The sequence below is a fragment of the Mesobacillus maritimus genome (genome assembly GCF_044803185.1).
In the GTDB taxonomy this organism is placed as follows: Bacteria; Bacillota; Bacilli; order Bacillales; family Cytobacillaceae; genus Mesobacillus_B; species Mesobacillus_B maritimus_B.
In genome coordinates, this window is the sequence record NZ_CP085225.1 from 2998121 (window position 1) to 3055791 (window position 57671).

Sequence of the window (57671 nt, forward strand, 5' to 3'; positions counted from 1 at the left end):
CTGTTCTGCGTTTTCAATCGGAACATATTGATAATAAAGTAAAACACGATATAAAGGATTTTCCATTTTTTTAAACCACCTAATCTATATATAAATATAAAAAGGACCGAAACTGGTCCTGTGATAATTATCACTATTATCGTATTATAAACCTATTTTTAAACGAGGGTAAAGAAATTTGTTTCCAATTCAATTCTCCAAATCTTTTCTCTAAAACTTTCTCCCCCAAAAAGAAAAAGCTATCTAATGAAGATAGCTTTCTTGTCTTAAGCGAAAATCAGAACTGCTGCTCCTACGATAAAACAATAGATACTAAAGTAGATTAGGTTTCCTCTTGCCATGATGCCCATAAACCATTTTAGTGAGAAATAGGAGGCAATAAAGGATACAATAAATGCACCTAGATACGGAATGAATAGCTGACTAAGATTAGGATCATTTGCAATGTCGGTAATGCTTAGAAGCGTACCGCCAAAGCTTACTGGGATATATAATAGAAAGGAGAAACGTAATGCTGTTTCTGGTTTCATCCCTAAGCCCATTGATGCGACAATGGTTGCACCCGAACGACTGATTCCAGGAATTAACGCTACTGCTTGTGCGAAACCAACGATAATCGAGTCTTTCAGCGTAATATCGCCATCCTGCTTTCTTCCTCTAAGATTACGGATAAGAAACAACGCCACTCCGGTTACAATTAATGTGATCCCTACAATATGGACTCCTTTGAGTACCTCAGAAATCACATCATTAAATAAGACTCCAATTACACCCGCTGGAATAGTCGCCACCACTAGATAAACGATAAACATAAAGTCCGCTTTAGACTCAGGGTTTCTGGTAGCAATAAATGAAACTCCATTTTTAGCAAGACGAATAATGTCATCTCTGTATATAATCAGTACAGCCAATAGTGAGGCTGCATTTACTAATAGTTCAAACGATAAACTTCTCGTTTCAATTCCCATAAAATACTGTGCAAGTACGAGATGTCCACTCGAAGATATCGGGATTGGCTCGGTAAAACCTTGTAATAGCCCTAGAAATAAATACTTTAGTAGAGTTAATAATTCAAATTCCATCAGTTATCTCCTTATACGTCAATAATCAAAAAACACCTTTTTCATTTTAGCATACGGAAGGGTCGTTCGTATAAAGGTTTTTTTTGACCTACTCATTAAAACCAATAAGTAATCGTATCAAGGATACCGAGGAAAATAAAAACAATAGCGGCACACGTTTGAATAACTCTCCCTATTTTCCTACTTTTCTTCAATAATGCTCCATCTAAGCCGATATACGTAATAATCGCTGCAAAAATTAGCACTGGAACAGATGTACCAATCGCAAATACTGAGGGTAAGACAACACCATAGGATGTACTTAAAACGAGAGGCATTAAGGAAAAGAAAAACAGAGAAAACATCGTTGGGCAAAAGGCAATTGAAAAGCTAACTCCCATTAGAAAAGAGCCGAGCTTCCCTTCTCCCTCAAATTTTGGAAGATGTGATGAGATAGAATCCAACCATCGCATTTTGAGAATCCCTGCTAGAACAAGACCAATTATTATGAAAACCGGACCAATGAACTTTCTAAATATAGAAAAAAATTCCGGCAAAAGGTCCTGAAATCCCCGACCTAGACCCCAAACGGCTAATCCCAATAATGTAAAGACGACTATTTTTCCGAGTACAAAGAATCCAATCTCAACCCATTGATGCTTTGATTGAATACTCCTATTCCCATAAAAGGTAATCGCACCGATATTTCCTGTCAATTGACAGGGTGCTAATGCCCCGATTAAACCTAACACCAGTGCTGCCAACAAAGGAAATTGTTTTGTCCCGTTTACGATGTTAAAGAAGGGGCTGCTTAAGAATTGACTGATCTCGGAGAGAACTTGATACATATGAATACCCCCACAAGGTTAATAAGCTATATTATACTTTAAAACTATCAAAAAAATATGCATAGCAGCAGTTGCTCACATAAATGACAAAAACGATCTCGTTTTGAACCCGTATCTTAATTTCTTCATATTTTCTTGATACTCATTGCCTAATCTAAAAGAAAGAAAGGAGATGAAACTATTGAAAAAACTAATGATTGGCATCATGAGTATTGCTTTCGTTTTAGGTGCTGGGACGTTTGCCCTTGCACAAACAGATCAGTCTGGCGAAGGCACAGTAAATTTCATGGAAATGCTTCCATTTATGAAGGAAATGCATCCGAACTTTTCAGATGATGAACTACAACAAATGTATAATGCCTGCCATGGTACAGAAGGAGCAGAAACACCAGAAGTCCAGGCAACAAAGAACATGAATAAATTTTAATAGAAGTTAATCGGATTGGTCCTCGTACCAATCCTTTTTTTATATAAGCCTATAACTATGAAAAAAACACTCCCAAAATTGTGTGGGAGTGCTCTCCTTCTAATATAACCTATTCAACAATGGCATGAGTACTATGCTTCGATTCTGCAGGGTTATACCTATCGACTAAATCACGCCGGATATAGGTAATAACGTCACTAATTTCTTGCTCTTCTAGTTGACGTACTCCTTCTAGCCCTTTTAACGATGGTCCCATTCTCGTTTCTTCCCGACCATATGCTGCGGTTATCCACATTTGCTCTGCTGTCATATTTTCAAGGGTGGTGGGGTTAGCGATCGCCGCGGCCTTTGTTAAAGTGCCACTACCCGTTTCGCCATGGCAGGTGATGCAGTATAAATTGTATAGCTTCTTACCGTTAGTAACATTTCCTTCGATAACCGATGGAGCCTCAAGGTCCAATCGATCCTTTTGCCAGTTACGGATGAACGAGACAACTGCATCAATTTCTTCTGCTTCAAGAACATCAAACCCTGGCATCAACGTTTGTTTTTTGCCGTCTTCTATTATTTTATAGATATCTTGATTAGAAAAGGTACTTAAAAAATGTTGATTGTTTAAAGCTGTCCCGATTTGAGCACCTTCTCCTTTTCCGTTTTCCCCATGACAATCAACGCAGAATTCAGTGTAAACCTTTTCTCCTAGTACTATAGAATTTTCTTCTGCCTGTGATTCACGATCAGGAGAAGGGTCTAACAAGACAATGACGACAATCGAGCTAAATACAGCTAAACTAATCAACCATTTTTTCATGTTCATCCCCTATTCTGGTATTGGAGTAGGAGTTGGAATTCCATAACTTTCGTATTTCTTCGTAATTAATCGATTCACTTCTTTTAAATCCTTACCATCATTCTTTATTTCAATCGCCTCACGGGCGATTTCTACACAAATGTCTCAGGCTATCCCATGGGGATCCCATTCTGTAACGGCATTGTCAGCACCAACCTCTTTAATAAAACAATTCAAGTTGCTAGTATGACCTGCTGATTCATAGCAATTACAGTAACAAGGAACAGCAGCTAAGACATCTTGATGATTTGATGCCATAACATATGTTTCTTGTACAATCGGCGAAGAATTAAGTACATATTCTGGCATTTCACTATGTTTGGTATCAAGGGTCTCGGCTTCTGCTTCATGATCTGAGCTACAGCCGGTTGCAATCCCCATTGAAAGCATTCCCAATACTAGTAAAAGAATTAAACGCTTCAATTGGCTCACTCCTTCCTCTTTTCTTTATCTAGCGAGATTCTATTAACCACATTTAAACTTTAAAAGAAATATATGCAGAAATTAAGCAGAATTTTTGAATAAGCTGTAACGAAATGGCTTTAGGGACTTTTGTCACTATTTTTACATAATTACTATTTTATATCTAGTTTCAATTAGAAGTTTCCTAAACTGTAAATATGAAAATTCTTAACGGAGATAGAGACTTCTAATTTCTTCTAAATCTACTGTATTTAGGTCATCGACAACTTCAATGATTCCTAGTAGTCTTTCATCCAAATAAATTCCATATGAATCAGCTTGTTCGATGGTAAATTCCAATTCCACCTTTCCTTCTATTGCGCTAAATTCATGGATGATTTCCAAAGTATTTACATTCGTAATCGTAAACTTCTCGTCTGGTTCATTGAAAGAAGTTAAATCCATTGTAAACCTGGTCGGAATCTGTTTATTCGCCACGATAATAAGGGGTTCTAATTCATAGCCAATCCCTTTGATATCAATCGTTTGCTCTCCATTCTCTAGCAAGGCTTTTTTAACCAGGCGCTCGGTAGCTACTTGGTTAATATCTTCGCCATAGATACTTTCGTAAACTTCAGTTTCAGTAGCTTCGCTTGATGTCGCTACACTTGATGGATCAGTAGAAGAAGCCTCACTACTAGTCGTTGCGACTGTTTCCAAATCATCAACAACCTTGATGGTTCCACGAATCATTCCCATCCAACAGCTAAAATTCAGATCCTCATCACCAGGGGTAAACTCTACCATGTTGGCCCCACTTTGTAGTTTCTGCTGAATCCTTAAAGCAGGAATAACGATGGTATTATTACAACCGGTCAGTTCCTTTCCATCAACGACCCATTTGACAGGTATGTCTTTTTGTACATATAACTGATTGGGGGTATATCCTTGGTAGCTTGCTGTCATATCGATATATTGTACTCCGTCCTCAATTGTTGCTTTTTTAGCATTAGCCGAAGCGAGATCCGTACCAAATGCCCCTATATTAGTCAAGATTGCCATTGGGCTTACATTCATTCCTGCAAGAGCCAAACCTCTGTTTCCCATCGTGATTCCTAGGACAATAATAAATATTCCGCTATATTTCAGTAACTTTTTTGTATATCCCTTGCTTAATAGACCAGAAATTGCCCCAAACGTCAGCATTAGTGGTACCGTACCTAGAGAGAACATAAACATGGATAAGGCCCCAACTACGGCACTTCCGGTCCCTAGTGCAAATATTTGCATGGTTTGCAGGGGTCCACAAGGCATTAACCCATTTAAAAATCCAACGAGAAACGGTGTTCTTGGTTTGCTTTGAATCTTACACGCGGAAGCAGGTAATTTAATTTGAAGCCTCCTAAAAGCGCTAAACCCTGCCATGTTTAAGCCCATCATAATCATGAAGACGCCCGCAAAGATTTGTAAACCAGCTTGTGCCGACAGTGATAAAGCAAAAACAGAGCCAATTGCTCCTACTACTCCCCCAAGTAGAGTGTAGGAAGCAACTCTTCCTGCATTGTACAAAATAGCAGGCTTCAGCGCCTCGAATTTACTCTTGTTTTCCTTATTAATGCTTTGAGAAAGCATGATTCCACCGCACATGCCGACACAATGAATTGAAGTGAGAACACCAACGATAAATAATACCGCATACGAAGCATTCGCAAGTTTTGCATCCATATCAAAACCACTCGTATTCATCCCTAACAACACGACTGCTGCGACTATCATTAGGATTCCAATATATTTATGGTCTTTTTCCGTTTCAGTTGAATAGCCTACTTTTTGAATCTCAGTTTTTATTTCTTCCATACTTATAATTTTGTCATCATACTCAATCTCAGCAAATTGTCCGCTATAACTTGCTTTTACCTTTTTTACACCGTTTTGTTTAGAGACTACCCTTTCTACCCGCTTTTCACAAGACGTACAGGTCATATCGTACACCTTAATTCTTTCCTTTTTAAAAGTCATTTTCCTCACTACCTTTACCATTGATGGAAGTAATACATGAATAGGTAAAGTATAGATAATAAATATCGAGTTAATATGAAGAAAGGAAAGCAAATGTGAACAACTCACGAACAAAAAAAGCCACCTCACATGCTGTACCCAGCGAATGAAATAGCTTTTTAACTCTCTGTATAAATAGATTTTGACTGCATGGTAATACAGCATCAAGATTCGATTGTAATTGGCGTATCTACCTGCTGGACTTCTTCAGAATTTTTCACTTTAAGCGTCAATGCAAAGCCAACGCCTAAACAAATTGCACAGAATAAAAAGGCTGTTTTGAATCCTCCGAAGCCATCAATCAACCATCCAGCAATCGTTGGTCCTATCAATTGTCCGGCCGCAAAGTAAAACGTCACATACCCAAACGCTACAGGCATATCCTTTGCTTCTACATGGTCCATGCTTGAAGCTTGTATTAAAGTAAATAGTCCAGTAATCGTACAGCTAATCACAATGATATGAATGGTAAAGCCAAATAAGGTCGGAAAAAACACGGGAACCAACATAGATAACAACACAAGTCCCATCGTGCTGATTAATGAAAATCTTCTGCCTAGCTTATCAGAGATCGCTCCCCATATAAACCCACTAAATATTGATAAAATTCCGTTAACCGCCATTAATTGTCCAGCAATTTTGTTGCTAACCCCAGATTCAATCATAAAGCTCATTACAAAGATAACCTGTACAATATATGCGATTCCGATAATGCCGTAAATGAATCCAACAACCATCACATTGGGATTTGTATAAATTTCTTTTGGCGAAGTATTTTGTACTTTGTTTACACTTTCTGTCTCATTTGGAGTATGTTCAATAAAACGAAGCGTTAGGAGTACAACGACAAATCCCACAGCAGCGTAAATCCCCCATGTCAATCTCCAGCCCATATCGCCATAAATATTACCTAAATAAGGAACAACGATTCCGGCAAACAGCATTCCGATTCCAACCCCACTTGTTGCAAGGCCAATCATTAACCCTTTTTTTTGCGGGAACCGTGCGACAAGCAGCGAAATGAATGGAGTATAGGTAAAAGCCGTACCTACACCTAAAAATAGCATGAAAATATACATCATCCAGTAAAAGGGTGCTAACGCAAGTCCAATGAAGCCTCCGGTCACAAGCGAGATTCCCAAGATAACCGTTCGTTTTCCACCCCATTTTGTAGCAAGAATTCCGGCAAATACCACGGTGGACAAGTACCCTAATGACGTCGTTGTCCCAAGATACCCAGCTTGCTGATAAGATATGTCTAGACCATCTTTCATAAACGGGAGAACAACACCATAAGATAATCTAGCGAAAGCCAGGACTACAGTGGTTGTAAGCATGCCAATAACCGCGTATAATCCCAGGCTATTATTTTTTTTCATTCCATCCCACCTCATCATCAAACTTTCCTATGTATGTAATTAAGCGTTTTCATTTACATAAAATCATACCACTAATTTTCCTTATATTCAAACTATTCTTATTACAACGACTAGTATGAAAATAAAACATCCTAAAATCACCAAATAAAAAAAGAGCTGCTAAATCGATTTCGCCCGATTAACTGCTCTTTTTATGATAGGTTATCCTTGCTTTTTTTCTAATGTGTTTAGCTTTTGTTCAATCCGATCAAGTTGTGATCTTTTTCTTTTTGAATTACGCCAAAAAAAGATTAGGATCAGTGGTTTTATTTTATATTCACTTTCACTTGATGAGGATTCGCTACTCCGATTATACTTCGTTTCCCCGGGTTTCCATTTTCTAGTCCTGATTGATGACTAGCTTTTTTCTGTACTGACTTGTCCTCGCCATCTAAGCTGGTGGTACATTGAGGACACCTAAGGGCTCTTGATGGAATATTTACAAAACAATATGGGCATTCCTTCTTGTGAGGGATTCTGCCGGGGCTCTTCTTAGGCGATTGATTTGCACGATGGTAAAATAGGTTGCTAAAGCAATAAGGGCAAAATGGAGGATGGAATCAAGGAAAACTCCATAATTGATGGTTACCGCACCCGCTTCCTTCGCTTCATCCAGAGTGTGATAATGTCCCCCCGATAAATTGATGTGTAGATTAGAGAAATTCACTTTTCCAAGCATTAGCCCAATTGGTGGCATGATAAAATCTGATACGAGCGAGTCGACAATTTTACTAAATGCCGTTCCAACAACAACCCCTATGCCCATATCGACCACATTTCCCCTAACAGCAAATTCCCTGAAGTTTTTAAGAAAATTAATATCTATCACCTCAACATACAAGCTACAATAAAGTCTATTCCAAACTTTATGTAAAATATGATGAGGGATTTCTATTCTCAGCTATCACTACTGAACATGCCTAAGCAAATCGATAATAGATTAAAACAAATGTGGATAAAACAAACAAGAAGTTTAAGAACACAAAAATAAACTGGTCAACCTTTGTTTTATGCATTTTGATTGGTGGATTGTAAAAGGAAACACCTTCAATGATAAAAATAATTAACACAATGTGGACCATAAAATGGCCAATAACCTCTTTCATTCCAAACAACATCGTAGTCATCACAAAAATCACCGTAACGATTAGCCCCAGAACCCTGTTCAAAATCCCCACAACTAGTAAATACCCTACAACAAATTCGATATATGCTGCCATGACAATGAAAATACCTGGATCAAAGCCAAAGGTTGGCACCTGATGATTTACGACAATATCCAAGCTCATCGTCGGGTACACCCATTTCTCAACCGCAACCCAACAAAGCGACAAACCAGTCCCTAAATATAAAAATGGGAATCCAACATTTTCATATCTTGTTCTTCCAACTAATAGGACCCCGATAATGGCAACGTAAAATCCATAATCAAGCATGTGAAATATTCCAAAGTTCATTGTTACATAAACAAATAATCCAAGTAATAAGGCTGCCCCTAATTTTGTGGAAATAGGATGTGGGACGAGCAATAAAGCGATGCTTATCCATGCTAACACCGTTGTTAAGGTATTGGTAATCGGCAATTCGGGAGCAAATAACGTTCCATTCACCACTTGAATGATTAAAGCGATGGCGGTGCCGTATTTTAAAATGATTCTTGAATATTTCCTTAAACTCGAAAGCCGCACATCCCAATTTTGAATTTGTTTCCAATTGGTTGTTTTAGGAATAAGCAAAGTCAGTACTCCAAGGACCACCGCTGCAGTTAAGGCTAGTGACATAAATAATGGCGATAATATTTGTTCGATGGATTCCTTTTGAGGCTCAACCTCTGTGAACCATTTTACATGGGCATTTGTCAATAAAGGGGTTAGCATCAAGCCGATTATGATTCCAAAAGGTAGTAGCTTCTTCAAAACATTTTCCTCCTACTTAGCAACATTCTAATTGTGTTAGTATGCCCTGAATTGTTGATTAACTTTTATGTACCATTCTTCTTGATACTAGAAACACACAGACCCACTTGGTACCAGGCTTAGTTTCCTTGGTACCAAGTGGAAACAAGGGTGGACCTTATGGAGTGGATTTTGATTAGAGGTTCCTCATGCTATGTCTGTATCTTTTCTTTTCTTTAAGATATCTTGAATGATCTCAATATGTGCGGCTGCCCAAGCTCTTTCTCTAAAATGGAGTATGACACTTGATATCAAAATCGAAAAATAGAGCAAAGCAAAGATAATGAGCCAGATAAAGCGACCATCTTGGAATAGAAAGTCTTGTAACTTGTTTGAGAACATAAATAGAAACCAAGGAATAGATGAAACAAAAACTGGGACAATCCCTGAACCGTTTTTTTCTTTTATCATTCGATAAAAGATCAATTTTAAGGTACTGCTATCGATTGAATGATAAAACTGTTTGATTTCTTCAATTTCTACCAAACCTGCCATCTGTTTATAGGATTGCCCTTTATTTGAGGCATTTTTTAATTGTAGGTAAATTTTATGAGCATCCCCGCGAAATGAAATCATACTTTCATCCTTTCTACCGAAAACAGTTCTGTTGTTAGGATCATACTTTGGCCACTTTCTCTCCTTTTAATTGTCTCCCTGTCTAGTGGATACTTTTAGTACGTTAAATAATAACAATGGTAGCCAAAATTTGAACTCAAATTCATCTTAATATGTATAGTGAACAATTATAGGTTTCTTATGTAAGAAGAGAGCTAAATGTTTTATCTTCCGTTCAAATTAACAGAGGCACCACCCACTTTTGGATGATGCCTCATTTATAAAGGAAAGAAAAGCATTCCTTAATGTTTACAGCTTAACAAAAATTAGAGTGCTAAAATCTTTGAGGTTTAGCACTCTGTTTATCGTGAAATTTGTTGTTGTTTTGCACCGTTAAAGAGAACTCTGAATCCCCTTAATATATCCCCTCTTTATTGCTTTACTTGTGCTGCTTGAGCTGAAGCCTTTTCAGTAGTAAGCGGCATCGCGGCCACGACAATACCGCCAGTCATGACCTTAACCATTGTCACTTTGATTGTCGGATATCGCTCAGCGATAACCTTTCTTGTGGTCATGATGAGCGATTGTCGAGAACTTGTCCTTTCCCCAAATTCACTCCCAAACTCTGTTAATTGATCATCAAGGTAAAGGATAAATTCATATTCATCACTTTGAGGTCCCCGTTTTCGAATCGCATACTTTTGGTCATACCCCATGTTTGATGATTCCCCCTAGTGAATGAGATAATTTACTTCTATATAGTATTTTTCACTATTAATGGAGAGATTACACATGAGGATAAAAAATACATAAAAATACATTGCTGGGTTTCTAATTAATGAACCATCTGAAGATTGAGAAGGTAAACGTACAAGGAAAGAATATTGATTGAAAAATAAAGGGTCAAATCGCAGTGGATTTGACCTCTATTTCCCAATTCTTAATTCAGTAACCTTCTACGATTTTCTTCTTCATTTAAAAACATGATGAAATGATTCATCATCTTCCCAATCGATTGTTCTTTAACGAGGGCAATGTACTGATTTTTATGGGATTCAGTCGCTATTTCACTCTTTTTAATCCGTTCAATAATATACTTAGCACTTATTTTCTGAATTTCTTTACGTTGAATTCTCACTTCCTTGTACAAGGCCATTCCAATGGCTCCAGTAAAAGCAAAAAAGAGAATTATAGGCAAGTTGTCTCGATTCAATGCACCAAAATAGATAAGATTGAGCAAATTAAAGAAAGAGAACACAACCAAAGGAAGCGTCCACATCGAATATTTGGCCACTTTTTTCATGAATGGATTAAGAATCTCCTGAAGTTTTTCAATTTCTTTCTTAACATGGTTTGGCATATCTGGCATTTTCATATTTACCATATTTCCCCCTCCATACATATTTTAAACGAACAAAAGACCTTTACCAAGTGGTAAAAGTCTTTGTAAATGACGACAGACCTCTACCAATTGTAAAATTGATAAAGGTCTTGCTAACAACATAAGTTGCCAACAAAGCCGAGAGACCGTTAATCCCCGTAATGACGACTTTGCTGTAAAAGCTACTCCCCTTTAAAGAGTATAAAATTATATTAATATAGTTTATTGCATTTAACATAATACGTCAAAAGAACTGACTCACATGTTTCGTCCTTTATTCCTTATCATTTAGAACCCATTGTATTTGTATTCCATCAGAAAACCTTTTATGAATGGTTTTTTAACGTATTCAAACCATGCATTCTGCCAATACTAACAGAAACTTTGAAGGAAAAATTCTTAGTAAAGGAATTATGATAAATGAATAAAAAAATGACATCTGCGGAAATTGGAAAAATTTGGGCTGTTCATATGGGCAATACCCTTTCTCAATGTGTACTTAGTTATTTTCTTCAACATGTAGAAGACGAAGAAATACAAACAGTTGTAAACGATGCACTAAGTCTAACAAACGATTTACTAGAGAGAACAAATAAGCTCTTTATGGACGAAAATTACCCAACTCCAATAGGTCTAACGGAAAAGGACGTTGATTTAAATGCTCCTAGACTATTTTCCGACTTATTTTACCTTTATTATTTGAAATATGTGGCGAAGGCAGGATTGAGCATCTATTCAACGGCCATCCCCATTATGCTGAAACCTGATGTAAAAGAATTCATCCTTTACAGCAATTCAGCTACAATAAAGTTAATTACGAAGGTAAATGAAGCATTGGATAAAAAAGGACGTCTACAACAACCAGCATCGATTCCAATCCCTACAAATGTCACGTTCGTAACCAAACAAAGCTATTTAAATGGGGTTTTCGGTGAGGTTAGACCTCTTCACGCATTAGAAATTGCTCATCTATTCGATAACATTGAAAACAATGTAACGAGTAAAGCATTATTAATTGGGTTTAATCAAGTGGCTAAGAATGACGATGTTAGAAGTTTTCTTCATCGTGGTAAAAAAATGACGTCGCATCATGTAGAACAATTAACTGAAAAACTATATAAAGAGGATTTACCTGCTCCCCCATTGGTCGACGACCTTGTAGAGGCGACAACGATTCCGCCATTTTCTGATAAATTAATGATGTCTCATAAAATTGATATGTTTTCGATGAAGATTAGGACCTACGCCAATGCCATGTCTTTAAATGGTAGGCGGGATATTGGAACCATGTATGGAAAACTGATCTTTGACACCGGGAGATATGTAGAGGACGGTGCCAACATCATGATTGATCATGGCTGGATGGAACAACCACCACACGCCGTTGATCGTGATTATCTTGCTTCAAACTAAGAGACTGAATCTGCTAAAGACGGTTTCCCTGGTGAGCACAGTTTGTTATCATAGGATAAGAAAGCTTATACGGAGGAGCCAGAAGGATGGAAAATGAAAAAACGGAATATGATTTAGAAAAAATATACGATTACGAAGAATACCCAGATAAAGTAAGTGGTCGATGTGATAATTGCGGAAATGTTCTTTTTAAAAGCTCGGTTCACAATTATGCATTTGTTAGAGAGTGTCGGCAATGCGGCATGAAAAAACGTATTTAGCCCTTAGTAGAGGGCTTTTTTTGATGAAGGGAATTTCTTATGTCCGACTAGACATATGAAATTCAAAAGAGTTATTCTAAGAGCTTAATGAGCATTTTTATAGTAAACCCTGTGGTCAATCCACTCTCCTGCTTCAAAGAGAAACGCTTCGCGAATACATTCAAATTCCATGCCGATACTTTTGGCTAATTCAATCGACGCCATGTTATCCAAATTGATATGTGCTTCGATTCGATGGTAATGAAGCTCAGAAAAAGCTAGCTGTAAAGCTGCGAGAACCGCCTCTTTCCCATAGCCTTGGCGCCAAAACTGATTGTGAATGGTATATCCTATCCGCCCCCATTGAAAGTTTTCTCTTGCTAAGGTCGAAAAGTCTACCATGCCTAAGTGGGCGTCATCATCCTTGCGAAAAATTCCAAAAATATACGCTTGATCTGCCAACGCTAACTCTTGGTGATCTCTCACCAATTGAACAAACCACTGTTCGCTACAGTTACTCATGTTCATTCTCCCTTTATCGTGTTTGTGCTGGGAAGGAAGTCTGTTAGTAAACTCGTTTAGCCAGTTTGAATAATCCGTTTTCTTAAGTGGTCGAATAAGTAGTCTATCTGTTTCTGTACACATCGTAAACTCTCTTCTTTTTTGAAAGAGATGATACCTTCCCTTAGTTAAAATGTCTAGAAAACTATTACGTTCGTTTACTATTTGTTTTAATTTTTCGGACACAGGATATCACACCTTCCAGTTACGGTTGACAGGAATATTATACCATAATGAAAGGCTTTTACTGTTAAAATTATTCAGTTTTAAGACAAAAAAAAGCAACTTCTCCTATTGTCACTCAATCAACTCCGTACGGGGAATCCCTTTATTATTAATTTTTCGAATAAAAAAAGCCTTAATCTTTTCGAGGATAAAGGCCATTTATTTTTGTTTGTGCAATATTTTACACGGGCAAGTAACCAACAGGTAGTATCGATACTGTTATATTTGAAGCAAAGGGAAAGAAAATGCTATTTCGTTAATTCGTCCCGGTCAGCAGCTTGGGGAGGTCTTTCCATCCATTTATGTTTAATATTGATATTCGCCCCATCTTCGGCATAAAGTCCCACTTCGCCAATCAGTTCCCCATATAAGGTGGATAAATCTCTTCGCGGAGACAAGGACATCGAAACACCATAGTTCCCCATTCCTGCACTACTTAATAAGCCAACATGGTACATCATTAGTTTATCTGAGTACGGTGGTTCACTAGAAATGGTCACGGCTTGATCCCATGGCATTGGAACAGGCAGTGAGTCTGACTTGAGATGCTTGGAAAAGCTTTCAATATGCTTTTTTGAGATTTGTAATCCTCTTAGAATATAATCTTTCACATCTTTTCGTTTCGCTACTTGAGCAAATCCAAGGGTTAAGGCTTCCCCTAAATTATTCGTTTGGATATTCGCATATAAATGAGTGATTTCAATAGCCGAAAGTGGTCGTTTATCCCCAAACCATCCAGCTAAAAAACTCTGTTTCTCTACAAATTCTACATTTGTAGGGTAAGGGATATCTGGGGAACGAATTTCAAGCCCCTTTGACAAAAGCAAATTAGTCGTCTCATTGTATAGTTCCATTGTCGAAGATAAACAAGACATAAAAAATTCTCTAATATCATTACGGAATACATTTGGCAAAATAGCGCCATACGTGGCTAGTCCACCCTTTGTCATGTTTTTAACATAGTATAAATAAAATGGGTCTTCAAATAAACGGGCGGCCTTTTCATTCACATCCTCATCAGTAAATCCCTGGGGAACAGGTATTCCTTCTTCTAGAAAAATACCTTTTACCGTTTCAACATGCTGGACCGATAAATCTATAGCGTGCTCAAGGATCGTTTTAATTTCAGTATCATCGACATGGGCTAAAAAGTGCTTGAACACACAAATGGACATGCTATCACCAATATAATTCGACCATAGATTTGCGACCTCGGAAGAAGTCAATTTAATATTGTGTTTCTCCATAAAAAAACCTCCGTTAGCTAGTAAAGGTATTTTTTCCGTAAATTGAAAACTTTATCCGGAAGGAACCCTAGTCACTGGTTTCAGGATGTGTGCTTTCGTACATGACGGCTACTAACTTGGACACTAAGCTGTATCTTTTTTATTTCGAAAAATATAACCTAGTTATTCGCGCCCTCCATCCATCATCGTTTACAGAATGAAACATAGAAAAAATCATCGTAGGCAATACTATACAAATTGAACTCATCAACTAATTTTATTCGTACAGACAGCTTTGAGTTAGGAGGCAAAGAATTGGGACATACTTGGCTTTCTCTATTGCCGTTTCTAATTGTGATTTCAATGTCGATTTGGCTCAAAAACATTTTACCTGGCCTTGTGGTTGGCCTGCTAGTAGGTTCATTTATTGTGACCACAGACGTTGTAGACGGACCTTATCAATCTGTCACCTATATCGTCACCACCTTGTCGGACGAGACCAACATTAAGATCATTGCTTTTCTCTATTTATTTGGTGGCCTTGTTGGGATGATGACCATCTCTGGCGGAATTAAAGGGTTCTCTGAGTGGGTTGGCACGAAAATTAACTCGGAACGGGGGTTACTAGGAGTGATTTGGCTTACCCTTCCGTTTACGTTTATGATGCCAATGTTTCGTATTATGATGGTCGGTCCCATCATTAAATCTCTGGTAAAAAAAATGAACCTATCGAAGCAAAAGGTCGGGTTAATATTGGACATTTCAACGGAGTCGATTATTGTCCTCTTACCAGTGGCAACAGCATTTGTTGGGTTTATGGTCTCATTAGTAGAAGGCGGGATTCTAGAATTAAACCTAAATATGTCGCCTTATCATGTATTTTTACTGAGCATTCTCTTTAATTTCTTCGCGATTGCCATGTTGATTATTGGCATCATTCAAACACTATGGAATCCGAAAAAGAAGTCAGACCAACCAAAAGCAAACACCCCTATGGATGACCATGAGCATGAGTTTCATCGGGTTGGAATTAAAAGAGAATTGGATTTAGTAAAAGCACAGCCGTGGAATTTAATTATTCCTGTTTTTATTCTATTAGGATTGTCTTTATATCTTTTGTGGAAAGACGGTACAGCAAGAGGTGCTGAGTCAGTATTTGAGGCGTTTTCGGTTGCGGATGCCACTTTTGTGATGCTTTTAGCTGTTTTTATCACTCTGATATTGTCGTTTATTTTATATATTATCAGGAAACAACCATTGGACGAATTGTTGTACCATTTTTATGATGGGGGCAATCAGATGATGGAAGCCATTAGCCTGCTCGTCCTCATTTGGGCGCTCACGTTATCAGCGGATGACCTTGGATTTTCTGCTTTCATTAGTTCAACATTGGGATCCTTTCTGCCTGCTTTTTTAACACCTGCCATCATCTTTTTACTTGGTTCGACGGTAGGTTATTTTATTGGTTCTTCCTGGGGTACCTGGGGGTTGTTTATGCCTTTAGGGATGACATTAGCCGTCGCAACGGGAGCCTCAATTCCCTTAACCGTTGGCGCTGTGTTTGCTAGTGGGGCCTTTGGAGCATTAGCTTCCCCATTGGGAGATACAACGATTACAACAGCATCGATTCTTGATATGCATATCGTTGATTACGCTCGCTATAAATTGAAGATCTGCATCATTGGCGCATCAATTGCTACTATGTTGTATTTAGTCGTTGGTTTCATCTTGATTTGAATGTTTCGACATCGTTAAAAAACAGCTTCAATCCCTTATCTTTATTGGGCATTGAAGCTGTTTTTTTGAGGTTAACCATTTAGGCAATGTAGAAATGTGTCGATAATTTGAATTATTTAATAATTCATCATATCAAAATCACATGTTATACTTGACTATGGAAGCGTTTTCAATTAGCAAACAATCTAAAAATGGAGTGATTTTATGTTAGAGGAATTAATTCATCGTTTTCAGTTGGAAAAGAATCAGCCCCCACTACACGCGAATGAACTATTAGATTATGTTCAAAAAAGATATATTCATAGAGAAATATCCATTGTTGAATATAAGAACCTCTTCAATGAGCTAAATAAGCGCAATGCGGAAAAGCCTCACTCCTATGTGATGAAGATCAATCAAACCCACCTACAACATATTACGATACCTGGATGAGGGACAAGGGCAACCTGTCCCCCGATTTTTTTATTAAGGCTGTTTTCTTAAAGATTGTTGTTAAAATTGTAAAAATCTTAAAGCCGATTTTTACTACCTAAAGACGATTTTAACGCAAGATAAGCTATTTGGTACGTGATAAGAAGTTTGCGCGCTCTTTTCTCATTAATAAAAGGGTACTTTGAAGGGAAACAAAGCTTAATTCAACCGAATTTGTATCCAAGAGCAACAAAGTTTGTGAAAAGAGCCTTTATTAAAGACATGGTGAACCTGAGTTTATATGTACAACAATTTCCATTCGTATACATATTACCAAAATTTCCCTTTACTAGGGGATTTCAATTTAAAAAACTGTTCTTGAGATTCCCTCCCCTCTTTTGGGGATCTAATGGACTAGTGATGCTCTTAAATCAGTTACCCCATTTTCCAAATAGCTTTTTAAACAAGATAACATATACACCCAACCTTCTTTTTGTCCTAACATTTTACTTACAATTTCAGGGTCCTCGGCTCTTAAACCTGATTCAGTTATTTCAATTACTGTACGGTTATGATCTAACTCTTCAAGTTTAATGGAAACAATTGTAGCTTCGTCATGCTCCCCTCCCCAAGAAAACACAATTTTGTTATTTAAGTTTAGCTCTAATATGTTTATATCCCCTTCTGCTTCATATTCATTATACCTCAAGGTAACCGTTTTGCCTTGTTCCCATCTTTCTGAACTCGAGGAGAACCAGTATTTCCCTATTTTTACTGGATCTACGATTGCTTCAAACACATCATTGGCTGGCTTGTTTATTTTCATTTTTGCACTAATTTTTGTATCCAATATTCATTCACTCACTTTCTACTTATTTCCAATTTATATCACTGATCCTTACGTTTAACAAAAACTCTACCATACCCAATAGTTTGGAAAAAAATATTTCCCTTAAAAAATAACCTTCTTAAATAAGAAGGCTACTGTTTCATTGACTGCAAAAGCTTCTAAATAAACCACTCACTTAGGTAATATCAGGTAATTTATCATTTTTCTTCATTTGACTTGGAATTATCAGCTATCTTTGTGCCTTTGCTTTTGTAGGGTTTAGTCTTTGCTTTGTTTGCCTTTGCTTGCCAACGATTCCAACCCTTTTTGCCTGTTCCTCTACCAATACCACTTTTTGCCTTCGCTTTCGGCATTCTATCAACTCCATTTTCTCTATAGAGACGTTCCTTCTATTAATTAGTTTTATCCAGTTGAACTAGTAAAAATCAGGAAAAAGGATAAAATTTAAACGTATTAGATGGATTGCTCTCCGAAGTGAAAATTTTACCACAAACTAACTTTAAATCCTAGGAACTATATTTCTAACCAAAAGAAAGTCCCAAGCAGCTTGGAACTTCCATTTTAAGTAATTATGTTCGAATTCATTTAAAAACAAACCCTTATTTAAATCCAACTACCGGATGTGGGACATAAGGTTCTTCCAAGAATACGATTTCTTCTGGGGACAATTTGACCTCAAGAGAGGCCACCGCATCCTCTAAATGAGACATTTTCGTTGCGCCAATGATTGGTGCTGTTACCATGTCTTTTTGGAGCACCCAAGCAAGCGCAATTTGAGCTCTAGGAACACCGCGTATTTCAGCGATTTGTGCTACCCGTTCAACGACTAATCGGTCTGATTCTGCCGTTTTTTCATACAAATATTTTCCAAACTCATCGGTTTCCGATCGCGCAGTTGTTGCATCCCAATCCCGAGTTAGTCGACCTCTTGCCATGGGACTCCAAGGAATCACTCCGATTTTCTCCTCTTTACACAACGGCAGCATCTCACGTTCTTCCTCGCGATAAAGAAGGTTTAAGTAGTTCTGCATAGAGACAAACCGGGTCCAGCCATTTTTTTCAGCAATATGTAAGGCCTTTTGGAATTGCCAAGCATACATGGAAGAAGCGCCAATATATCTTGCCTTTCCGGCTTTCACAACATCATGCAAGGCCCCCATCGTTTCTTCAATCGGGGTATCATAATCCCAGCGATGAATCTGATAGAGATCAACATAATCGGTCCCGAGTCTTCTTAAGCTGTTATCGATTTCACTCATGATTGCCTTGCGCGAAAGTCCAGCCCCATTCGGACCCTGATGCATCCTCCCATGAACTTTGGTTGCAATGACCACCTCATCGCGCTTCGAATAATCCTTTAAAGCACGCCCTACAATTTCTTCACTCGTTCCATCTGAGTACACATTCGCTGTATCAAAAAAATTAATTCCTAATTCAAGTGCCTTTTTAATCATTGGGCGACTTTTTTCTTCATTTAAAACCCACTGGTGACTTCCACGCTCTGGGGCACCAAAACTCATGCAACCCAGACAGAGACGAGAAACATCCATCCCAGTATTACCTAGTTTCACATATTCCATTTGTTTGCACCTACTTTCCTTTTAGGACCTATTCTGTTTTTGCAATTCAGTATGACAAGGCGACGTTGACATTAATAGTTTTATTTCGTCAAGTCTCTATCTTTTCCTTCATCATTTATTAATTTCAGTAAATGATAATAAGCTAATCCCATGTTTTAGCCTTAGTATTTTTTCACCCAAGGATTTGAACCTCTGTTTCCAGGTCAACGTCAAATTTCTCTTTTACTTTTTTTGAATATGCCTAATTACTCGTAAATAATCAGTCGACGTTGCATGTCCAATATTAACAATAAAACCTGCGTGTTTCGATGATACCTCTGCCCCACCAATTTTAAAACCTTGCAGTCCGCAATCTTGAATTAACTTACCCGTATAGTGATTATGTGGTCGCTTAAAAACACTGCCACAGGAAGGATACTCTAATGGCTGTTTTGCCTCGCGCAACTGAGTAAAGCGTTCCATTCTTTCTTTAATAAGGATATATTTGAACCTATGTAACTGAAAAGTCGCTTCGAGTATGATGTAGTTTTCTTTCGAAAAAGTACTGCTTCGGTATCCAAATTGAAAATGCTTTTCATATAAAGTGAGAAGATCCCCCGTAGACATCATCACCTTAGCACACTTTAATACCGATGAAATTTCCCCGCCATATGCACCTGCGTTCATGACAACAGCACCCCCAATAGTTCCAGGAATTCCACAAGCGAATTCTAGGCCAGATAAGCGATGAGTTAGTGCGATTTTTGATACGTCTATAAGGGCCGCGCCACTTCCCACCTTTATTTCTTCTCCTTTAACTTTAATAGCATTCAACTTGACCATACTCATGACAATCCCTTTAATTCCTCTATCGCTAACTAACACATTAGACCCATTCCCAAGAACGGTCAGAGGGACTTTTTCTTTCCCTGCATATTGAACAATACGGATAACATCTTCTACCTTTCTCGGTTGAACAAAGATATCCGCAAGTCCACCCGTTCTCGTAAAAGTATGATTAGCGAGGGTTTCTGACTCAAAAATCTGATGTCGCTCCACACCCAGTTCTATTAGATGATTGATTATAGTTCTCAAAAAAATCCACCTCTTTTCCCTCATTCAGGTTTGTCTTTCATTCTATCCGAAGAAAATATTGTTTTCCTTGATTCTAATCAATTATTGAAATTTAGCTAGTAGATCCAGGATTTTAAAATATAAAATGGCGAACAGTAAGAGCACTGTTCGCCATTTTTAATTTTATATAGGCATTTGGACAATTATTTTACTACAAAAACAGGACAAGTCGCTTTTTGGACAACATAATGGCTGACGCTTCCTAAAAACACTTCTTTCAGTCCACTTAAGCCCCTGCTTCCCATTACGATTAAGTCTCCGTCATATTCCTTCACAAAATCCACGATAAGAGGCGCAGGAGCTCCTTCCAATACAAACGTTCTTGTTCGGTTTGGTAATACCGATAGCTCCGTTTCAATTGAACTCCGTATCTTTCCAAAAGCTTCCCGTTGAATTTCACGTTGGTTAGTTTGTTGGTAGGCGATTGTTACCTCTGGTTGGATGACCATCACAACTAACAACTCAATCTTTTTGTCTTGCCTTGCTAGAGCCATTGCAGTTTTCAAAGCCTTCTTGCTCAACTCAGAATGATCATAAGGAACGACGATCCTAGAATAAATCGTTAACATCCTTCTCATCTCCTTGCTTGGCTAAGTTTATCTTTCTTACCTAATTTTACCATAAAAGCAAAGGATATAAGGCTCAAAATAAAGACAATTTTGTTAACGTTTGTAACGTTGAGTTATATAGGAGATCCAAATAGTGAGATACTCCTAATGACAATATGGTATTTTATGTACTATTATAAGGGATATTATGACAATTAAGAGGAGTTCTAAAATGAGCTATATTCGTTTTTTTGTTTATCAGTTCCTATTACTAAGCACCGTTTTTGGTTTTAATATTTTCATTGATGGCTATATTAGTAAGCCGTTTACTCTGGTAGATTTTATTGCCATTTGCATCGGGCTGCCTCTCTTGATGATTGGTTTCAGCTTAATCTGGAAGATATTTAGACGCTTCAGTTCCACACGTTTTGGGACAAGGCTTTTACTTCTCGTACCTACTATCATTCTATCCTTCTTGTTTATTGGAGTGGTGGAGCAATTCTTCTTTTAATATTTTTTGCTAAAGGCTTGTTTGCGTAATCGATTGCAGCCAAACCAACGCTCTCCCTCTTTATACTGTATAATGAAACCATTAAAATGAGCATAAGTAATAAAGAACCTAGTGAAATGAATTAACAGATGAGCCTAACTGTTCAAAGACGTGATTCAACAATTAACAGCTTCGGAAGATAAGCTTGAAAATACCGTCGATACTTTAAAATACGGGTCCCCCGACATGGAGGTAACCGGAGTCACTGTTTCGTTTATGCCGACCTATGGTGCTATTAAGAAAACCGTTGAGTTGGGGGCGAATCTTCTGATTACCCATGAAGGGTTATTTTACAGCCATTGGGACCAAAACGATCTTGAAGAAAATCGAGTACTGGAGGAGAAACATCAATTTATCAAAGACTCAGGAATCTCCATATACCGTATACACGATTACATACATCGCTATAAGCCTGACGGAATTACGATGGGCTTAGTTCGAGCATTAAATTGGGACCAATATGTGGAGGAGTATCAGCCAGCAGCAAGTATTCTGAACATCCCAAGTGTGACGACTGAGGAAGTTGTAAATCATGTAAAAGACAAACTCCAGATTGATTACTTACGTTATGTAGGCAACTTGACCAAGCGTTGTACGCGTGTTGGAATATTGGCTGAGTTTCGAGGTGGTGGCCCAAATGTGATTCCCCTTTTTGAAAGACATCAACTTGCTCTCGTCCTATACGGCGAAGGACCGGAATGGGAAACTCCCGAATATGTACGCGATTCGATTGCTCAGGGTAAAGATAAATCCTTAATCATACTAGTCATGCCGAAAGTGAAGAACCTGGGATGAAAGACATTGCCACAAGAATGGCTGAAATGTTCCCAAATACACCGATTCATTTTATAGCTAATGAAGCTTTGTTCAAAGTGATTTAGAAACGTAAAGCACTCCCCTCCTAATTAAGTTCAATAGTGAAGGGGATGCTTTACCTCTGTCAAAACCTTTTATTTTATCTAAAAATCACATCAATCGCTTCTATCTCATCAGCAGTTAATTGAACATCTAATGTTTTTAAATTATGCAACACTTGAGTTGCATTTTTAGCACCTGGAATAATAACATCGACGGCTTCTCTTGTTAGGTACCAAGCAAGCACAAGATGAGCAATTTCTATGCCCTTTGATGCGGCAATGTTTCTTAGGTGTTCTACCTTTTCAAGCGTTTGTTCATACAGTGGTTTTTCAAAAAACTTGCCACGTCTTCCAGTCAAATCTGAATCTAATTGATATTTACCGGTTAATATTCCTTTTGCAAGCGGGAAATAAGGAATAAATGAGATATGCTGGTTGAGCGCATAGGGAAAGAACTCCTTCTCCGCATCGCGACTAATTAAATTATACTCACCCTGAACAACATCAACATAACCATCTTTGTTCGCTTCTTTTAACTGATCCAAAGTAAAGTTTGATACCCCGATGGAACGAATCTTCCCCTTGTCTTTTAACTGTTTTAATGCTCCTACAGCTTCATCTTTAGGTGTATTGGCATCTGGAAAATGAATGTAAAATAAATCTATGTAATCTGTTTGTAAACGCTTTAAGCTTTCATCAACTGCTTGCGTTAAAAAGGCTGGTGAATTATCAAGTACAATCTCTTCCCCAACATATTTATGGGCAGCTTTTGTGGCAATCACAACTTCTGAACGATTTCCTCTTTCCTTTAACACTTCCCCAATGATTTCTTCAGAGCGTTTTGGTCCATAGATAAACGCTGTATCTAGAAAATTAATGCCATTCTCCAGTCCGGTCAAAACTAATTCCCTTCCCGCCGCTTCATCTAAGCTTGGAAATAAATTATGTCCGCCAACTGCATTCGTTCCTAAACCTATCGGATTTACATATAAATCCGTATTCCCAATTCGTGTTTTCTTTTCCACTTTCAAGATCATCTCCTTTTATACTATTCTATTTAATTCAATATTTAATGATTAAAACCTGCATTAACATTACTAGTTACATGAGTTCTAATTAGAACATAAAAAAAACCAAGGATTTCCTTGGTTTTGTAATGTTCAGCCCACAACCAACGAACGATGTTGAGCTTGATGCAACTTCCAATAAAAACTCTTCCGCCCAATAAGTTCATCATGTGCCCCTTCCTCAAGGATGCGCCCTTTATTGATCACAAGAATACGGCTAGCATTTTGAATCGTCGATAGGCGATGAGCGATAATAAAGGAGGTCCTTCCCTTTAATAACGTTTCAAGTCCTTTTTGCAAAGCCAACTCTGTTTCCGTATCAATTGAGGAGGTTGCCTCATCGAGAATCAAAATTTTCGGGTCCGCTAAGAGCGTTCTCGCAAATGAGATTAATTGTCGCTGACCACTCGAAAGCCTTGAACCTCTCTCATTCACCTCAGTGAGATAACCATCCTTCATACTCGCAATAAACGGGTGAGCCTGCACCGCTTTTGCAGCGGCAATCACTTCTTCATCTGTCGCATCAAGCCGGCCATACCGAATATTATCCATGATGGTTCCAGAGAAGATAAAGGGATCTTGGAGCATAACCCCCATTTGCTTGCGTAGCGAAGCTAGTGTAACAGTCTGAATATCATGACCATCAATTTTAACACTGCCACCCTTCACATCATAAAACCGGCTAAGCAAACTAACAATTGTCGTTTTCCCTGAGCCTGTCGCCCCGACTAACGCAATCGTTTCGCCAGGTTCTACGTGAATATTGATTTTGTCGAGGATTTTTTCATCATCATATCCAAAAACAACATCCTTAAAATCAACCTTTCCTTTGATCGCTGGTAGCTCTTTCGCATTAGGAGCATCAAGGACGGTTGGCTTTTCATCCATCATTTCAAAAATACGTTCCAAATACGCCATGGCATTAATGATCGCATTATAGAAGTTTCCGAGATTCGCAAGCGGCGTCCAGAACATCCATAGATAACCAACAAAGGCAACCAGTGCCCCAACCGAAACACCATTCCCAATCATCGCAATTCCACCGATGTACACTAAAGAGACCGTTAACACCGAGATATTCTCAATCGATGGCCAGACGAGAAATTGAATTTTAATCGCCCGCAACCATGAAGTACGATAGCTATTAGAAACATCATGAAAAATCTTTTTGTTTTCTTCTTCCCTTGTAAACGCTTGGGTTACTTTTATCCCATTAATGCTTTCATGAATATACGCATTCATATTGGATTGCTTATTGCTTAACGTTTGCCAAGATTTTCGCTGGGCATTTTTAATGATAAAAATAACAGCGGCAAAGACGGGAAAACCAGCCATTGCTATCAGTGTCAGCTTCACATCAATCGAGAGCATAAAACCGAGAATGACCATAAGACTGAACAAGTCGGTAATCAAATTGATTAACCCATTTGAAAGCAAGTCACTTAATGAATTCACATAGTTCACGACACGCACAAGGATTTTGCCATGTGGTCTGCTGTCGTAGAACGAAAAAGAGAGTTTTTGCAAATGTGTAAACAAATCTTTTCGGATTGCCTCAATGATGCTGTGACCGACCTGAGACATCAAGCGGATTCGATATTTCATACAGATAGCTGTGGTCAGAATCGCTACGATAAAAATACCTGCAAGCTGAAACAAACCAGCAATATCACCATTCGGGATTTTCTCGTCAATGGCCTGCTTTATGAGATACGGTCCAATTAGCCCTGCACCACTTGCTAGCAACATAATTAATACTGTAAAGATAATCTGTTTTCGATGTGGCTTTATGTAGACCATTAACCGCTTTAAATGTGTCAGGTCAAAGGGAGTCTCTAAATCCTCATCGACATCAAACTTATTCCTTGCCATCTAGATAATCACTTCCTTGCCCTGGTGCTGTTCATCAAAATTCCCGTATTGATTTTGGAGCACATTGTAGTAATAGCCTTTTTTGTTTATGAGCTCATCATGCTTGCCGTGTTCGATAATCATCCCATCTTGCATCACCAGAATGAGATCCGCTTCTTTTACAGAAGAGATCCGATGAGCAATAATAAAACAAGTTTTATCTTTAAAATTTGCCTTAAGTGTGTTTTGTATTTTGAGTTCTGTTTCCATATCGACACTTGAAGTCGTATCGTCAAGAATAATGATGGAAGAATCCTTTAAAAACGCACGAGCCAGGGCAATTCGTTGCCTCTGTCCTCCTGAAAGACCGACGCCACGTTCGCCGATAATGGTATCATAGCCTTCAGGCAGTTTCGAAATAAATTCGTGTGCCTCGGCCCTTTTGGCCGCTTCTTGAACCGCTTCTAGAGTCGCATGTGGGTTACCATAAGCAATATTTCCCTCAATCGTATCGGAAAAAAGGAAGATATCTTGCATCACGGTAGCCATATTTTCGCGCAATTTGTAGAGATTCCAATCCTTCACATTGGTTTTATCTACACGAACTTCCCCACTGTCACTATCATAAAAGCGGCTAAGCAGATTGATTAACGTTGACTTTCCTGAGCCGGTCGGTCCGATTATTCCCACCGTTTGACCTGGAAGCACGTTAAACGAAATATCCTTCAACACAAGCTCATCACCATAACGAAATGAGACATCGTTAAAGTCCACAAACCCTTTCAGCTCCTTCACCTTCACTACTTCTGGCGGATTGACGATTTCCGGTTCAGTGTTTAATAATTCCTCAACCTGTTCAGCCGAAGCAATAAAACGCTGAACGTCATTGATCAACCAACCAGCCATCCGCATCGGGTTCGTCAATGCCCAAATCAGGGAGTTAAACGTAACCAATTGCCCAACCGTCAGTGAGCCATTAATGACCATGATACCGCCAACTAAAATCATGATGATCGTTAACACGCCAGCAAGGGAATCTAGCACAGGTAAATATCTTTCCCATATTCTGGCGGAGTTTAAGTTCTTCTCTTTAAACGCAGCATTCTCGACAGAAAACTTTTCGATTTCATAGTCTTCTTTGGCAAAAGCTTTCACGACACGATTACCACTAATATTTTCCTGCACAACCGAGTTCAATCGCGCAAACTGACCGCGAATGGCTGAAAAAGTCGGCCGAACAGAATAAGTTAAGCGAAAAGCCAAAAAGCCTATGATCGGGGTAACCGCCAGCATGGCTAAAGCTAATGGTGGATGAATATAAAACATAAGTCCTAAAGCAAAAAGCAGAATGGTCGCGTTTTCAAAAATCATGTAAATAACCCAAGCAGTAAAATGTCGAACCGCTTCCATATCCCCGGTCATACGCGCCATAATATCCCCTGTTTTTGTTCGGTCATAAAAATGAAAATCTAATTGGTGAAGCCGATCATACAATTTTCCGCGAATCTTGAAAATAGTACTCTGAGAGATACGTTCGAATATAAGCTGATAACTATAGCGAATCACCGTCTTGGAAAAAGTGACCCCAACCATAATTCCAAGTAATGGCCATAATAACTCTGTTTGATTGTCATAGATGACCTTATCAATGATCATCCCAGAGATATAAGGGTTCACCATATTTAATACCGAAACAAATAAGGCCATGGCAAGACCAAAGAATAAGCCTACTCGATATTTGCGAATATACCCCCAAACCCAACGTATGCTGTGCAAAGATCATTTCCTCCCTTCTGTCTTGTAACCTACGAATATCTAATCATCTTATCGTGCACTCTTGCTTTGTATGACCAAAAATTCATCTCCCATTGGGAAATGAGAATATGTACTCAAATGTTCGTTTAACCCTTTCTTTTTGTATTCAGGAGTGCTAACATAGTACATTCGGTATACTAAGTTAAAATACCTGCTAAAAAACAGGAGAAAATATGGTAAATAATGTTTAATAGAAATATTACACTAAAGCAAAGCTTACTACTTATACTGCATCGAAATGTTCCTACAATGAAACAGCAGAGCTACCAAAATAATGGTAGCTCTGCTCTTGGAATATGATCTTTTTTATCATCTATTATATCTATCATGAATTAAACTAATTTCTTTTCAGATCTTAAAATTGTCTTCAGTACCTTTCCGGTTGCATTTCTTGGAAGTTCCTCGAGGATCTCATAAAATTTAGGATGTTTAAATCGGGCCAATTTCTCTTCGCAGAATTGTCGTATATCCTCGATTGAGATGGATTTTGTTTTATCCTTAAGGACGATGTACGCCTTAACTGATTCCCCCCATTTTTCATCTGGTACGCCAACAACGGCTACTTCCTTAATATTAGGATGTTTAAATAAGACTTGCTCCACTTCAACAGGATAAACATTCTCTCCCCCTGTAATGAGCATATCTTTCTTCCGGTCGACAATATATAGAAATCCTTCATCATCAAAGCGTGCTAAATCTCCCGAGTAGAACCAACCATCTTTAATTGATTTTTTCGTCGCTTCTGGATTATTCCAATACCCTTTTAAAATATTTGGGCCTTTAATTATGAGTTCTCCTGTTTCGCCAACAGGAACGTCGCGGTCACTAGGGTCAACTACCCTGACTTCTGTATGCATAGGTGGCTTGCCAACAGAACCATTTTTTCGGCGACTATTTTTGGAATCGAGTACAGCAACCACTGGTGCGGTTTCTGTCATTCCAAATCCCTCGAAGAAAGGAATATTCCGTTCCTGGAAAAATTCAATTACAGTTATTGGACAGGAAGCCCCACCACAACAATTCAATCGTAGGGAGCTTAAGTCATAATCATTAAAATTAGGAACTTGAGTTAAAGCTAACCACATGGCGGGAACCAAAAAGAGTGTGGTGATTTTCTCCTGTTCAATCAGTTCCAATGTCCGCTGCGGATCAAACTTTTCATCTAAAATAATGGTTCCTCCCTTATAGATTAGCGGAGTTGTAAAGGTGCTCATCCCGCCAATATGGAAAAGAGGGGCAACGGTAAGGGTTGAATCATCTTCAACGAACGGTAAAATATGGGACGCATTGATCGCATTCCACAATGTATTCCCATGGGTCAGCATGGCTCCTTTTGGTCGTCCGGTTGTTCCTGACGTATACATCATCATGTGAACATCATCTAAGTCAATTGAAAAATCTGGTTCACCATCGCTAGCTTCATAGATATAATCCTCATAATTCACATCACCCGAAGATTCTTTTCCTACGAAAATATATTCTCTTAAATTCAATTTATTTGTTCTTACTTGACTTACTAGACTGGCTAATTTTTCATCGTAAACTAAATGACTAGAAGAAGAATCTTGGATGATGTACACGACCTCTTTCGCACTTAATCGGTAATTGATTGGTACAAAGATCGCTCCAATTTTTGCACACGCAAACATGGTTTCAAGCTGTTCATTCGTATTAAATAGTAAGGTGTTAATCCGATCTCCATTTCTTACTCCATGATCCAACAAGGCATTTGCTAACCTATTTACTCGTGAGTTAAATTCCTGATAAGTAAACCGCTTTTCATTTGAAATGACCACAAGCTTATTAGGGTTCTTATCTTTGTGGTTTACTAACCATGAACCAATTCCTTTTATCATTTAGATTCAACTCCCTTTGAAATGGTTTGCTCTTGATAATAGTCATTGTATTGTTTACGGAGAATGTTTTTCTGAATTTTTCCAGTTGTCGTCATCGGGAAATCTTCGATGAAAATGACAGATTTCGGCACCTGGAAAGACCCTAAATGGTTTTTACAATAATGGATGATTTCTGTTTCGCTGAGTTCTACCCCCGCTTTCGGTTTAACGAATGCCGTAACTGCTTCTGTCCAATGGCTATGAGGCAAACCGACAACGCTTACATTTTCAACCTTTTCATGGGCGATAATCGTATGTTCCACTTGGATCGATGCAACATTTTCCCCGCCTGTTTTAATCATATCTTTCTTGCGCTCAACAAACACTAGCAAGCCGTCTTCATCGATATAGCCAAGATCCCCAGTATGATGCCAGCCATACTTGTGGCTCTCGCGTGTTGCTTCTTGATCTTTTAAGTAGCCACTCATTACGTTTGGACCACGATGGACAATTTCTCCTACCTCCCCTTGTGGAAGAAGGTTTCCTTGTTCATCCATGATTTCTAAATCTGTAATTAAGGACGGTTGACCCCAATAAGGACCTGACTTACTCATTTGGTACTCTGGTTTAAAGATGACGGTAGCTGGATACATTTCTGTTTGTCCACTCCCCAGAGAAAAACGGCAATTAAGTTCCTTGATACCCTTTTCTAACAGAGCTTTCGGCATAGGTGCCATCGCATACATACAATAGCGCAAAGAACCTAAATCAAATTGATTTCTGCCCGGGTGGTTAATCACTGCGGCAAACATCATTGGAAGAGCAAATACCCAAGAGATTCTATTTTTCTCTGTCGTTTCCATAAAACTTTCAGGTTCAAACTTTTTAATAATGACCACTCTTGCACCGATGTTTAACATAGCGGTCATTAATGTATGCTGTGCACAGTGAAACATTGGCATCATCACAGATCCAACATCGTTTTCTCTAATTTCTGCCTCGATAATATTATTTAGACTTGCAATGTACACTGCAAGATGGCTAATCATTACCCCTTTTGGATTGCCAGTTGTTCCGCTAGTGAACATGATTTGAGCAACGTCCCTTTCGTTAATGTCCACTTCAGGCTCCCTAGAGGACTGTCCCTTAAATGCAGCAGAGTAGGATTTTACGTTTACTAGATTCTCACCGCCAATCGCTAGAATGGAATCACAGACCCCTAGTAATTGGTCAACGATCCCTTCTAAAAACTCAGCATCACTCAAAATTAATTTTGCTTCGCATTTTTCTAATACATACAATTTTTCAGATAAAGAGATTGCTGGATTGATGGGAACCCAGACGAGTCCAGCTTTTACGATTCCATAGATGGCCACTGCAAAATCAATCGAGTTGGAACAAATGGTAACAACAGAATCTCCTTTGTTAAAACCAGTGTCCAAAAGATAATTCGCGAATTGATTACATTTTTCTTCAAACTGTTTAAAGGTTAATGTGTCGTTATTTTCATCTACCAAAGCGATTTTGTCAGGGAATCGGCGTGCACTACGTCTGATAATATCACCAATTGCTACACGGTTAATGATTGAAACTCCAGTCAAAAGAAAACCTCCTTATTAATAAAACATCACTCATAGAGTACTTTTAGTAATATTCACAAGGTCCAGAATATAAGGTACCCAAATGGGTAACGATTTTTCAAAATGAAACCAATTCTCGGGATGTCTCTACAAGACTAGATCCCCAAATAAGCTTTTTGAATAAAGTCATTATCAGTTAATTCGGTTGTATCATCCTCCAAGATAATATTGCCAGTTTCTAGTACATATCCATAGTTTGCTGTTTTAAGGGCGACATTTGCATTTTGTTCGATAAGGATGATGGCTAATCCGTTTTGATTTAGCTCGATCAAGATTTTTGCTAGATCCTGGATGATAATCGGGGCCAATCCAAGGGTTAATTCATCAATTAGTAATAACTTAGGGTCAGACATCAAGCTTCTCCCTACTGCAAGCATTTGTTGTTGCCCACCACTTAAGCTACCTCCTGGAAGATTTCTTTTCTCTTTTAAAATCGGAAAATAGTGGTAGACCTTGTCAAGGTCATCGTTAATTTTCTTTTTATCCTTCCGTAAATAAGCTCCGATTTTTAAATTTTCCTCAACCGTCATCGTAGCAAATATTCTTCTTCCTTCCGGACAGTAACTAATTCCTTGACGAATAATAACAGAAGAATCTCTGCCCTCTATGTTGGTATCGTTGAAAATAATTTCTCCTTGTTTCGGTTTAACTAGACCTGTAATCGCTTTTACAATGGAACTCTTTCCTGCCCCGTTTGCACCTATTAAGGTAATAAACTGTCCTTCGTCCATGCTGAATGTCACTCCATTAACTGCACGAATTCCAGAGTATTCTACATACAGATCTTTAACGGCTAGCAATGTCATGATTCCACCCCCAGGTAGGCACGAATAACTTCTTCATCTTGTCTCACTTCTTGCGGTGTTCCGTAGGCAATTTTCTTACCGAATTCTACTACGGTTATTTTTTCGCAAAGGTTCATGACCATTTTCATGTCATGTTCAATCAAGACAACGGTGACTCCAGTCTGATGAACCTTTTTTATAATATTAATCAGTTCCTTCGTCTCATCCTCAACCATCCCTGCTGCGGGTTCATCGAGTAGGAGAACCTTAGGTTTGCATGCTAGAGCAATCGCGATGCCAATTAGTCGTTTGTGACCATAGGGTAGATTATCAACCACCAAATCCTTATAAGCGGACATTCCAACAAATTCAATCACTTCTTCTGCATATTCTAAGGCAGATTGCTCTTGCGCTTTTGTACTGATAAAAATATTTTTCAATATACTTGGTTTATGTGTTAAATAACTCCCCATTACGACATTTTCAAGGACAGTATTTCCTAGAAAAAGATTGGTACTTTGAAAGGTTCGCACGATTCCCTTTTGTACGAGTTGATTTGGCCTTTTTCCGACCACATTGGTTCCAAAATAGGAAATCTCGCCCGAATCTGCTTTCAAAAAGCCAGTGATTAAATTAAAGAGAGTCGTTTTCCCGGCTCCATTAGGACCAATCACTCCAAAAAGCTCTCCCTCATTAATTTGAAAGGAAACATCGTTTACGGCTGCTACGCCACCAAAGCTTTTGCTTAAGTTTTTGATATCAAACATGATGGTCATAATTTTTCACCTCCGGTTTCGTATCACTCTTACTCTTAAATTGTTTCTTCACCCCTTCGATAATTGATAGAAACCCATCCTTTAAAAAAAGAATGCTGAGGATTAAGGCTAGCGAGTAGACCAAAACCTGATAATCCGCGAAGCTTCTAAAGAATTCAGGAAGAATTGTAAAGATAGAACTTCCTAAAATAGGACCTAATAAATGACTTGTTCCTCCGACAATATTAAAGATAATAATGTCAAATGACCGAACAAAGGTAAACGAATGCGGAGAAATATGCGTATTATAGTGGGCGTATAATGCACCTGCAAGACCAGCAAAAAAGGCACCCATCGCAAATGCAAATATTTTATAGTAGCTAATATTCACTCCTACTGCTTGGGAGAGGGTTTCATTATTACTAATGCCTCTAAGTACTCTTCCTACCCTTGAATGCAGGATGCGATAAACAATAAAGATCGTAACCGCCAATACTGCTAGGAAAAAGTAGTAAAACCCAACCCTGGAATCAATTTGATAGCCAAACAGACTTGGATAAGGAATGCCGGATATTCCGCTAGCTCCTCCCAATGTCCCGGTTGAATTTGTGATTGACAAGCGCACAATTTCAGTCAAAGCAAAGGTGATCATGACAAAGTAAATCCCTTTTAGTCGGAGCACAATCAACCCAATAATCACCGCCAAAATAGCTGCCAGCACACCCGCTAGTAAAAAGCTAATCAGAAAAGGATATTCTAATCTCATTACCAAAAGGGTTGAAGTATATGCTCCAATCGCCATAAAAGCAACGTGTGCTAATGATACTTGCCCCGTTTGAAAGATGAGATTCCAGCTTACAGCAAGAATCATATTTAAAAATAAAAATACGACGACATGATAATAATAGTCACTGCTGATGAGAAGTGGAGCCAAAACCAAGATGATGCCAACGATGATAAACTGATTTCTGCGTGAAGTTAGAACATCTTTTATCATTGATGACTCCCCCCTAACAATCCATTCGGCTTAATCAATAGTACGACGGCAATCATGATAAAAATTAGTAAATCCGCTTCCGCTGCGCCTACATAGGTAGTCAAATAACTTCTAGATAATCCAATTATTAATCCGCCCCATAAAGCACCCATAATACTGCCTAGTCCACCTAATATCACGACAATGAATGCGTTCAATAACGCGTTGACACCAGCCATTGGGGAGACCGTATATAATGGGGTAACGAGTGCACCAGCAAAGGCAGCCAAGAATATTCCAACTCCAAAGGCTATCATTTTAATTTTCTTTACATTTATTCCTTGTACACTCGCAATTTCTTCATCTAAAGAAACAGCGATGAACGCTTGACCTGTTTTCATTTTTTTAATGAAAATATAGAACACGGCTAAGATGACCATTGAAACAATAATAATAAATACGTTATAGTAACTCGTTTTCACAAAGCCCAAATCTAACATTCCTTGAAACGGAGCCTTAATCGCTTTCGTTGTTGCTCCAAACAGGAGTATTGCTAAATTTTGCAGAAAGATGGATATACCTAAAGCTAAAATCATTGACCTTAATTCATCGTTTCCTAGTCGCCGGAACATAAATTTCTCTAGCAACATTCCAAACAAACCAATGAGGATCGCTGATAGAATAATTGCAACAAAGAAATTTACTTCATAGACTTGATACACAAAATAAAGAGCAAAGGCTCCAAGCATATAAAATTCTCCATGGGCAAAGTTGACTATTTTCATAATCCCAAAGATTAAGGTAAAGCCTAATGCCATCAAAACATAGATGGAACTCAATACCATTCCATTAATTAGGGCCTGCTCAAACATTCACTTCCCTCCAGTTCTTTTCGATGATTTGGTTGGGTCAAGGGAAGGAGAACCTGTCAAACTCCCTTCCCCTAACCTTCATTTACTAATTAATCTACATCACGAACGTCGACAATGACTGCTTTTCCGTCTTTTACTTCACCGACTACAACTGGCTTGGTAATTTGTTGGTTAATGCCATAATCTTCTTCTCCCGTCCATTTCATCTCTCCGGCTAAGCCTTCGAAACCGTCCATGCCCCTCAGCGTTTCAGCAACTTTCGCAGTATCAAAACTGTCTGTTTCCTTCATCGCTGCGAATAATAGTTTCGTTGCATCGAACCAGTCAGGCGCAATCTCTAAATATTCCTTTTTATAATCCTTCCCGTACTTTTCAATCACTTCTTGTACTTCCGGTGATTCGAAATCAGTTTGCGCATAATAAACGAAACCTTCTGCATTATCACCAGCAATGTTTAACACTTCTTGGATCGCTGGGCCACCAAAAGCTGTAAAGATTCCTTCAAAACCGAGGGCACGAGCTTGGTTCATCGCTACTCCCATTTCTCCTGGAGAAGTTCCCCCAAAAGCAATAATATCTGGCTTTGTATTTAATACCTTCGTTAAGATTGGGTTGTAGTCTTGAGTATTCCGCTCTGGAAACTCATTTGCAACGATTTCAAAATCTAATTCAAGGAAATCCTCTTCAGCATTTTTTTGTACCTGCCATCCTGATTCATCATTCGGCGATAAAAAGGCAACCTTTTTCGCTTTAGGATTTTGTTCCGCAATATAGCCAACAACCTCGGCTCCCCATTCTAGATTTGTCGGCATTACGCGGAAGCTAAATGGCTTTTCAGGCGATAGTGCTTCTGTTCCGTAGGAGTTTGTTAATATCAGGACATCATTTTTTTCTGTGATCGTCTGCATTCCTAAAACACCGGCAGACCCAATGGTTCCAATAATAAAGTCAACGTTGTCTTCAAACACTAATCGGTTGGCGGCACTAACAGATTCATCGCCAATATACTGATCATCATAGGCAATGACTTCAGCTTGATAGGTTTTTCCACCAATTTCAATCCCGCCATTTTCATTTAACTCCTTAACGGCCATTTCAACTCCGTACTGTAATGGTAAGCCCCAACCAGCTCCACCACCTGAAAACGGCCCAATGACACCAATCTTCAACACTTCTCCATCCTTGCCTCCGCCGCCATCACTTGTTGAAGAGTTTGAACTACATCCAATAAGTATTAACCCAATCAGGGAAACCAAGACCAACAAACTCATAAACTTCTTTTTCATGTTATTAACCTCCCTTTTTATTTAAAAAATAGAAAAATACAACCTATACCACAAATTAAGAAACTTATTTCAATCATCGCCTCCCTTCCAATTCCTTCAAATTCGAGAAGGACCTATAAAGTCGTCTATACCAAATGTTGTAAATATTCAGAAATATAGGGTTAAAATATACTGCGTTTTTCCTTTATTTGTTACGGTTTAATAATCACTTTAACAGCAGATGGATCCGATATAAGTGTTTCAAACGCTTCAACCACTTGATCAAGTGCGAAACGATGAGTAATTAACGGTTCAGTCTTTACTAATCCTTTTTCGAGAAATTCTAAGCCTTTTGGAATGACCGATTCCAAAATCCCTACCAGTTTAATATCTTTGTGGATGATTCTTGCTGTGTTTACAGGCGGATGCTTTTCAGGGATTCCTACTAGTCCTACAGTTCCCTTGCTGCGAACGAAATCGATAGACTGGTTGAATGTCACTGGTGCGGCTGCTGCATCAATGACAATGTCGGCCATACCTCCTTCACCGAAATGGTGTTTGCCGACACCCGTGTGTTCTTGAATTACTCCTAATAGATTATCCGTCTTTGTCACGTCAATCGCTACATCCGCTCCCATTTCCTTCGCCGCTAGAAGTCGTTGTTCAGAAACTTCTGTGACGATGACCTTTCTAACAGGAACAGTTTTCATCACTTGTGTAATTAGATTACCTATTACCCCCGCCCCGATGACGACGACTTGATCGTCCTGCTTTGGCTTGGTTCGATACATGGTGTAAATTGCAGTACCAAGAGGCTCAGCTGTAGCAGCCACTTCATCGCTCAAATTATCTGGAACTTTAAAGAAATTTACATTCAACATTGCATTTTCAATGCGGAGATATTCGGCCATTGCTCCTGGCTTTCCATATCCACTGAAGGATTCAAATAATTGTGGGCACATACGGTAGTCTTTGTTCTGACAATAATAGCACTCACCACAATAGGAAACAGTGTATCCGGTCCCTCTTTCCCCTATTATGATATCGCTTACATTTTTACCAACTTCGACTACTGTGCCGCAAAACTCATGCCCCATGATTTGATTTGGAAAAGAGTAAAGGCCCTCTTTATAACTGTGCATATCAGAACCGCAGATTCCAACTGCTGTTATTTTTAGTAAAACATCATTAGGACCAACCTCTGGGATATCCACTTCCTGAAGTTCCAACTGTCTTGCTCCTTTTAAAACGGCTGCTTTCATTTTTCTTGCCATTATGACACCTCTCTCATTTTAGGCTTTTCCTTTTATTGAGCATTGTTTCCTTGTCGTACCCATAACGCTGATAAAATCGTTCTGGAGTATCTTCTGGTTTTTTGTAATAGTACCAGGTGCATGGTTCCTTAAATGATTTCGGTGGATCTAATGGGTAAACCGGAGCACCAGACCATTCGATAGGCATCACTTCATTCATATACGTGCAATGAGCACAGTAATAAGGGAAATCTTCACGGTCAAAGGACCATGGATGGGCGTCCTTTGTCTTGCCAAACTTAGCAGGCTCTTCATAATAGCCGCGATTTACCAACCTTTGCCCGCTTCCACATGGTTCTAAGGTAAACGTGAATTTCTCATCATCCTCTTCGATTGTAAAGCCACCTGCTTCTGGTCCTACTCCACCAGTACTATGTGCTCGCCAAGTAGCAGCCAATGCCAAAACCACACCCTTGCGATCACGACTATTTATTTTCTCAAACGGAACTTTCCACACCTTTTCGGTCATGAACTTTAAGGAGGTCCCGACCTGTTCTTCACCAAAACTGTTTCCAATATAGGTTAGCAGCGCAGCAATCGATTCAACTAACAAATCGTGGAGAAGACCCCATTCATCGTCGACCTCTTTACAAAGCGCTTTTGCTGCTGAAAGGTCCATTTCCTTTAACTTTTCAACTAGTTCCTGATCTTTAATTGGCAACGTCATCTCATTTAATAGTTTCCGAGAAAACTGATAAATAAAAGCTGTTTCCCATACATCCACACCCATATGTGCCCAACGCTCTGTAATTCCACTGGAAACTTTCATTCTTATATCATCATCAATGGAAAGAAACGCTGGTTGCCATACTTTAGAAACCAAGTCATTTAATGCATCGGTACGATTTTCATCGAAGTTCAATTCAATATAGTTCAACAATTCAATGGTGGAGTCTACCATTAATTTTCGTAGAAAACCCCATTCTGATTTAATGCTTTCTGTTACGTTCACTGCCTCAGCTAACTCACCGTTATCAACCAGTTCACTTACCCGGTTCATAGTCGGTTGATTCATGAAAGCTAATTGTTCCTTGCTAAACCACTCTTGGTTATCCATCAGATTCCTCCCCTAATCTTTAAGATTTGGATCGAGCGAGCGAGATTGGATTGCAATGTGAACCCCCGTCAATCGGAATCTCAATTCCATTAATATAGCCAGCAGGCTCGGATACGAGAAACGCCACCAATTCCGCCACTTCTTGCATTTCTCCAAGTCGATTCGCGGGAACCAATTTTAATGCCTGCTCTTTAATATGCTCTGGCATGTCACTAACGGCTTCCGTATGGATTAACCCAGGTAAAATGGCATTACATGTGATGCCATGCTCCGCATATTCAATCGTTACATTCTTTGTTAATCCTAATATCCCGGCTTTACTAGCTGCGTAGGAGGATTGGCGATCGATTCCACCTGTCGCCGCAATCGAGGAGATATTTACAATCCGGCCCCATTTCTTTTCTGTCATCGATTTTAACGCATACTTCGTACAATAAAAGACTCCATTTAGATTAACGTCAATTTCACGTTTCCATTTTTCAATATCCATTTTCATAATTTGTGAGATATTATTGGTGATGGCCGCATTATTCACGAGAATATCGATACTGCCATAGGTAGACTCAATCTTTTCAAATACCTGTTTGATTTCATCGGAATTTGTTACATCCACGGTCATGAATTCGACTTTTTCATCGGGGAGTTGGTTTGAATCAAAGCGAAGATCCAAACCAACCACTATATAACCTAACTCACTTAATGTTGTGACAATTCTTTTCCCAATTCCTCTGCCAGCACCCGTGACGACAGCTGTTCGGTTCTTTGTTAACAATTAGCCGCGCCTCCATCAATAAAAATCGTTTGTCCTGTTATATAGCTAGAAGCATCTGAAGCAAGCAGGAGAAGGGCACCTACTAACTCGGTTGCTTTTCCTGTTCTTCCAAGAGGGGTTCGATACAAAATTTCTTCAAAAAATTGATCCTGATCTTGAACATTTTCTGCTACACCTGCATCCATAAACCCAGGTGCAATTGCATTAACGGTAATATTATGTTTTCCCCATTCGTAGGCGAGGGTCTTTGTCAATTGAATTAAAGCCGTCTTACTTACGGCATAAGCGCCAATCCCTTTGACAGGAACAGCTGCAGAGGATGAAGAAATATTGATGATTTTCCCGTTTCCTTTGCTAATCATATGTTCGCTGACTGCCTGTGAACAAAGAAAAGCTCCTGTCAAATTTACATCGATGATTTTTTCGAAGCCTGAAGGTTTCGTCGTCTCCATTGGAGCCATGAAGGGGCTTATTCCCGCATTATTGACAAGTACATCAATGGATCCAAAGTGTTCTAATGTTTTATTTGCCATGCTTCTGGCACTTTCCTCACTGCGAATATCCAACTCAATCGGAAGGGCTTTCCCTCCTTGTTCCTCAACCTGTTCAACGACTTCTTTGCATTTATCAAGATTTCTACTTGCCACTACAACGTTTGCCCCTTCATTAGCAAACGCTTTTGCCATCGTTACCCCGATTCCTCTACTCCCTCCAGTGACAATTACTGTTTTGCCTTCTAAGTTAAATAGCTCCGCTAACATCCAATCCCTCCTATAAACCTAGTACACTTATATTCTCGTCATTAAGACTAGTTTATTTTACAAAATGGAGCGGTTTCTCAGTGGCCAATAAAGCCAGTTCCTTAAGCCCCTCCGCTAATGACGGGTGGGGATGGATGACATCTGCCAATTCTTCAATTGTTGCCTCTAGTTGCATGGCAAGTGTTCCCTCAATAATCAATTCATTAACACCTTCTCCAACCATCGAGATCCCAAGTACTTCCCCATATTTCTCCTCAAATATTAGTTTCATCATTCCTTCACCGATACCATTGCCATTAATCATCGCTTTGCCATTAGCGATTAATGGGAAAGTAACAGTACGAACTTGATGATACTGCTGTTTCGCTTGTTTCTCCGTCAAACCGACTGCGGAGATTTCCGGTGAGGTGTAGATACAACGGGGAACGGCATGATAACTCATGCTTTTTCCTCCTATTGCTGCATTCTCTGCAGCAATCGCCCCTTCCTCATAGGCAACATGGGCCAGTGGCCATGTTGGGGTCACATCCCCGACGGCGAAGATTCCTGGTACATTGGTTTCCATTTGGTCGTTCACAACGATGAAACCTTTTTCGGTTTTTACTCCTACTTCCTCTAAGCCTAATTGACCTGTATTTGTTTTCCTCCCAGCGGCAACCAATACCTTATCCACCGTTAGGTCAAAAGAATTTTGGTCCTCAGTGGCAAGCGTGAGAGTGACTTCAGAATTATTTTGGCTAACAGATTGAATGGCTGTCGAGGTATAAAACTGGACATTCCGCTTCCTTAAGGTATTTTTCAAAACCTTTACCGTTTCCTCATCTTCCATCGCTAAGATATCAGAAAGTTGTTCAATGACGGTAATAGTGACACCAAGTTGAGAAAAGATGCTTGCAAATTCCATTCCAACCACTCCGCCGCCAACAATTGCTAAGTGATTTGGCAAGGTGGTCATTGACAAAATTCCCGTACTAGAAACAATCGATTTCTCATTAAAAGGAAGAATCTCAAGCTGCCGTGGCGAGGTTCCGACGGCTATGATGACTTTGTCTGCTTCAATCACCTTTTCATCGCTACCTTTTACTATTCTAATTCTGTGGCGACTTAGAAAAGAGGCTAAGCCTTTTTCGACGGTAACACCGGCACTTTTTAGCAGATACCCAACTCCGCCAGTTAGTTTCTTAACAATCCCTTGTTTGTTCTTTTGAAATTGCTCAAGATTTATCTGTTCAATGTTTGCTTGGATCCCGATGTTCTGTGCTTTTTGAATAGTAGCAACCGTATTGGCAAAGTGAACGTACGATTTAGTTGGGATACACCCCACATTCAGGCACGTACCTCCCAAATCTTCTTTTTCTACTAACATCGTCTTTAATCCTAATTGGCTACAACGGATAGCAGCGGAATAACCGCCAGGCCCTCCACCAATCACGACAACATCCCATTTTTGTTTAGGCACCTTTTTCTCACCGCCAATCTTCCCTGCAGATTTAGTTGATTGATAGTAGTTTCGGATTTTCAAGTATATGTTTCAATCTTTGTTGGAACTTTCCAGCCGTTTCCCCATCAATCAATCGGTGGTCCACAGTTAAACTGATTCCCATCACTTTCCCGACAACAATTTCACCGTTTTTCACGACTGGTTTTTCTTGAATGGCACCTGTTCCTACGATGGCTACTTCGGGTGAATTTAAAATTGGTGTTCCAAGAAGCGATCCGTAGCTGCCAATATTCGTAATGGTAAACGTACTACCTGTCATATCCTTTACTTCGAGTTGGTTGTTTCTAGCTTTGGAAATGAGTTGGGTCATTTGTTGCTGAATCTGACCAAGCGATAGTCGATCTGCTTGATGGATGACTGGAACAACTAATCCATCTTCAATTGAAACAGCCATTCCTATATTGATATCCTCCCAAAGGACAATTTCATTTTCTTCAATACTTGCATTTAAAATCGGAATTTCTTTTAGAACAAGGGCAACGGCTTTGATGAGTAAAGCGGTGTAAGAGATTTTAAAACCAGTAAGTTCCTTTAGCTGATTCAACTCTTCTCTAAAATGGACTAAGGCTGAGACCTCTGCTTCATGAAGGTCCGTCATTTGCGCAGTGTGATGGAGACTCGCAAACATCCGTTCAGCAATGATTTTTCTCATTCCTTTTAATGGTCTGGTTCCCTTAATCGCTTTATTACCTTGAGACAGGACTTTTTCTTCCTTCTGTTTAACTGCTACTACAGATTCTTCTCTTGCCGTTTCATTCGCGCTAGCGTTCTTTATTTCTGCAATTTTAGCAAGAACATCTCGTTTCTTTATCACCCCAGCAGGTCCCGAACCCGTTATAGCTTGCAAGTCTAGTTGATGATCTCTAGCAATCTTCAAGGCTAATGGGGAGATTTTTTTGCGTTTTCTAGGGACCTCTTCTTTAGCAGCTACTAGGTTTTTGCCAATACCTCCCGATTTGGTTTGTTCAACCAATCCAATCTTTTCCTGCACCGGTTTATGGTTCGAGGTTAACTGTTGGTATTCTTCCTTGGTTCCTGCAAGCTGAGCTAAAGTTTCACCGATGGGGTATTCATTCCCGACTTCCCCAACGATGTGCAAAAATCCATGTTCCGGTGCTTCTATCTCGTAGGTAATCTTTTCCGTTTGAATCGTAAGTAGAATATCACCCTTCGAAACCATGTCGCCCTCTTGCTTCATCCACTCATCTACCGTAGCACTCGTCATTTCAACGCCTAGTTTAGGGACTTTTACTGTTGATGACACCTATATCCCTCCTACTAAACTCTTAGCCGTCGAAACGACATCTTGCACCTTAGGGTATAAGAAGTCCTCTGTTGTTCCGACCGGAATAGGGGTAAATGCACCAGCAATCCGTTTAATTGGAGCATCTAGCTCGTAGATAGCCTGTTCACTGATTAATGCAGAGATTTCTGCCCCAAAACCACTATGGAGTGGTGCCTCCTGAACAATGATGACATGATTCGTTTTTCGGACTGATTCTAGAATGGTCTCGGTATCCAATGGAAGTAACGTTCTTAAATCGATAACCTCGGCGTCTACTCCAGTTTCAGCAAGTTCTCCAGCCGCTTCCAGGCAAGTGTGAACCATTCTACCAAACGTAATAATCGTCACGTCCTTACCACTGCGTTTAATATCTGCTTTTCCTAAAGGAATGATATAGTCTTCATCAGGGATTTCACTTTTCACGCTTAACAATGACTTGTGTTCTAAAAAGACAACCGGATTGTCATCACGAATCGATGCCTTTAATAATCCTTTTGCGTCGTAGGCAGTGGCAGGGTATACCACCTTCAATCCCGGGACATGAGTAAACCAGCTTTCTAGCGTTTGTGAATGGTGTCCACCTGCTCGGAAGCCTCCCCCAGCCAATGCTCTTACCACTAACGGCACCTTGATTTTCCCACCGGAGAAATAATAGGTTTTAGCGGCTTGATTGGCGAGTTGTTCCATGGCAATCGTGATAAAATCCATGAACATTAAATCCACGATCGGGCGGTAGCCGACTAAAGCAGCTCCAACAGCTGTTCCCATGATGCCTTCTTCACTAATCGGTGTATCTTTTACACGTAGGTCGCCGTACTTATCATATAGGTTGCGGGTGATTCCAAATGTGCCCCCCGCTCTCCCAATATCTTCACCTATCAAAAATACTTTCTCGTCACGTGCCAGTTCTTCATCTAAAGCTTGGTTTAAAGCCCAGCGAAAATTTACTTTTTTAGACATATAATCCCTCCTCTCTTAGGCATATACAAATCTTCTTGCATCATTTTCATCTGGGTACGGAGAATTGAGTGCAAAGTCCACCGCTTCATCTAGCATTCTGTTCATTTCTTTTTCAAAGCTTTGTAGATTCTCTTCTGTAACGACATTTGCTCTGCATAATTCTTCTCGGAAGGTAATAACTGGATCACGTTGGGCCCATTGTTGATATTCATCCTTTGTTCGATACTCCATCGGATCACCCTCATAATGGCCATGTAATCGGTAGGTTTTCACCTCAATTAAGGTCGGCCCCCCATTATTACGAGCACGCTCAATTGCTTTTCCCACAACCTCCGCACAGGCAACTGGATCATAGCCATCAACAATTTCTCCAGGTATTCCATACCCATAGGCGCGATCTGCCACATTTTCAATCTTCATTTGAATCTCTTGAGGGGAAAATTCTGCATATTGATTATTTTCACAAATGAATACAATTCCGAGATTCCATGTCGCCGCCATGTTTAACGCTTCATGAAAGGCTCCACGATTGCTGCCGCCTTCACCAAATCCCGAAATGACTACGCTGTCGTTATTAGACAATTTGCTTGCATAGGCAATTCCAACTGAGATCGGGATGCCACTGCCAATAATGCCACCTGTACCATAGATTCGGGAGTCCACATCCATGATATGGGCCTCCCCGCCAATGCCACTGCAGCATCCAGTCTTTTTCCCCATGATTTCCGCAAACAAGAGTTTCGGGTCAAGTCCCTTCGCTAACATTGAAGACCTTGAGCGATGATAAGGTACGAGATAATCATCTGAGCGCATGTAGAGTGAAAGGGCGGCACCCATCGTTTCATGTCCCTTACATAAATGAACCCAACCCGCTAATAGATTCTCAGCAAAAAGCTTTCCTAATCTTTCCTCAAATTCTCTAGCAAGGAGAATCTGTTTTAGTAGCTTTTCCTTTTGAAAATTGGTAATGGACATCTGTTTACCTCCTTTTTTTATGAAAGCTCTTTTCTCAAACTTTGTTGTTTTTTAAAAGAAATATAAGTGTGATGATTTTTCTTTCTGTAGGGTAGAACACATTTATAAGAAAAGAGCTTGCAAATGTACTGTAACTTACAAAATAGCTTATCTTTCGTTAAAATCGGCTTTAGGTAGTAAAAATCGGCTTATAGATTTTTACAATTTTAACAACACCCCTTACGAAAACAGCCCTTTATGAAAGCAATTGTTTTGAAATGATGTGTCTTTGAATCTCAGAGGTTCCTCCGCCAATCTGCATGAGTTTTGCATCACGCATATACCGCTCGACTGGGAATTCTTTCATATATCCATACCCACCAAAAATCTGTACTGCTTCCGTTGTCGCGCGCATCGCGATTTCCGAACCGAAAAGCTTTGCCGCAGCGGCTAGTTTATTAATTTCGCCAGCTCTTCCCTGATCACAAAGGGTCGCTCCCTTATAGGCAAGCAGTTCTCCCGCCTCGACATCAACGTACATATTTGCCAGTTTTTCTTGGATCATTTGAAATTGAGCAATCGGTTTACCGAATTGCTGTCTTTCCTTCGCATAAGCTAAACATGCTTCTAGTGCACCACGGGCAATACCAGCGCCTTGAACGCCCATAATCACACGCTCACTGTTTAGACCACTCATTAAGATATTGAGTCCTTCATTTTCGTTCCCAACAAGATTTTCTTTAGGTACATAGCAATCCTCAAAAATCAGTTCTCCCGTCGGCGAACCTCTCCAACCCATTTTTTCGAATTTCTTCCCTTTTTTAAATCCTGGTGTTCCTGCTTCAATCAAAAACACACTAATGCCTCTAGACCCAAGTTCAGGAGACGTTTTCGCATAGACCATTGCTAAATCCGCATTAGGACCGTTTGTTATAAATGTCTTTGCTCCATTTAATACGTATCCGTCCCCTTTTTTCTCGGCTCTAAGTTGCATGCTAATGACGTCAGAACCTGCACCTGGTTCGGTCATTGCTAAACAGCCAATGATTTCACCAGAACAAAGGCCAGGCAAATATCTTTCTTTTTGCTGCTCACTCGCGTTTTTCACGAAATTATCAATGACAAGGCATGCTTGATGAATAATCGTGGCACAAGTTGAAACACAAACAGCTGCAATTTCTTCGGCTACAATGCTCATTTCGGTAACTCCTAGCCCAGAGCCTCCGTATTTTTCTGGAGCCGTTATTCCTAACAATCCTAATTCACCGGCTCTTTTCCAATTCTCATATGGAAATCGCTCATCTCGGTCAATTTCATAAGCAAGCGGCGCCACTTCTTTTTGCGCAAAATCGCGAACCATTTTCCTTAACATGAGCTGTTCTTCGGTAAAATCAAAGTTCATCTGTTATCCTCCTTGTTCCTGTAAAATTTTCACCTATTAATCTAGTGGTCAGAAGTTCGAATACACTATCAATCCGCTAGTTATGATTGTTTTTCTGGAGATTTTTCCGTCGTGTTCCTTTTGATTACTTGGGAACATTGTTTTCTAAGAACATGCTTGAGAATTTTTCCTGATGGATTTTTCGGTAATTCCTGAACAAATTTGATATATTTCGGCTTTTTATAGCTTGCAAGATTTTCCTTGCAATAATGAATGAGATTATCTTCTGTGACTTTTTCACCTGGCTTTAACACCACAACAGCCATGACGGATTCTCCCCATTTTTCATCTGGAACACCAATGACCGAGGCTTCTAAGATACTTGGATGTTCATAGAGAACAATCTCAATTTCCTTCGGATAAATATTTTCAGCACCCGAAATTATCATGTCCTTCTTACGATCAACGATATAAAAATAGCCTTCCTCATCCATTCGAGCCAGATCTCCCGTTTTAAACCAATCTCCGATAAAACTGCTCTCCGTTGCCTCTGGTTTGTTCCAATATCCCTTCATCGTGGTAGGGCCCCTTAGGATAATCTCGCCAATTTCATGAGGACTCACATCTTCGCCTTTATCATTAATCACGCGCATTTCATTATGGGTAAACGGTTTGCCGACTGAGCCACTTTTCCGAAAAATGTCAGAAGATGATAAGAAACTTGTGCATGAAGCTGTTTCACTTACCCCATAACCCTCTGTAAATCCAGCATTCGGGAAAAACTCGATCATTTTTCTTAATATCGGTAATGGCAGCGGCGCTCCACCAGATAACATCAAGCGCAAACTAGTAAAATCGTATTTTGAAATGATTTCATTCTGTTGACAAATATCATGAAACATCGTGGGTGCTCCAAAAAAGGTCGTAATTTTCTCCTCATCAAAAGTCCTCAACACGTTTTCCACATCAAAGCTTCTTAAAATCACCATCGAAGCTCCAGCGTGTATAACAGGTAAAGAGAAAATCAGGAGACCCCCTACATGGAACATGGGGGCAACAACCAAGGTTTTGTCGTCCTTGTTCACTTCAAAATCCATGATTTGGTTAATCGATGTCCATAAAATATTATTTTGCGTCAGCATCGATCCCTTTGGAAAACCCGTTGTCCCCGATGTATACATCAAGATGAAAAGGTCTTCTAAATCCGCTCCGTTTGGATCCGGTTCCCCCATTGATTTGCCCTGAATAAACGCTTCATAATGAATGCCTAGATCATCAGAGCCATTCACGATTACATGTTCTTCTAGACTTTTTGTTTCATGAGCAATTTTTGAGATGGTTTCACTGAAACTACTTCCATATAGTAAAAGTTTTGCTTCGGAATCATTTACGATATATTGCACTTCTTTTGGCCCAAGCCTCCAGTTGATTGGGACAAGTACGGCTCCAATTTTGCTAGTGGCCCAAAATGCCTCTAAATATTCATTCGAATTATGAAGCAATACAGCAACACGGTCCCCCTTTTGAATACCAACACTTAGTAAAGCGTGAGCGAACTGATTTACACGATTATTTAGTTGTTGATACGAGAAAGACTTCCCCTCAAATTTTATCGCGATTTTGTCAGGATGCCTTTCCGTTTGTCTGGTTAAGACCATTCCAAAATTCATGAGAACCTCCTTAGCACATAACCTTAAAATGTTTTTATAATATTCCGAAAAATCATTGCGGATTTTATCCTCAAGCAGATGCTTTTTCCTAAATATATTAATTACATCCTCTATTTCTTTTCAGAGTAACTGACTGCTAGACCTGCGCGAGCATCTTGTTGGATTCCATACTGTGGAATTGGATAACGGAGCCCGTTTCGTGCTAGCTTTTTCATTCCTTCTACTGCCTGTTGCAAATCGCGTGGTGACAAAGCTATCAGCAGTTCATCATCCAGGACGCCACCGTAACGACGTTCCGCAAAACATGGTATCGAAAGACTCGGCTCCCCAGTCTTTAACGCCCTTCCCCAAGAATCTGCACATGAGGACTCGCCGACAACACCCCAGGAGAACTTTTTATAATTCGACCATTGTAAACCATTGATGAGTAAGATCATCTGACCAGGTGTTGCATAAACTAAACAAATATCGGGGTCTTCGATCCTAGCAGAAGCGAGTGGTGAAACAGCCATGGCGGTATATTTCCCGTAAGGAACGACATCCATCGCCTCTTGATGAGCTTTAGAATCCTCAATGGTTTCAAACCAAACACCTGACATCGCTTCTCCGCTTTTCCATTCCTCATCTTGTGGATACAAGCCAATGACGGCCCCACACTGAGGACCAACTAGATCATCGTACGTAATGCCGACTGTCCAGCCGAGTCGCGCCGCCTGTGCCACAATTTGATCTGTGGTATGAATACTACCTGGTCGACAAAGCTTCTGAATTTTTTCCATTTCCTTCACATCTGTATAAAGCTTCATTCCAATTGGGGTTGTTTTTAACCTTAAAAGCTGGTTTAGATCGTCGACCAATGCTTTCAGATTTATTAATTGCTCCTGCATAAATCGGACCTTCTTTCTTTAGGCTCTTTTCTCAGTTTCAGGATTTTTACAACCATCCCTACGAAAATAGCCTTCTATTATTTTCAAGATAAAGGTTAGCTCTATTTACTGAAGATTTATTCCGTTTTACTAGGAAGAGTAACAATCACAGAACCAGGACCTACAGCAACCCCTTTTGAATTTTCAGACCAAACTTCGAGTTCAACAAGAAAATCAGTTCCTTCCTTCCATTTTCTCTTTACAAATCCTTTCGTCGTAACGGTATCTCCAGCGACACTAAAGGTTTTGATTCTGAACCCTTTCAAACTCTTAAATGTACCTGACAAACCGATAAAATTCCGTACGGTCCTCTCCCACATCCCTTGGAGAAAGATATTATTTGCATACATATCAGGAGCTCCAGTCATCTGTGCATAATCGGAATTATGGTGAATGGAATTAAAGTCTCGATTCGCACCTGCTTCCACCACTAGTCGATATACGCTAAGCGGAAATTCGATCGCAGGTACTTCCTCTCCTTCAGTTACATCCTCCCAGTATAATTGCTCTAATGTATTCATTCATAATCTCCTTTTTTAGCTTACTATTTTTATCGATATTCTATATTTCTTAATGTGGATGTGGTTCGTAATTATAGGTTTGCAACCTTGTGACCGCTAAGATCTCATTGTGCTGGTTAAGAAATTTCGATTCCCAGACCATGAAAGCTCCTCTTCCAATCTTTGTTTCTTTTGGCTCACAGGATAAGAGAACATTGCCAACCTTCCTAACGTGATCTCCTATCATAACGGGTTTGATATAATCCATTTCCACATCTGTTACAATAAAACCAGTTGTTTCTGGTGCTAAATCTGTCTTCAAAGCGGTTACTGGACTTTTCGTTGGTTGAGCATTTTTTTCTGCAGAATCAAAAATTTTATCTCCTGGCTCCCAAAGCACTGGGATGCTCCAAGTATTGATACTACTATAGGGAGCAATGATATCTGAGTAACCGTGTTGAATCGCAATCTCTCGATCATAATGAAGCGGACAATCGAACTCTAATGGTTCAAGAAATTTCCGAATCGCTCCTTTTTCAACCACATCTGCCCCTGGTTTTTCTTCTCCATTACTAAAATCTTGACCTACAGCCCCAATCATTTGTTCCCAAACTTTCTTCCAATCTTCTGACACGATTTGTTGGCCCCCTTCCCTGGTACCTTTACACCTATGTGATCATTCTTTCATTCGTTTTTTGATAAAGTAATAGAACCAATACCCTACATTCCCGCTGATCCTTTTATCCTCGTTTGTCTAACTTATCTTCCCTTCCAAACCGGTGCTCTTTTTTCAGCAAAAGCCTTTGGACCTTCTTTCGCGTCTTCTGTTTGTAATACTTGATTAATCACCTGTGCATTTAACTCCCATGCTTGATTCGAGTGGTGTAAAGGTAAGTCCATTCCTTCCAAGACTAAGCGTTTACTTGCCTGGACAGCCAATGGCGCGTTTGAGGTGATTTTATCTGCAAGTTCCAGTGCCGTTGAAAGAAGTTCCTCAGGTGGGACGATTTGATTCACCATGCCCCATCGTTCCATTTCGGCGGCTGAGACATCCTCTCCAGTTAGAACCATCATCATAGCTACTTTTTGTGGAATTTGCCTCGGCAACCTCAATACTCCCCCTGCTGCAGCAATGATGCCTCGTTTTACTTCAGGAAAGCCAAATCTAGCTGTTTCTGAAGCAATGACCACATCACTAGCAAGCGCGATTTCAGCTCCGCCGCCAAAAGCTAACCCATTAACAGCTGCGATGATTGGTTTTGATAGATTCGCTTCAACAATCCCAGCAAAGCCGCCTGCTGGTTTTGGATAGGCCTTCCCATTCGCTTGTGATAATTCCTTCAAATCTGCTCCTGCAGAAAAGGCACGACCTGATCCTGTAATGATAATCGCCCATACCTCTTCATTCTCCTCCGCCGCTAATAAGCATTGATCCACTTCATAGGTTAATTGCTTATTTACTGCGTTAAGAGAATTTGGACGATTCAAGGTTATGATTAAGGTTTTTCCAACATATTCGGTTTTGATCGTTTCCCATAAAACTTCGCTTACTTCACTTTTGCCCATGTTTTATTCCTCCAGGTTAATATCGAACGACTATTATAAATATTCTGATAAATTATTTCGTAAATAAATAAAGTGCTAGTTTAAAAACATTCACCGTTTTATTTGTTAAGATTTCTATTCGAAATAATTATTGATTAGCTTGAATCTTAAAATCTGATGTCAAAGAATTTAACTTACGAGCAGCGCTATATTGTAACCGTTTCTATCAATGTCCTACCTAAAAGCACGTTAGACTTTCTCCTTATCTTCATACTAGCAATTATCATGCCAACTATCGAACCATTGATACATCAAGCTTTCTCTGTTTCTTTTAATTGGAGTGGTGAATTTTATCACCATTTCGGTGAAAATTGTCACCATTCTACCCAAAACCTTAAAAAAATCCTTAAATTTATGGATTTTGGTGAAAAAAATCCTTTGTTGCTATTGTTTGCTTCCTTGTGAATTAGGTATTTCGACTCTTCCTTTTTGGTAACCATAGCGCTCGTAAAATCTTTCTGGTACATCGTCCTTATTTTTATAAAAATACCATTTACAAGGATGGTCTGGAGATGTAGGTGGATCTAAGGGATAAATCGGTTCCCCCGTCCATTCAATCGGCATAATTTCATTCATATACGTACAATGGGAACAATAATAAGGAAAGTCACTACGGTTAAACGACCAAAAATGTTCTTTTTCGGTAAATCCATATTTTTTGTCCGGATTTTCGATACCCTGACGCCATAATCGTTGTCCACTCCCACATGGTTCCAATTCATACGTTATTTTTTCATCATCTTCAATGATGGTAAATTTCCCGGGCTCATTGCCTACACCACCCGTACTATGTGCTCTCCACGTCGCAGCTAATGCCATGGCAATTTGTTTTCGATCCAATGTCTCCATCTTTTGCATCGGGACTTTCCATACTTTTTCTGTCATTTTCTTTAACGCAAACCCTACATTTTCCTCTCCAACAGAGTCCCCGATAAACGTAAGGCAAGCCGCAATTGATTCGACTAATAAATCGTGCAATAAGCCCCATTCGTGCTTTGACTTGATACAATTTTTAATTACCTCTATATCTGGTTTAATCGTGATGGAATCTAATACTACTCTATCTAATTTCGGTTGGGTTAGTTCTTTTACTAATTCGAGTGTAAAGGTATCGTGGTGGAGAAGATTGCTTGGATGCACGTTTAGTTCCAGCCAGGACTTCAAAATGAATTTAGCTGCTTCTCTACGACCATCGTCGTTGATTTCCTTAAATGCATGTTTCCAAACTCTTTCGTAAACATAGACTAATATTTTCGGACTAATATCTTCAAATTCTTTTTCAACAAAGTCAATTAACGCAACAAAGGACTCAGCCATTAATCTATGAAGAAAGCTCCACTCCTTTTTCACGTCCCTGCATAAGCTCAATGCCTGCATATAATCCTTCGCTTCAATTAACTCAACCACTTTATCCATGGTCGGCAAACTCATTTGCTGTAATTCTTCTGGATTAAACCACCTATTAGTCAAATTTTTTGTTCACATCCCCTCTTACAAACTACTAATCCTGCTACTTTTTAAATAGGTTATCAATTACACCCCATTCTTCATCGTCTGTTTTGAACGTTAAGGCGTAAATTAAAGATAGAATAATTCCGATAATAGGGGTTCCGAATACCATAAAAAACGTTAATGGCGAAAGACCAAACATGTAATCCTCTCCTTTAAACTGTAATTTTAAACTTTCAATCAGAAATTGTTTCACTCTACTACCGATTTTTGTTTTTTCTGTGTTGCGTATTCCCTGTACTGTTCGAAATAGTCCATTACTCCTTGATTGATTGAGTATTGAGGGTTAAAGCCCAGTTGTTTTTTAGCTGCTTCTACTGAAAGTACACCCCGAGTACTAGCTGACCTTTCTTCAATTTCGTTCCGCTCATTCCCAAATGTAACCATCATCGAAGGTTTTATCTCCTTTATGATGGTTGCAATCTCACTTGGGCTGACTAGCTTTGCCCCAGTGGCGATGTTAAAAATCTTTTGACTCGAAGGAATTGAAAGTGCCTTTTTAATTCCTGTCACGACATCTTTTATATAGGTATAATCTCGTTTGGAGTGTTCACCTGAATCAAAATGAACATCCTTATTGTTCACTGCATTTTCGACTAAAGGTTTAACAAACATTGGGTATTTCATTCCAAATCCATATACGCCTGAAAGCCGTAATGACACCACATCCATTCCATAGGTAGACCAGTAATGCAGTCCAAATGCCTCCGCTGATAATTTTGAACTAGAGTAAGACAGCAGAGTCGGACCTTCGTAGGGAGAATGCACTGGATGGTCCTCGTCGATAGGTTCATATTTTACTGGTGTATAGACGGAAATTGAGCTTACTAGAATGACCTTTTCTACCCCAAATAAACGCGCTGCTTCCAGGACATTGACTGTCCCTTCAACATTAATTTTCATCGATGTTAACGGGTTATTTTTAAGAATCTCTAAATCATTGGCCACAGCAGCGTGAACAATCTTCGTTACCTGATGAATTTTAACTGCCTCAATAACGGAAGCTAAATCTGTGATATTCCCTTTCATGTAATGAATTTTGTCTTGTACTTCTTTTAACAGCCAATCAAGATCCGAGCCCTCTTGCGGTTTAAATAAGTCTAGTACAACTACCTTATGTCCATCATTGACTAGACTTTTAACTAAGTGGGCACCAAGAAACCCATACCCACCTGTTACGAGAATTGATTCCATAAACACTCCTTTCTATCCTTGTAGGTTATCGTTTACCTCTGTAGGATGATTGATTTTATTTCTTTTAAAATGAGAGAAGATCGGACTTTCAACTGGTTTTGTTAAAAGTGATACAGTTACGAGCACGATTGTACCGATTACCGTACCGACTGCAGCAATATTAAAGCCTGATAAAATCGGGTTGGATGAAAACGCTGTCAAATTTAAGACCCCGATGACTCCGCCAATTATTATCCCTGTAATTAACCCTGCTATCGCACCTTGAGGAGTTGCTCGTTTCCATCTGATACCAAGATATAAGGCTGGACCGAACATTGCTGCAAATGCTCCCCACGCTACACTTACTACAAGTAAGATAAAGCTAGGCGGGTTTAATGATAACAAATAGCCAATGAGTAAAAACACGATAGAGCCGATACGAATCCATTTTAATTCTGTCTTATCATCCATTTGTTTTCCAAGTGTATTTTTTGTAAAGTCTCTAACAACGGCAGCGGAACTTAGGATTAAAAACGATTCACAGGTTGACATAACGGCTGCGGCTACAGCAACAAGGAAGATTCCTGCAAAGATTGGGCTATCCATAAAATTTATAATTAAATGCGGCAGGATTTGGTCAGCGGCTTGTGGTGCAGATAACGAACCTTGGTCGACGAGTACTTTCCCTGCCATACCAGGCCATTGTGAAAGACACCCTAAAAAGTACAAAATAACCGAAATAAGTGGTGCCCACTTCAATATTTTAATATTTTTGACGGTTAGAAATTTAGTAGAAACATGTGGTACCCCTGCATAGGCAAGCAACCCTACAATCAATCCGTATTGTAAAATCATTCCCATTGGAAACCCAGCTTCAGCATTCCAAGGCTCTAGATACGATGGAGCTGTTTGCGCTAAAGTAGAGTGTAACCCACTTAGTCCGCCTACTTGTGGGAGAATCATTGCGTTAAGTAAGATTCCAATAATGATCAAAATAATCATCTGGAAAAAGTTGGTCCACATAGAGGCTTTCATCCCTCCGCCAACTGTATAAAAACCCATAATTACAACTGCGATTAAAATGGCAGCTGAATAACTGATGTTAAGAATGGAGGATAAAACCCAGCCCATGGCAGCAAACTGAGAAATCATATAAGCCAAGCAACCTAGTAGAATCGCTAGTGCAGAAAGTCCTCTTACGACTCTGTTATTGTTATAGCGAAGGGCTAAAAAGTCTGGAAGGGTAAATACCTCATGTTTTTCAGCAACAATTCGCATCGGTTTAGCTAGGATCCAATAACTGATTACCAAACCCGGAAATGCTAGAGAAACCAACATAACAAATCCAGCATATCCAACCCCAAAACCAGTACCGGAATACCCCATAACAGAGCCGCCGCTCAAGATTGAGGCCATTAAACCAAAAGTTAAAAACCAGATCCCCATTCCCTTTCCGGCAACAAGGTAATCCCCAACCGTCTTCGTGCTTCTTGTTGCAAACCAACCAATAAGACTGAGGATGGTCATATAAATGATCATGGAAATTACAGCCCATACAGTATACTCCATACGTGAACCTCCTTTTTAATGATTTTTCTCTTTTACCAAAATTCAATTCTTATAATAGTAGTAATTACGATCCCCCTTTTTATTGAATATTTTTAAACTTACTAGTTATAATGCAACTTCCATGCCAACTTAAAAAGTAGGTTAAATGAGGTCTCCTAAAGAGATTTAGAAAAGGGAAAAAGAGGCGCAAGGAACGATAAAAGGGTTAGGAAATCATTAAATTGCAGGGGTTATAGAGGTTAAGGTGGAGTTTTCTTAAGGGTTGGATATAAATAGGAATCTAGAATAAAACTGTTCTTCGTAGAATTACTCAACAGTGATTAAAAGCGATTCATTGTATACAAAGTACACACATTTGTATATTAAGTATACAAGACAAATTAGGTACAACATGCTTGAAGCCACCTTTAGCGATCCATCAACACAAAAAAGCATTGTCCCCTATATCAGGAAGCAATGCTTGGTTGCTAGCAATTTACTTATCTCATTATTATTAGCGGACAGATTTTAAAACATCCTCCTTTTCGATTTTGGTCTTTTATATTCATAACATAGCGATAAATATCTTGTTTATTCATCCAACGCATTTTCAAGATTATATAATTTCAGTTTTTGATAAAAGGATCTTCGGCTAATGCCTAACATTTTAATCGCTTCTGATTTTGTCTTTGCTATGCGAAGAACGTATTTAATCGTTTGACTCTCTACTTGTCCAATGATGGTATGGAGATTGGTTTCCTCTGGGACAAATTCATCTGAATTCTTCATTATATTTTTTTGAGCTCCTCTTTTAATAAAATGATTAGGAATTAACTCGATTCCTAACACTGGTGAATTAGCCAAAATCACCATTTGCTCGATCACACTTTGAAGTTCTCGTACATTACCCGGCCAATCATAGGCTTCAAATGCGTCTAGTACTTCTTTCGCAAAGACAACAGACTTATTATATTTCTTATTTAACCTTTCTAAAAAGGCATAGGATAATACTTTAATATCTTCTTTTCTCTCGATTAACTTTGGAATACTAATGGCTATAATATTCAACCGGTAGTAAAGATCCGCTCGGAACTTCCCATTGCGCACCATTTCTTCTAGGTCACGATTTGTAGCCGCAATGATTCTCACATTTATTCTGATTGGCTTATTCGCTCCTACTTTTTGGATCGAATGATCTTGTAGGGCACGCAATAATTTTGCTTGGGTATTTAAACTCATTTCTCCAATTTCATCAAGAAATAGAGTACCGTTATTGGCTTGTTCAAACTTTCCAACTTTTCCTTTTTTGCTTGCCCCGCTAAAGGCTCCCTCGTCATATCCAAATAATTCGCTTTCCATTAACGTTTCCGGAATAGCTGCCATATTGATAGGTACAAATGGTCCGTCTTTATATTGACTTGCTTCGTGAATGGCACGAGCAAAGACATCTTTCCCTACCCCCGTTTTTCCTAATAACAACACACTAGCTTCGGTTTTAGCCACATGCGAGGCCAAATGCAAGCATTTATTGAATTGTTCATTCGCACCTAGCAATTTCTTAAACACTGGCTCTAATTGTTCACTCAATAACGTTCGTTTCCAGTAGGGCATGCGATCGATTTGTTGGAGTTCAATATTCAATTTAAACAAGGTATCAATTGAGCGCATCACACAGATAGCCCCAATAAGCTCTCCATTTTGGAGAATAGGTGTTATATCTCCAACTACATCTCGATTGCCTGATTCAACAAAGTTATAAACATTGATTTTTGATTTTCCTGTCTCAAGGACCTTTAACCCAGGTGAGTGTGGTTCAAAATCACTTATCCGTTTTCCGAGAATTTTGCTTTTGGGCATATCAAATATTTTCGTGTAGGCATCATTTGCATAGATAACGCGAGAATCTTTGTCAAAAATTAGTACTACATCATTCATGGAATTTATGGCCTCGTATAGCGGTACAGAATAGCCATCTTCTGTTTCCATAAAGTTCAGCACTTCTTTTTTCACAAGAATGTCCTCCCCTCTTAACCTACATTTTTAATGGGGATCCTCCCTTATAGCATCCCTTACCTCGTTCATTAAGCAGAAGCGATTTTCCCTGGCCATTTCCAGCAAACATTATCAAAATATTTTTCATCTTATAATATCGCCACTCCTATCAGATGATAGGTTTTGATTGTATGTATTCCTTGATTTTGAGCATTTCATGGTATTGTTTGTATTGCGATTTAATTAAATAATAACAATTTTCTAAATATTTAACAACGTCAACTAAGTATATATCAGTTAAATAGAAGAAAAAAGACCAACTAAACCCTAAGCGAAGCATTCTTTTTCTATAATTAGCCTGAATTTTTTTATCATGGAGATAAAGAAAGGACCCCTTCATAGATTAACGGGTACTCTTTTGAGGAGAAAAAAGCAAAAAGCAGGGCAACCATATTGGAATTGCCCTGCTTTTATCGTTAATCCTTCTTGCTATTTTTGACACTTTATATATAGAGGGAAAAATTTCTCTTAATTAGCAAATAGCAGTGAAATTAGCTTAAATAAGTGGAGAAATTCCCGCTATTGACTCGAAAAACATGAAAATGGATGATTTTTATTTGAATAACGGGAAAATCTCCCCTTATATGCCCCGAAACGAGCTCCATTCTGCAATTAACGGAAAAATCTCCGCTTATTTTTCTTTCGCTAGTTATTCAATTAGATTTAGCACCCTAATTTATCGTGAAATTTGTTGTTTTACACCATTAAAGAGAACCAGTTATCCTTAGTTGGATTCCTAGTGAAAACTCTCAAGAAAGACGCTAGATTTTTTTAAATTTAAACCGCCTTTTTGGTTTGGTTCATTCCTTTAAATAATTCAGGATAATCCTGTAAAATAACATCACGAATCCCGCTTTGGTCCACAAAATCGACAGTGTAGGAATGGACTTTTTGTAGCGTTGATTGAGAACTCCCTTTATAAATGGTTACAGTCTTTTCAATGGAACAACCCTTTTCAAAAAAAGTATCATGCTCCACCCTATATTCCATACTTTCTGTCTTTTCATAGACCACATAATAGTTTTCAATGATTTCACAGCGAAGCATTTCTTCCGATTCAATTACTTCATATTTTTTCATCCTTATCATTCTCCTTTTAAAGAAATAATTTAAAGAAGCCAAAGTCCAATTGAATGATGAAAGGTATGCTTCGTCACTGGTACATTCCCTTATTCGATGTATTTTACAGCTTTTATTTGTATTTATTTTGGGGTATCAACCAAGTCAGTGGTAAAAATAGGTTTACGCGCTACACCTGTTTCTTGGGCAGCTCTAGCGACAGCCTCTCTTACTGTAGGAACCACTCTACTGTCCAATGGACCTGGAATGACATAATCAGCTGACAGCTCCTCACTGTCAATCAAACTAGCAATCGCTTGGACAGCGGCTGCTTTCATTTCATCATTGATATCAGTAGCTGAAACATCAAGGGCCCCTCTAAATATTCCTGGGAACGCAAGAACATTATTCACTTGGTTCGGCAAATCAGAGCGACCTGTTCCGATAATCCTTGCACCGGCTGCTTTCGCTTCTTCTGGCATGATTTCCGGAATTGGATTCGCCATCGCAAAGATGATA

General features: G+C 39.2%; 55 protein-coding genes and 2 pseudogenes (2 of these 57 running past the window's edge). 7 read left to right on the forward strand and 50 right to left on the reverse strand.

Going from position 1 to position 57671, the window contains the following annotated elements; all coding sequences use genetic code 11:
* From LG336_RS14420 to LG336_RS14430, 3 genes are all read right to left on the reverse strand, one after another.
* Positions 1-66: the 5' end (the start) of a rhodanese-related sulfurtransferase gene (locus tag LG336_RS14420; protein WP_404328203.1), read on the reverse strand. The gene continues 906 nt to the left of window position 1, outside the view; the window shows 66 of its 972 coding nt (coding positions 1-66); the start codon lies at positions 64-66; its stop codon lies beyond the left edge, outside the window.
* A 200-nt stretch (positions 67-266) separates the two neighbouring features.
* The gene (locus LG336_RS14425; RefSeq protein WP_404328204.1) at positions 267-1082 is read right to left on the reverse strand and encodes an undecaprenyl-diphosphate phosphatase; all 816 of its coding nucleotides are present in this window, start codon (positions 1080-1082) and stop codon (positions 267-269) included.
* Positions 1083-1177: 95 nt separating this feature from the next.
* Positions 1178-1909 carry a sulfite exporter TauE/SafE family protein gene (locus tag LG336_RS14430; RefSeq protein ID WP_404328205.1) on the reverse strand — a complete coding sequence of 244 codons (732 nt, stop codon included), beginning with the start codon at positions 1907-1909 and terminating at the stop codon, positions 1178-1180.
* Between the two features lie 181 nt (positions 1910-2090).
* On the opposite strand from LG336_RS14430, the gene LG336_RS14435 reads away from it, so the two are divergent.
* Positions 2091-2336: a hypothetical protein gene (locus LG336_RS14435; protein ID WP_404328206.1), complete on the forward strand. Its 246-nt coding sequence runs from the start codon at positions 2091-2093 to the stop codon at positions 2334-2336.
* Positions 2337-2445: 109 nt separating this feature from the next.
* On the opposite strand, the gene LG336_RS14440 is transcribed toward LG336_RS14435, so the two are convergent.
* From LG336_RS14440 to LG336_RS14480, 9 genes and pseudogenes are all read right to left on the reverse strand, one after another.
* Positions 2446-3147 (reverse strand): c-type cytochrome, encoded by a 702-nt coding sequence (locus LG336_RS14440; RefSeq protein WP_404328207.1) that lies wholly within the window; start codon positions 3145-3147, stop codon positions 2446-2448.
* Between the two features lie 9 nt (positions 3148-3156).
* The gene (locus tag LG336_RS14445) at positions 3157-3609 is read right to left on the reverse strand and encodes a PCYCGC motif-containing (lipo)protein (protein ID WP_404328208.1); all 453 of its coding nucleotides are present in this window, start codon (positions 3607-3609) and stop codon (positions 3157-3159) included.
* 207 nt (positions 3610-3816) lie between these two features.
* Positions 3817-5607: a sulfite exporter TauE/SafE family protein gene (locus tag LG336_RS14450; protein ID WP_404328209.1), complete on the reverse strand. Its 1791-nt coding sequence runs from the start codon at positions 5605-5607 to the stop codon at positions 3817-3819.
* Positions 5608-5810: 203 nt separating this feature from the next.
* Positions 5811-7025, reverse strand: coding sequence for an MFS transporter (locus LG336_RS14455; RefSeq protein ID WP_404328210.1), 1215 nt, complete (start codon positions 7023-7025; stop codon positions 5811-5813).
* A gap of 428 nt (positions 7026-7453) precedes the next feature.
* Positions 7454-7830: pseudogene (gene mscL, locus LG336_RS14460) on the reverse strand (large conductance mechanosensitive channel protein MscL); the annotation flags it as partial.
* A gap of 154 nt (positions 7831-7984) precedes the next feature.
* Entirely contained in the window at positions 7985-8980 is a 996-nt protein-coding gene (locus tag LG336_RS14465) for a hypothetical protein (protein WP_404328211.1), read from the reverse strand.
* 186 nt (positions 8981-9166) lie between these two features.
* On the reverse strand, positions 9167-9595 hold the full coding sequence (locus tag LG336_RS14470) for a hypothetical protein (protein WP_404328212.1): 429 nt from the start codon (positions 9593-9595) through the stop codon (positions 9167-9169).
* 410 nt (positions 9596-10005) lie between these two features.
* The gene (locus LG336_RS14475) at positions 10006-10290 is read right to left on the reverse strand and encodes a hypothetical protein (RefSeq protein WP_404328213.1); all 285 of its coding nucleotides are present in this window, start codon (positions 10288-10290) and stop codon (positions 10006-10008) included.
* A 224-nt stretch (positions 10291-10514) separates the two neighbouring features.
* The gene (locus LG336_RS14480; RefSeq protein WP_404328214.1) at positions 10515-10958 is read right to left on the reverse strand and encodes a YwnF family protein; all 444 of its coding nucleotides are present in this window, start codon (positions 10956-10958) and stop codon (positions 10515-10517) included.
* 417 nt (positions 10959-11375) lie between these two features.
* Between LG336_RS14480 and LG336_RS14485 the strand changes: the two genes are divergently transcribed.
* On the forward strand, positions 11376-12368 hold the full coding sequence (locus tag LG336_RS14485) for a DUF3231 family protein (protein ID WP_404328215.1): 993 nt from the start codon (positions 11376-11378) through the stop codon (positions 12366-12368).
* Positions 12369-12454: 86 nt separating this feature from the next.
* The gene (locus tag LG336_RS14490; protein WP_404328216.1) at positions 12455-12628 is read left to right on the forward strand and encodes a hypothetical protein; all 174 of its coding nucleotides are present in this window, start codon (positions 12455-12457) and stop codon (positions 12626-12628) included.
* A gap of 84 nt (positions 12629-12712) precedes the next feature.
* Here LG336_RS14490 and LG336_RS14495 read toward each other — a convergent pair whose 3' ends face one another.
* Positions 12713-13252, reverse strand: a complete 540-nt coding sequence (locus LG336_RS14495; protein WP_404333170.1) for a GNAT family N-acetyltransferase — start codon at positions 13250-13252, stop codon at positions 12713-12715.
* A 389-nt stretch (positions 13253-13641) separates the two neighbouring features.
* A complete protein-coding gene (locus LG336_RS14500) occupies positions 13642-14640 on the reverse strand; it encodes a DUF3231 family protein (protein ID WP_404328217.1) in 999 nt (332 codons plus the stop codon).
* Positions 14641-14934: 294 nt separating this feature from the next.
* Here LG336_RS14500 and LG336_RS14505 point away from each other — a divergent pair, with 294 nt between their 5' ends.
* Entirely contained in the window at positions 14935-16356 is a 1422-nt protein-coding gene (locus LG336_RS14505; RefSeq protein WP_404328218.1) for a Na+/H+ antiporter NhaC family protein, read from the forward strand.
* 204 nt (positions 16357-16560) lie between these two features.
* On the forward strand, positions 16561-16788 hold the full coding sequence (gene yppF / locus LG336_RS14510; RefSeq protein WP_404328219.1) for a YppF family protein: 228 nt from the start codon (positions 16561-16563) through the stop codon (positions 16786-16788).
* 385 nt (positions 16789-17173) lie between these two features.
* Here yppF and LG336_RS14515 read toward each other — a convergent pair whose 3' ends face one another.
* The 5 genes and pseudogenes from LG336_RS14515 to LG336_RS14535 form a co-directional block, all read right to left on the reverse strand.
* Complete coding sequence (locus LG336_RS14515; RefSeq protein ID WP_404328220.1) at positions 17174-17617, reverse strand: SRPBCC family protein; 444 nt, start codon at positions 17615-17617, stop codon at positions 17174-17176.
* Positions 17618-17814: 197 nt separating this feature from the next.
* The gene (locus LG336_RS14520; protein WP_404328221.1) at positions 17815-17970 is read right to left on the reverse strand and encodes a DUF3934 domain-containing protein; all 156 of its coding nucleotides are present in this window, start codon (positions 17968-17970) and stop codon (positions 17815-17817) included.
* A 246-nt stretch (positions 17971-18216) separates the two neighbouring features.
* The gene (locus LG336_RS14525; protein ID WP_404328222.1) at positions 18217-19197 is read right to left on the reverse strand and encodes an aldo/keto reductase; all 981 of its coding nucleotides are present in this window, start codon (positions 19195-19197) and stop codon (positions 18217-18219) included.
* Positions 19198-19369: 172 nt separating this feature from the next.
* Positions 19370-20277: pseudogene (gene murB, locus LG336_RS14530) on the reverse strand (UDP-N-acetylmuramate dehydrogenase).
* A 176-nt stretch (positions 20278-20453) separates the two neighbouring features.
* On the reverse strand, positions 20454-20879 hold the full coding sequence (locus LG336_RS14535; RefSeq protein ID WP_404328223.1) for a universal stress protein: 426 nt from the start codon (positions 20877-20879) through the stop codon (positions 20454-20456).
* 211 nt (positions 20880-21090) lie between these two features.
* Between LG336_RS14535 and LG336_RS14540 the strand changes: the two genes are divergently transcribed.
* Both LG336_RS14540 and LG336_RS14545 read left to right on the forward strand, forming a co-directional pair.
* Complete coding sequence (locus LG336_RS14540) at positions 21091-21369, forward strand: hypothetical protein (RefSeq protein ID WP_404328224.1); 279 nt, start codon at positions 21091-21093, stop codon at positions 21367-21369.
* A gap of 150 nt (positions 21370-21519) precedes the next feature.
* Entirely contained in the window at positions 21520-22203 is a 684-nt protein-coding gene (locus LG336_RS14545) for a Nif3-like dinuclear metal center hexameric protein (RefSeq protein ID WP_404328225.1), read from the forward strand.
* A 160-nt stretch (positions 22204-22363) separates the two neighbouring features.
* Here the strand turns inward: LG336_RS14545 and LG336_RS14550 are convergent, their stop codons facing one another.
* The 31 genes from LG336_RS14550 to LG336_RS14700 form a co-directional block, all read right to left on the reverse strand.
* On the reverse strand, positions 22364-23290 hold the full coding sequence (locus LG336_RS14550) for an aldo/keto reductase (RefSeq protein WP_404328227.1): 927 nt from the start codon (positions 23288-23290) through the stop codon (positions 22364-22366).
* Between the two features lie 135 nt (positions 23291-23425).
* Positions 23426-25204: an ABC transporter ATP-binding protein gene (locus LG336_RS14555; protein ID WP_404328228.1), complete on the reverse strand. Its 1779-nt coding sequence runs from the start codon at positions 25202-25204 to the stop codon at positions 23426-23428.
* Positions 25205-26959 (reverse strand): ABC transporter ATP-binding protein, encoded by a 1755-nt coding sequence (locus LG336_RS14560; protein ID WP_404328229.1) that lies wholly within the window; start codon positions 26957-26959, stop codon positions 25205-25207.
* 371 nt (positions 26960-27330) lie between these two features.
* Positions 27331-28854: an o-succinylbenzoate--CoA ligase gene (menE, locus tag LG336_RS14565; RefSeq protein WP_404328230.1), complete on the reverse strand. Its 1524-nt coding sequence runs from the start codon at positions 28852-28854 to the stop codon at positions 27331-27333.
* Positions 28851-30434 (reverse strand): AMP-binding protein, encoded by a 1584-nt coding sequence (locus LG336_RS14570; RefSeq protein ID WP_404328231.1) that lies wholly within the window; start codon positions 30432-30434, stop codon positions 28851-28853. The genes menE and LG336_RS14570 overlap by 4 nt, the downstream gene beginning before the upstream one ends.
* A 134-nt stretch (positions 30435-30568) precedes the next feature.
* Complete coding sequence (locus LG336_RS14575; RefSeq protein ID WP_404328232.1) at positions 30569-31279, reverse strand: ABC transporter ATP-binding protein; 711 nt, start codon at positions 31277-31279, stop codon at positions 30569-30571.
* Entirely contained in the window at positions 31276-32034 is a 759-nt protein-coding gene (locus tag LG336_RS14580) for an ABC transporter ATP-binding protein (protein ID WP_404328233.1), read from the reverse strand. Before LG336_RS14580 ends, LG336_RS14575 begins: the two co-directional genes overlap by 4 nt.
* On the reverse strand, positions 32018-33010 hold the full coding sequence (locus LG336_RS14585) for a branched-chain amino acid ABC transporter permease (protein ID WP_404328234.1): 993 nt from the start codon (positions 33008-33010) through the stop codon (positions 32018-32020). The genes LG336_RS14580 and LG336_RS14585 overlap by 17 nt, the downstream gene beginning before the upstream one ends.
* Positions 33007-33861 carry a branched-chain amino acid ABC transporter permease gene (locus tag LG336_RS14590; protein ID WP_404328235.1) on the reverse strand — a complete coding sequence of 285 codons (855 nt, stop codon included), beginning with the start codon at positions 33859-33861 and terminating at the stop codon, positions 33007-33009. The genes LG336_RS14585 and LG336_RS14590 overlap by 4 nt, the downstream gene beginning before the upstream one ends.
* A gap of 89 nt (positions 33862-33950) precedes the next feature.
* Positions 33951-35147 carry an ABC transporter substrate-binding protein gene (locus tag LG336_RS14595; RefSeq protein WP_404328236.1) on the reverse strand — a complete coding sequence of 399 codons (1197 nt, stop codon included), beginning with the start codon at positions 35145-35147 and terminating at the stop codon, positions 33951-33953.
* A gap of 191 nt (positions 35148-35338) precedes the next feature.
* Complete coding sequence (locus tag LG336_RS14600) at positions 35339-36400, reverse strand: zinc-binding dehydrogenase (protein ID WP_404328237.1); 1062 nt, start codon at positions 36398-36400, stop codon at positions 35339-35341.
* A 13-nt stretch (positions 36401-36413) separates the two neighbouring features.
* A complete protein-coding gene (locus tag LG336_RS14605; RefSeq protein ID WP_404328238.1) occupies positions 36414-37496 on the reverse strand; it encodes a hypothetical protein in 1083 nt (360 codons plus the stop codon).
* A 19-nt stretch (positions 37497-37515) separates the two neighbouring features.
* The gene (locus LG336_RS14610) at positions 37516-38268 is read right to left on the reverse strand and encodes an SDR family NAD(P)-dependent oxidoreductase (protein ID WP_404328239.1); all 753 of its coding nucleotides are present in this window, start codon (positions 38266-38268) and stop codon (positions 37516-37518) included.
* Positions 38262-39029, reverse strand: a complete 768-nt coding sequence (locus tag LG336_RS14615) for an SDR family NAD(P)-dependent oxidoreductase (protein WP_404328240.1) — start codon at positions 39027-39029, stop codon at positions 38262-38264. The genes LG336_RS14610 and LG336_RS14615 overlap by 7 nt, the downstream gene beginning before the upstream one ends.
* A 52-nt stretch (positions 39030-39081) precedes the next feature.
* Complete coding sequence (lpdA, locus tag LG336_RS14620; protein WP_404328241.1) at positions 39082-40551, reverse strand: dihydrolipoyl dehydrogenase; 1470 nt, start codon at positions 40549-40551, stop codon at positions 39082-39084.
* Positions 40520-41794, reverse strand: coding sequence for a dihydrolipoamide acetyltransferase family protein (locus tag LG336_RS14625; protein ID WP_404328243.1), 1275 nt, complete (start codon positions 41792-41794; stop codon positions 40520-40522). Before LG336_RS14625 ends, lpdA begins: the two co-directional genes overlap by 32 nt.
* On the reverse strand, positions 41795-42775 hold the full coding sequence (locus LG336_RS14630; protein WP_404328244.1) for an alpha-ketoacid dehydrogenase subunit beta: 981 nt from the start codon (positions 42773-42775) through the stop codon (positions 41795-41797).
* Between the two features lie 15 nt (positions 42776-42790).
* Complete coding sequence (locus LG336_RS14635; RefSeq protein WP_404328245.1) at positions 42791-43750, reverse strand: thiamine pyrophosphate-dependent dehydrogenase E1 component subunit alpha; 960 nt, start codon at positions 43748-43750, stop codon at positions 42791-42793.
* A gap of 235 nt (positions 43751-43985) precedes the next feature.
* Positions 43986-45131 carry an acyl-CoA dehydrogenase family protein gene (locus LG336_RS14640; RefSeq protein WP_404328246.1) on the reverse strand — a complete coding sequence of 382 codons (1146 nt, stop codon included), beginning with the start codon at positions 45129-45131 and terminating at the stop codon, positions 43986-43988.
* A gap of 80 nt (positions 45132-45211) precedes the next feature.
* Complete coding sequence (locus LG336_RS14645) at positions 45212-46780, reverse strand: long-chain fatty acid--CoA ligase (protein WP_404328247.1); 1569 nt, start codon at positions 46778-46780, stop codon at positions 45212-45214.
* 110 nt (positions 46781-46890) lie between these two features.
* Entirely contained in the window at positions 46891-47667 is a 777-nt protein-coding gene (locus LG336_RS14650) for a DUF169 domain-containing protein (protein ID WP_404328248.1), read from the reverse strand.
* A gap of 116 nt (positions 47668-47783) precedes the next feature.
* On the reverse strand, positions 47784-48227 hold the full coding sequence (locus tag LG336_RS14655) for a hypothetical protein (protein ID WP_404328249.1): 444 nt from the start codon (positions 48225-48227) through the stop codon (positions 47784-47786).
* A 49-nt stretch (positions 48228-48276) separates the two neighbouring features.
* Entirely contained in the window at positions 48277-48840 is a 564-nt protein-coding gene (locus LG336_RS14660) for a MaoC family dehydratase N-terminal domain-containing protein (protein ID WP_404328250.1), read from the reverse strand.
* A gap of 125 nt (positions 48841-48965) precedes the next feature.
* Positions 48966-49772 carry an enoyl-CoA hydratase/isomerase family protein gene (locus LG336_RS14665; RefSeq protein ID WP_404328251.1) on the reverse strand — a complete coding sequence of 269 codons (807 nt, stop codon included), beginning with the start codon at positions 49770-49772 and terminating at the stop codon, positions 48966-48968.
* A gap of 423 nt (positions 49773-50195) precedes the next feature.
* Positions 50196-51281, reverse strand: coding sequence for a hypothetical protein (locus LG336_RS14670; RefSeq protein WP_404328252.1), 1086 nt, complete (start codon positions 51279-51281; stop codon positions 50196-50198).
* 40 nt (positions 51282-51321) lie between these two features.
* Positions 51322-51462: a hypothetical protein gene (locus LG336_RS14675; RefSeq protein WP_404328253.1), complete on the reverse strand. Its 141-nt coding sequence runs from the start codon at positions 51460-51462 to the stop codon at positions 51322-51324.
* Positions 51463-51512: 50 nt separating this feature from the next.
* Entirely contained in the window at positions 51513-52514 is a 1002-nt protein-coding gene (locus tag LG336_RS14680) for an NAD-dependent epimerase/dehydratase family protein (protein ID WP_404328254.1), read from the reverse strand.
* Positions 52515-52526: 12 nt separating this feature from the next.
* Positions 52527-54062, reverse strand: a complete 1536-nt coding sequence (locus LG336_RS14685; protein ID WP_404328255.1) for a sodium/solute symporter — start codon at positions 54060-54062, stop codon at positions 52527-52529.
* Positions 54063-54632: 570 nt separating this feature from the next.
* On the reverse strand, positions 54633-56051 hold the full coding sequence (locus LG336_RS14690; protein WP_404328256.1) for a sigma-54 interaction domain-containing protein: 1419 nt from the start codon (positions 56049-56051) through the stop codon (positions 54633-54635).
* An 819-nt stretch (positions 56052-56870) separates the two neighbouring features.
* Positions 56871-57173, reverse strand: a complete 303-nt coding sequence (locus LG336_RS14695) for a hypothetical protein (RefSeq protein ID WP_404328257.1) — start codon at positions 57171-57173, stop codon at positions 56871-56873.
* A gap of 122 nt (positions 57174-57295) precedes the next feature.
* Positions 57296-57671: the end of an NADP-dependent malic enzyme gene (locus LG336_RS14700; protein ID WP_404328258.1), read on the reverse strand. Its footprint extends 839 nt past the window's final position; 376 of the gene's 1215 nt are visible here — the last part of the coding sequence; its start codon lies beyond the right edge, outside the window — the gene reads right to left on this strand; its stop codon occupies positions 57296-57298.

Coding starts and splice junctions, on each gene's coding strand:
- LG336_RS14425 (WP_404328204.1), bottom strand. CDS start 1,082: ATGGAATTTGAATTATTAACTCTACTAAAGTATTTATTTCTAGGGCTA.
- LG336_RS14430 (WP_404328205.1), bottom strand. CDS start 1,909: ATGTATCAAGTTCTCTCCGAGATCAGTCAATTCTTAAGCAGCCCCTTC.
- LG336_RS14440 (WP_404328207.1), bottom strand. CDS start 3,147: ATGAAAAAATGGTTGATTAGTTTAGCTGTATTTAGCTCGATTGTCGTC.
- LG336_RS14450 (WP_404328209.1), bottom strand. CDS start 5,607: ATGACTTTTAAAAAGGAAAGAATTAAGGTGTACGATATGACCTGTACG.
- LG336_RS14455 (WP_404328210.1), bottom strand. CDS start 7,025: ATGAAAAAAAATAATAGCCTGGGATTATACGCGGTTATTGGCATGCTT.
- LG336_RS14470 (WP_404328212.1), bottom strand. CDS start 9,595: ATGATTTCATTTCGCGGGGATGCTCATAAAATTTACCTACAATTAAAA.
- LG336_RS14475 (WP_404328213.1), bottom strand. CDS start 10,290: ATGGGGTATGACCAAAAGTATGCGATTCGAAAACGGGGACCTCAAAGT.
- LG336_RS14480 (WP_404328214.1), bottom strand. CDS start 10,958: ATGGTAAATATGAAAATGCCAGATATGCCAAACCATGTTAAGAAAGAA.
- LG336_RS14485 (WP_404328215.1), top strand. CDS start 11,376: ATGAATAAAAAAATGACATCTGCGGAAATTGGAAAAATTTGGGCTGTT.
- LG336_RS14490 (WP_404328216.1), top strand. CDS start 12,455: ATGGAAAATGAAAAAACGGAATATGATTTAGAAAAAATATACGATTAC.
- LG336_RS14495 (WP_404333170.1), bottom strand. CDS start 13,252: ATGTGTACAGAAACAGATAGACTACTTATTCGACCACTTAAGAAAACG.
- LG336_RS14500 (WP_404328217.1), bottom strand. CDS start 14,640: ATGGAGAAACACAATATTAAATTGACTTCTTCCGAGGTCGCAAATCTA.
- yppF (WP_404328219.1), top strand. CDS start 16,561: ATGTTAGAGGAATTAATTCATCGTTTTCAGTTGGAAAAGAATCAGCCC.
- LG336_RS14520 (WP_404328221.1), bottom strand. CDS start 17,970: ATGCCGAAAGCGAAGGCAAAAAGTGGTATTGGTAGAGGAACAGGCAAA.
- LG336_RS14525 (WP_404328222.1), bottom strand. CDS start 19,197: ATGGAATATGTGAAACTAGGTAATACTGGGATGGATGTTTCTCGTCTC.
- LG336_RS14535 (WP_404328223.1), bottom strand. CDS start 20,879: ATGTTAACGATTTATTCTAGGATCGTCGTTCCTTATGATCATTCTGAG.
- LG336_RS14540 (WP_404328224.1), top strand. CDS start 21,091: ATGAGCTATATTCGTTTTTTTGTTTATCAGTTCCTATTACTAAGCACC.
- LG336_RS14555 (WP_404328228.1), bottom strand. CDS start 25,204: ATGGCAAGGAATAAGTTTGATGTCGATGAGGATTTAGAGACTCCCTTT.
- menE (WP_404328230.1), bottom strand. CDS start 28,854: ATGATAAAAGGAATTGGTTCATGGTTAGTAAACCACAAAGATAAGAAC.
- LG336_RS14575 (WP_404328232.1), bottom strand. CDS start 31,279: ATGACATTGCTAGCCGTTAAAGATCTGTATGTAGAATACTCTGGAATT.
- LG336_RS14580 (WP_404328233.1), bottom strand. CDS start 32,034: ATGACCATCATGTTTGATATCAAAAACTTAAGCAAAAGCTTTGGTGGC.
- LG336_RS14585 (WP_404328234.1), bottom strand. CDS start 33,010: ATGATAAAAGATGTTCTAACTTCACGCAGAAATCAGTTTATCATCGTT.
- LG336_RS14590 (WP_404328235.1), bottom strand. CDS start 33,861: ATGTTTGAGCAGGCCCTAATTAATGGAATGGTATTGAGTTCCATCTAT.
- LG336_RS14595 (WP_404328236.1), bottom strand. CDS start 35,147: ATGAAAAAGAAGTTTATGAGTTTGTTGGTCTTGGTTTCCCTGATTGGG.
- LG336_RS14600 (WP_404328237.1), bottom strand. CDS start 36,400: ATGGCAAGAAAAATGAAAGCAGCCGTTTTAAAAGGAGCAAGACAGTTG.
- LG336_RS14605 (WP_404328238.1), bottom strand. CDS start 37,496: ATGGATAACCAAGAGTGGTTTAGCAAGGAACAATTAGCTTTCATGAAT.
- LG336_RS14615 (WP_404328240.1), bottom strand. CDS start 39,029: ATGTTAGCGGAGCTATTTAACTTAGAAGGCAAAACAGTAATTGTCACT.
- LG336_RS14630 (WP_404328244.1), bottom strand. CDS start 42,775: ATGTCTAAAAAAGTAAATTTTCGCTGGGCTTTAAACCAAGCTTTAGAT.
- LG336_RS14635 (WP_404328245.1), bottom strand. CDS start 43,750: ATGTCCATTACCAATTTTCAAAAGGAAAAGCTACTAAAACAGATTCTC.
- LG336_RS14640 (WP_404328246.1), bottom strand. CDS start 45,131: ATGAACTTTGATTTTACCGAAGAACAGCTCATGTTAAGGAAAATGGTT.
- LG336_RS14645 (WP_404328247.1), bottom strand. CDS start 46,780: ATGAATTTTGGAATGGTCTTAACCAGACAAACGGAAAGGCATCCTGAC.
- LG336_RS14650 (WP_404328248.1), bottom strand. CDS start 47,667: ATGCAGGAGCAATTAATAAATCTGAAAGCATTGGTCGACGATCTAAAC.
- LG336_RS14655 (WP_404328249.1), bottom strand. CDS start 48,227: ATGAATACATTAGAGCAATTATACTGGGAGGATGTAACTGAAGGAGAG.
- LG336_RS14665 (WP_404328251.1), bottom strand. CDS start 49,772: ATGGGCAAAAGTGAAGTAAGCGAAGTTTTATGGGAAACGATCAAAACC.
- LG336_RS14675 (WP_404328253.1), bottom strand. CDS start 51,462: ATGTTTGGTCTTTCGCCATTAACGTTTTTTATGGTATTCGGAACCCCT.
- LG336_RS14680 (WP_404328254.1), bottom strand. CDS start 52,514: ATGGAATCAATTCTCGTAACAGGTGGGTATGGGTTTCTTGGTGCCCAC.
- LG336_RS14685 (WP_404328255.1), bottom strand. CDS start 54,062: ATGGAGTATACTGTATGGGCTGTAATTTCCATGATCATTTATATGACC.
- LG336_RS14695 (WP_404328257.1), bottom strand. CDS start 57,173: ATGAAAAAATATGAAGTAATTGAATCGGAAGAAATGCTTCGCTGTGAA.